Below are 56,701 nucleotides of genomic sequence, written 5' to 3'. Positions count from 1 at the left end.
GATTTGATTGCGCGGGCGTCGTCTAGACTCCACACCGCACCGTCTTCGTGGAAGAGGCCGTTGAGGACGCCGTTTCGTCGCATGTACAGCGAAAATGCGGGCTTGAGCATGAGCGACCAGAAGAAGTTCCCGATGCCGGACGTTCGGATGGTGGGGGCGAGCGAGGAGTAGTCGGGGACGGCCGCGTTGCCGTCGACATCGGCGAAAAATGACTTTCCGGGCCGAATCCGCTGCCACTCCGAGAGCCACACCGGTTTTCCGAGTTTTTCTTGGAGGTTGTTCGCCTGCCGGAGAACGCGGTTGTAGAGCGCCGGACTACGCGCGAAGTTGTAGTGGAACTGGAGGATGTCCATGCCCCAGTCGAGATACTGGGCGTTGTTCGCCAGGCTGGTGGAACCGACGGAGAGGGGGATTTCACCGCGATAGTGCGTCATCGTGTTCACTATTTGCTTGAAAAATCGGATGTCCTTGTGGTTCCATCCCGGCTCGTTTGTCAACTCGATGGCGAGGAGACGCTCGTCGTTCCGGTACTCCCGCATGACCGAGATGATGAAGTCGCGCGGTTTGTCCCACATGGATTTGGTTCCCATCGTACGGGTGGACGGGGAGAACGATTGGACGGCCGTTTTCACGTCGTCGTGGACGAGGTTTTCGAAGGTGGGTTCGAGTCCAACGCTGTCGAACAGGCCGAGGAGGACGCGCATGTCGTATTTGTCGGCGGTGTCCAACAGGTGTTCGAGCGATTCCATGTGGTCTTCGGGTTCGACGAGCCAGTATTCGTAGCTCAGCCACGTTCGAATGGCGTTCAGGTTGAGGCTCGCCGCGTAGCTGAAGTCGCGTTCGATGATGTCCGGGTCGTACTCGTTCCACATCTGATAGCGGTTAAATGCGCGGGCGGGGAGGTAAATCGCGCCGCGGACGTCCACGGGGGCGTCGGTTTCCGGAGGGAGATTCAGCTCCCGCTGCCGCTCGGTTTGTGCGTTGTGCCCGACTTTTCGGACGCTACCGGCACCCGCAACGCTGGAGAAGCCGATACTTGCACCGATACCGGAGAGGAACTGACGGCGACCAACTCGTCTGCTCATACCGTCCATCTGATTTCGAGAGATAACAATCTATTCCCTGACGATGGCGCGCGAAAAATATTGATACATCGAAAATGTTACCGTTTAGGTGAGGTTTTCGGTGCTAACCGCTATCTTAGTCCCACTCCATCTTCCCGTCGTTTCTGTCTGTTTCGATAGCATCCGGGTCGCGTTTTGCCGCTGAGCCGTGTCCGCCGCCGCCCGGTGTCAGCACGGTGACCGTCGTCCCGTCCGTCACGTCGCGGGTCGTCTTCGCCGGAACGCTCTCGCCGTCGATTTCGTTCTCTCCACGCAGACCGTCCGCGCCGCCAGCGATTCCGCGAGGCGCGACTCGCCGTCGTTCGGTGAGGAGCGAGACGGTTGCGTCGGTTTCGACGGTGACGGAGCGAACGATGCCGAGGCCGCCACGGAACCGTCCGCGCCCGCCGCTGTTCTCGCGGAGGGCGTACTCCTCGACGAACAGCGGGTATTCGGCTTCGAGCGATTCGACCGGCGTGTTTAGCGTGTTCGTCATTCCGACCTGCACGCCGTCCATCCCGTCTTTCGTCGGGCGGCCGCCGAACCCGCCCGCGATGGTTTCGTAGTAGGTGAAGCCGTCGTCGCCGCCGTCACGGCTTCCGATGGTGAGGTTGTTCATGGTCCCCTGTCCGCCCGCTGGCACGCGGTTCGGGACCGCGTGGGCCAGCGCGGCGAACACGACGTCCGTGACTCGTTGACTGGTTTCGACGTTGCCGCCCACGACCGCCGCGGGCGGGCGCGGATTCAGGAGGGACCCGTCGGGAACCGAGACGGAAATCGGGTCGTAACAGCCGCCGTTCGGCGGTATCTCGGGGTCGGTCACGCACCGAATCACGAAGTAGACGGCGCTCTTTGCGACCGCGAGCGGCGCGTTGACGTTCCCCGCCACCTGCGGTGCGGTTCCCGCGAAATCCACCGAAATCCCCTCGTCGCGTATCGTCACGGCGACCTCGATGGGAATATCCTCGTCCGTCACGCCGTCCCCCTCCAGCACGTCGCGGGCGCTGTAGGTTCCGTTCGGCAATTCGGAAAGTTCGGCGAGCAGTCGGTCGCGCGAGTACGAAATCACCGCGTCGAAGGCCGCGACGACGCGGTTTCGTCCGTGTTCGCTCACGAGGTCCCGGAGTCGGTCCTCCGCCCGGTCGTTCGCCGCGATTTGTGCGCGGATGTCCGCCCGGCGCTCGCCGGGATTCCTGACGTTGGCGAGGAGGAGGCTCATCACGTCCTCGTTCACCTCGCCGCCGTTCACGAGACGGACCGGCGGCAGTCGAATTCCCTCCTGATAGATTTCGCGCGCCCCGGCGGGCATGCTTCCGGGCGTCATCCCGCCCACGTCGGCGTGGTGCGCGCGGGAGACGGCGTAGCCGAGGACCTCCCCGTCGACCGTGACCGGCGACACCATGGTCACGTCCGGCAGGTGCGTCCCGCCTTCGAAGGGGTCGTTCAGGACGAACACGTCGCCGGGTTCCGGGTCGTAGTCGAGCACGGTAGTCACGGCCTCCGGCATCGCGCCGAGGTGGACCGGGATGTGTTCTGCCTGCGCGACGAGGCGGCCCTCGGCGTCGAAGAGCGCAGTCGAGCAGTCGCGTCGCTCCTTGATGTTCGGAGAGTACGACGAGGTGATGAGCACTTGGCCCATCTCCTCCGCGACGCCTTCGAACTGGTTGCGCATGATTTCGAGCGTTACCGCGTCGATGTCCGTGTCCGAGTTCGAATCCTCGTGGCTCATTGTCCGTCCCTCCCGAGGACCAGCGTTCCGTCCGTGTTTACCGTCCCGCTCCACCCCGGCGGAACGACCACCGTGCTCTCGTTCTGTTCGAGGATGCACGGTCCGCTGACGGAATCCGACTCGCCGAGGCCGGTCCGGTCGAAGACGGGTGTCTCGTGGAATCCGTCGTCGAAGAACGCCTCGCGGCGTCCCTTCTTGGTCTCACCCTCCGTCCGATACGTGACCGACGGCGACTCGCGGCCGACGACCGCCGTCGCTCTGAGATTCACGAGTTCGATTGGGTCGTCCATGACGTACCCGTAGGCGTTTTCGTGCGCGTTCCGGAACCGCTCGGCGACGGTCTCGGCGTCGAACGCCTCGTCCACCGGAACCGTGAGTTCGAAGCTCTGTCCCACGAACCGCAGGTCAGCGGCCCGCCGAACGTCCGCCGCGTCCGCGTCCGCCACGTCCGACAGCACGCCGTCCGTGAGGTCGTCGTAGGCCGATTTCACGTCGTCGAGCGACGCGTCAGCGAGCGGGCTCCTGAGGGTCCGAACCGAATCGTGTTTCTCGTCGGCGGCGAGCAGGCCGTAGGCGGACAGCACGCCGCAGGCGTGCGGAACCACGAGCGTGTCCATGTCGAGGCTCTCGGCCACCGCGGCGGCGTGCATCGGTCCCGCCCCGCCGAAGGCGACGAGTCCGAACCCGCGCGGGTCGTGTCCTCGTTCGACCGTGACGGCGCGTATCGCCCGCGCCATGTTCGCGTTTGCAACTCGGAAGACGCCCCGAGCGGCCGCGAGGGCGTCGTCTAAACCGGCCTCGTCTGCCAATCTGGAGAGGGCGTCGTGAGCCGCTTCCACGTCGAGTTCGAGTTCGCCGCCGAGCGCCGAACTCCCGCCGATGTAGCCGAGGACGACGTTCGCGTCCGTCACCGTCGGTTTCGTCCCGCCGCGTCCGTAGCAGGCCGGACCGGGGTTCGCACCGGCCGAGCGCGGCCCGACGCGGAGGGCGTTTCCGGCGTCCACCCACGCGATGGAGCCGCCGCCCGCGCCGACGGTGTTCACGTCCACCATCGGCGTCTTGATGGGTCGGCCGTTGATTTCGGCGTCCGTCGTCCGTTCGACCTCGCCGTCCCGGACGAGGCTCACGTCGCTCGACGTGCCGCCCATGTCGAAGGTGACGAGGCCGTCAACGTCGCCCCCTCCCGCGGTTTCGGCCGCCCCGACGACGCCCGCCGCCGGGCCGGACATCGTGGTCGTGACCGCGTGCTCGCGGACCGTCTTCGCCGACGCGATGCCGCCGTTGGCCTGCATGATTCGCGGTTCGGGGACGCCGCGTTCTCCGGCGCGCTCCTCCAAGCGGCCGATGTAGGCGTCGATGGCGGGCGTCACGTAGGCATCGACGACCGTCGTGGAGGTGCGCTCGTACTCGCGGAACTCCGCGAGTACCTCGTGGGAAACCGATACCGGTATGTCCAGTTCCTCGCGCAGGACGTCGGCGACTCGCCGCTCGTTTTCGGGATGTTGGTAGGCGTGGAGCAGACTGACCGCGACGCTTTCGGCATCGCAGTCGCGGATTCGTTCGGCCACCTCCCGCACCTCGTCCTCGTCGGGTTCGGTCAGAACGCCGTCCACCGTCGTCCGCTCCGCGACTTCGAACCGTCTTCGTCGCGGGACGAGCGGCGCGGGTTTGTCCACGGTCACGTCGTAGAGGTCGGGACGGGCCTGCCGCCCGATTTCGAGCACGTCGCGGAAGCCCTGCGTCGTCACGAGCGCCGTCTTCGCGCCGTCCTCTTCGAGGAGGGCGTTCACGGAGACGGTCATCGCGTGGGTGAACGCGTCCACGTCCGTCGGGTCGATGTCCGCCTCCGCGCAGGCTTTCTCGATACCCTGCACGACGCCGACGCTCTGGTCGTCCGTGCTGGGGACCTTCGCCGTCACGAGTTCGTCGTCCGGCAGGAGGAGAACGACGTCCGTGAACGTGCCGCCGACGTCCACGCCGACGCGCGTCGTCCCTGCCATTCAGAACACCCCCAGATTTTGTCCGACGGTGTAGAGCGCGCGGACGCCGAGCCAGACGACGATGAGGGTGACGCCGATTCCGAGAACGTTCTGCGTCGTGTCGTTGACGTGCTCCCCGAGGATGTTCCTGTCGTTCATGATGTAGATGAGGAAGAGGGCGACGATAGGCAACAGGATTCCGTTTGCCACCTGCGCGAAGACGATGGCCTGCACCGGTTGGTAGCCCGACGCGGAGAACACCACGCCGATGAAGAGGATGCTTCCCCACACCGCGCGGAATCCCGGGGATTTGAGGTCCGTATCCCAGCCGAGCGCTCCCGCCGTGGCGTACGCTCCCGCGAGCGGCGCGGTGGTCGCGCTGGTGAACCCGGCCGCGAAGAGGCCGATGCTGAACAACACCGTCGCGTAGGGTCCGGCGAGCGGTTCTATCTGGTCGGCCATCCGACTCACGTTGTCGATTTCCGTTCCGACGGGGAACGCCGCCGCCGCGGTGACGAGAATGGAGATGGTGATGAGGCCGCCGATGACGATGGAGAAAATCGTGTCGGCGCGGGACTCCGGCAACTCGTCCGGTCCCGCCCATCGCTCCTGGACGCTTCCGGCGTGCAGGAACAGGTTGTACCCGACGACGGTCGTTCCGATGAGTCCCGTGATGAGGAACGTCGAACCTTCGGGGACGCTCGGGACGAATCCCATCGCGAGCGCGCCGAGGTCGGGACCGATGACGATGGCGTCGATGAGGAACGATATCGCCATGATGCCGACGAGCGCGACGAGGGCTTTCTCGATGAGTTTGTACCGACCCGTCCAGAGGAGCGCGGCCGCACAGAGGCCCATGACCGGCCCCCAGATGTGTGCGCTGATGCCGGTGATGCCTTCCAACCCGGCGGCCCCGCCGAGGATGTTTCCCGTCTCGTAGGCGGCCGTCCCGATGCCGATGGCGCTCACCACGAGCGCGATGCTGACAACCGACAGCGCCCGACTGTCGAACTGTTCCCGCAGCGCTTCGCCGAGTCCGTGACGGGAGACGACGCCGAGGCGTGCGCTCATCTCCTGCAGGACGATGGTTGCGACTATCGAGAAGACGATGGTCCAGACGAGCGCGTAGCCGAACTCCGCGCCCGTCACGCTGGCGGTCGTGACCGTTCCCGGACCGATGAACGCCGCCGCGACCATCGCGCCGGGACCGATGGATCGTAGTCGTTCTATAATTTTCATGGCTGTTGTCGTGCTATGGTGTCTCAACCCACAGATGGGGCTTAAAACCCGGCTAAGAACGGTGTGCATCGAGGTCTCACGACGTATGAAAACGTATGAACGAGTAGGACCGATTCATCCCTCGGAGCGAACTTCGGTCATGAGCACTTTCGAGACGCCTTCCTCCAGTTCGAGTTCGAACGACAGTTTGGCGGCGCTCCGCTCGACGAACCGCGTCATGAACCACTTGACCGATTCGGTTGGAAACACGACGTGATACGTATCGCCGTGCGTTTCGCGGACCGTCAGAAAGCCGCAGAACGAGAGCCAGTCGAGCAGTTCGCCGAGCGTTTCGAACCGATGCTCGTACTCGCGGGCGTGGTATCTCGACACTTGGTCGGCCAGTTCGAGGAAGTCCGGGTCGGGCGTGCCGGTTTCGTCTTCGACGTAATCGAGGAAGCAGTGGAGAAAATCCACGTCGAGCAGGACGTGTTCCCCGCTCGAAAGCATCTGGTGGTACGCTTCGAGGTTCGGCCCCGCTTCCGCCGTCGCGGCGTCGTAGTTCGCGGCGTAGAAGACGAGCGCCTCCCTGACGAGTTCGCTCTGGGGCTTTTCGGCCTGTCCCACGAGCTCGTCCAAGGCGACTTGCGCCTCGTCGTCGAGCGACACCGTTATCCGGTTCGTCATGACGGGTCCTACTGAACGAGCACATTTATGGCTTTGTTCGACCCGTCTCGGCTCTTCCCGGCCACCGTTCTTCGAATATTTGGAAAATTTTTCCGCGACCGATTCCTGTCGGTCACCATCTTTATTCTGGATACCGATGTAATCCGTTCGGGGTTTCCATCAATGAGCACTGTCGATGCCACCGAGCGGGAACAGCTAACGAACACGATTCAGGACACGTGGCGACTTCTCATGGGCGTCGGCGTCGTGCTGACGCTCGTCGGCCTGCTGGCCATCGTGACGCCGTTTTTCACCGGTATCACGCTGTCCTTCCTGTTCGGCGTGTATCTCATCGTCGGCGCGGTCGCCCACCTCGTCCACGCGTTTTCGGGTCGGGGGTGGACGGGGTTCGTCTTCCAGTTGATTCTGGCGATTATCTTCGCGGCTGGGGGGCTCGCGTTCCTCTTCAACCCGCTCGTGGGGTTGACCGCGTTGACGATTCTGCTCATCGCGTTCTTCCTCGTCGAGGGGTTCATCGAACTGGCGATGGGGTTCCGTCTCCGTCCCGAACGCGGCTGGTTGTGGGTCGCCGTCAGCGGCGTCGCGTCGGTGCTGGTCGCCGTCCTCGTCTGGCTTTCGTTCCCGAGTTCCGCGGCGTGGGCGGTCGGACTCCTGTTCGGCATCGGCCTGTTCACGAGCGGCCTTTCGATGATAGCGACGGCCATGGGCGGGCGAGCGGCGGTGAAGGAGGCGACCACGACGTCTGGGACCGAAACCGGCGGCTAGCGGCTCAGCTCGGGATGTTCTCGGCCATGAATTCGCGGTCCTCCTGTTCGATGCCGAGCACGTAGAGCGCGCCGCCGAAGACCGCGAGTCCGACGAGTCCGCCGACGCCACCCTGCACGAGCGCGACGATTGTGGGCGACCCGATTCCCGTCACGTAGCCGGTGAGGACGGATTTCGTGCCGAGCATCGCAACCGCCGTCATCGCCCCCGCGAGGAGGGGTTTGACGTACTTTCGGGAGTAGGGAAACAGGCCGACGGTGTACCACACCTCGACGACGCGAAGGACGTTGATGGCGACGATGACCGTCGCGGTGGCGAGCGCGGCCCCGATGAGGCCGTACTCCCGGATGAACAGGTAGTTGAGGACGACGTTGCAGATGCCGAGTAGCCACTGGTTTGCGACGGTCAGGTAGTGGTGGTCGGTCATCATCAGCACGTACCCGGAGGGACCGACGCTCGCGTTGGCGAGTTGCGCCACGACGAACAGCAACAGGACGCCCACTCCCTGCTGGGCGAACGAATCGCTGAACACGACCAGCAACTCGCGGGCGTAGATGGCCGCCCCGATGGCCGGGAACAGCCCCAGCGTGAACGTCCACCGGGTCACGCGGCGGAACAGCGCCTCCAAATCGTCCATCTTATCGTCGTTGTATAGCCGGGACGCGATGGACGGGAACAACTGGTTGAACCCGCTCAGCGGCAGGAGGAGGATGCCACCGAGCACCGTGGCGATTTTGTAAATCCCGACGGCGTCCTTCGTGGTGATATAGGCGCTCGCCAGAAATCCCACCATCAGCAGGTCCACCTTGTTCGCGAGGACCTGTCCGGCGTGATTGAGTGTCAGTGGGAGCGAGAAGTCGTAGAACTCGACGAGTTCTGAACGCGACGCACCACGGAACGTCGGCGCGATGTCCGCCCGCGTCATCACCAACCACACGGCGAGACAGAAGGTGATGCACATGGCGACCACCGTCGCGGCGACCGTTCCGATCAGCGCGGCACCGAGGAGAAGCGCGATGCCGACGGAGACGACGCGGACGAACGGAATCAGGACGTTCCGAATGGCGACCTGATATTCGGGGATTTCGAGGCTCTTGAACACGCTTTCGAAACAACTCATCAGCGTGTTGAGCGGGAGCAAGAACGCGAACAGGCGAACGACGTCCGTGAAGTACGGACGATACGCCGGTTCCACGTATCCGGTCAGCCACGGGGCGAGGAGGTAGATGAGTATCCCGATGGCGACCCCCGCGACCAGCGACGTGAGATAGGATAACCCCAGCATGCGCTGGCGTTTCTCTGGGTCGTCCTCGTACATCGGGACGAACTTCATGATCGCCTGATTCGTCCCGAGGTTGGTGAACACCTGCGCGAAGGTCAGGATGACCAACCCGAGCGTGTAGGCACCGAACAGCACACCACCGAGTCCACGGACGAGGACCCAGTTCAGCAGGAAGCGGAGAGCGTTGTCGAGCCCTTTCCCCGCCATGAAGAAGGAGGCACCGCGGGAGACCGATTTGAGCGACGAGTCGGAGGATTGCTCTGCCATTCTGGTAGGGTATTGATATGCGACTCGCTCCGATTATCTCTTCCGCTTTCGTTGGTGTCCGCGCCGTTACGTGTCCGAAACGGTACCAATACCGGGGTCTTGCCCCCGGCGAACAACTCCGTCTCGTCCGTCCGCCAAACAAGTTGATGCTCCTCACCGACTTACCCTCGAATGGGGTGGGAACGAATGTCACACATCGAGGAACGCCGCGTCGGGGAGTCGCTCGCGTCCGAGGAGCACCGTCGTGCTCGTGTCGACCATCACGGCCACGAAACCATGTTCAGGCGCCGATTTTGGGTCTGTCTCGCTCTGTCGGTGCCGGTCCTCTACTTCAGTCCGTTCGTTCAGGAGTCGCTCGGCTACGCCGCGATTCGGTTTCCCGGCAGCGAGTTGGTAACGCCGGTGCTTGCCGTCGTCGTCTTCGCGTACGGCGGGCTTCCGTTCCTCTCCATGGCGCGGGTGGAGTTCGCAAACCGCGACCCTGCGATGATGATGCTCATCTCGCTCGCCATCACGGTCGCGTTCGTCTACAGCATCGCGGCGTTTCTGTTCCTCCCGGGGGCGACCGGTTTTTTCTGGGAACTCGTGACGCTCATCGACGTCATGTTGCTCGGCCACTGGTTGGAGATGCGGAGCGTCCGGCGGGCGTCCGGCGCGCTCGACGAACTGGCGCGACTGCTGCCTGACACGGCCGAGCGCATCGCCGATGACGGTTCGACCGAGGAGGTTCCCGTCGCCGAACTCCGTGGCGGCGACCGGGTGCTCGTTCGGCCGGGCGCGAGCATCCCCGCGGACGGGGTGGTCGAACGCGGCGACTCGTCGGCCGACGAGTCGATGATCACCGGCGAGTCGCGCCCGGTGGAAAAGCGTCCCGGCGAGGAGGTCATCGCCGGAACCGTCAACAGCGGTGACGGAAGCCTCCGCGTCCGGGTAAACGCGACCGGCGAGGAGACGGCCCTCGCGGGCATCGTGCGACTCGTCGAGGACGCACAGGAGAGCAAATCTCGGACGCAACTGCTGGCCGACCGTGCGGCGGGGTGGCTCTTCTACGTCGCGCTCGCCGTCGCCGCCGTCACCGCGGTCGCGTGGGTTCTCGCCACCGGGTTCGGCCTCGATGTGGTCGAACGGGTCGTCACGGTGCTGGTCATCGCCTGCCCGCACGCCCTCGGGTTGGCGGTTCCGCTCGTCGTCGCCATCAACACCTCGATGGCCGCGAATGACGGCGTGCTCGTCCGCGACCGCATCGCCATGGAGGACGCCAGAAACGTCGATACGGTCGTCTTCGACAAGACGGGCACGCTGACGGAGGGCGAACAGGGCGTCGTCGCCGTCGAAACCGTCGATGGGTGGACCGAGGACCGTGCGGCGGCGGTCGCGGCGGCCGTCGAAGCCGACTCCGAACACGTCATCGCGCAGGCGATTCGACGCCGTCCACCCGAGGGTGACGTTCCGGCCGCGAGCGACTTCGAGAACATCAAAGGCCGCGGCGTCCGCGCCACCGTCGAGGACCGCGAAACGATGGTCGGCGGGCCGAATCTCCTCTCGCTGCTCGACGTTCCCCGTCCCTCCGCGCTGGCGGACTTCGAGCGGACTGCCGGGGAGAAGGGCCACACCGTCGTCTACCTCGTTTCCGACGGGCGCGTCGTCGCCGCGTTCGCGCTGGCCGACGTGGTTCGGGACGACAGCAAACGCGCCGTCGATGCGCTCCACGGGATGGGAATCGAAGTCGCCATGCTGACCGGCGACAGCGAGGCCGTCGCTCGCGCCGTTTCCGAGGAACTCGGCATCGACACCTACTTCGCCGAGGTGCTCCCCGACGAGAAGGACGAGCGGATAACCGAACTCCGAAACGAGGGCAAGCGCGTGGCGATGGTCGGTGACGGCGTGAACGACGCCCCAGCGCTGACGCGCGCCGACGTCGGCATCGCCATCGGGAGCGGCACCGACGTTGCCATCGAATCGGCCGATATCGTCCTCGTGGAGAACGACCCGCTCGACGTGGTGAAACTCGTCCGGCTCAGCCGCGCGAGCTACCGGAAGATGCAGGAAAACCTCGTGTGGGCGACGGGCTACAACGTCTTCGCGCTTCCGCTCGCGGCGGGCGTTCTCGCCCCGTTCGGAATCCTCCTCTCGCCCGCCATCGGTGCCGTGTTCATGTCCGCCAGCACGGTCATCGTCGCCGTCAACGCCCAGCGGTTGCGAAGGGCCGATTTGACGGTCTGACGGGGTTCGACTCGCCCGAGCACCCTATTGCCCGATTTGTCCGAGTCGCTTCGTCTCTACCCTTCACCATTTCGATTCGAAAAACCGGACAGATTGGTTGCCATCCGCTCGTTTAACCCGCCGCAGAACGATGGTCGAACAACCAGATGTCCTCTCGCTATCGCTCGCTGTCGCGGCAGTTCCGGGAGACGGTGCGCGGGCTTCGCGGCGACGGTCGCGGGTGGGTTCTCGTCGCCGTCGCCATCGGCTGGGCGTTCACGCTCGGAATGCGGTTCATCATTCCGACGTTGTTGCCCCAAATCGAATCGACGTTTCACATCTCCGACGCGCTCGCCGGACTCGCCATCACGACCCTCTGGATAGGATACGCCCTGATGCAGTTCCCCGCCGGGGTGTTGGTCAACCGACTCGGCGAGCGGACGCTGTTGACCGCGAGCCTCTGCCTGTCGGGTGTGAGCATGCTCGTCCTCGGCGTCGCGCCGATATTCGGCGTCTTCTTCGTCGGTAGCGCCGCCTACGGCCTCGGTTCCGGGCTGTACGGCCCGAGTCGGGGGACCGTCCTCTCGCGCACGTTCACGCGGAACGCCGGTGCCGCCTTCGGCGTCACGCTGGCCATCGGCAGCCTCGGCTCCGCGTTCCTCCCGAACGTCGCGGCGACGGTCGTCGCCGCCGTCGGCTGGCGGGCCATCCTCGCCGGGTTGGCCGTCCCGTTCTTCGTCATGGCGGCGTTGGCGTGGCGGGTCGTTCCCGAACGCCCGTCCGAGCGCTCCGACGCCGACGCGTCGAGCGCCGACGGGGATGCGAACGCGGACGCTGATGCCGTTTCCGACGGCGGCGAATCCGCGACGTTGCCGGATTTCCGCGAACTCCTCGGGACGCTCTCGGACCGGTCCATCCTGCTGGCGACCCTTTCGGTCGCCATCCTGCTGTTCGTCTATCAGGGAATCACGGCCTTCCTCCCGTCGTATCTCCAGACCAAGGGTCTCAGTCAGGGGACGGCCGCGCTGCTGTTCGGGTTCATGTTCGTCACGGGTGCCGCCTCCCAAATCGTCGCGGGCAGCGCCGCCGACCGACTGGGAATCAAACCCGTCCTCCTCGTCGTCACCGCCATCGGCGTCGTCGCGCCCATCGCGCTCACGCTCGTCTCGGGGACCTTCGCGCTCGTCGTCGTCGTCGGCATCCTCGGCACGCGAATGGCCGTCAACGCCGTCACGAACGCCTACATCGTCGGCGCGCTCCCAGACCACATCGAAGGCTCCGCGTGGGGGTTCATCCGAACCGGCTTCTTCCTCGTCGGTTCGCTCGGCTCCACGTTCGTGGGTTTTTTCGCCGACGCGAACCGCTTCGACCTCGCTTTCGTCATCCTCGGCGCGCTGTCGGCGGTGGCGCTCGGTCTGTACGCGCTGCTGCCGAGCGAGTGATTACATCACACACCCGCGAAACCCTTTTCCCCGCAACTCTCGGAGGGGAAACCGGTATGAGTTCATCCACGACTACCGGTGGTCGATTTTGGCCGCCCACGGCATAGCTCGCTGATTCTCCCCCTTCGCTCCCGCAATCGTCCGTCCCTCGTCGGTCGCGCCGCCGCTCACTTCGAGGAGGTGGCCGATGACTGACATCGACCCGTGGGGCGACGTCGAGGTCGCCGACTACGCCGCGACGATGGCGCAGTTCGGCATCGAACCCATCGAATCGGTCGCGGACAGACTGCCGGACAACCGCCTCGTTCGCCGCGGTATCGTGTTCGGCCAGCGCGACCTCGAAACCGTCCTCGACGCCCGCGACAGGGGCGACCCGTTCGCGGTCATGACCGGTCTGATGCCCTCCGGGGTCTTCCACTTCGGCCACCTCGCGGTGCTCGAACAGGTGCGCATGTTTCAGGAGATGGGTGCCGAGGTCACCCTCTGTGCTGCGGACATCGAGGCCTACGCGACGCGGGACATCCCCATCGAAGACGCCCGCGAACTCGTCGTCGAGGAGTACCTGCTGAACTACGTCGCGCTGGGGCTCGACCTCGACGCGACCGACTTCTACTTCCAGTCGGAGGCGGGCAACGACCACCTCGTCCGGAGCAAACTGTTCTCGCGGTACGTCACGCAAAACGAGTTCGAGGCGACGTACGGCACCGCCGACCCCGGCAAACTCGCCTCGTCGCTGACCCAGTACGCCGACATCCTCCGGCCGCAAGCCCCCGAGAACGGCGGCCCGAAACCGACCGTCGTGCCGGTCGGCATCGACCAAGACCCGCACGTTCGGCTGACGCGGGACGTCGCGAGTCGCTACCGCGAGACCGCGTACCTAAAACCGGCCAGCACGTACCATCGGTTCATGCGCGGATTGCAGGGCGGGAAGATGAGTTCGTCGGACCCGAGGAGCCACATCGCGCTCACGGACGGGGTTTCCGAGGCGAAACGAAAAATCGACGCGGCAAAGACCGGCGGCCGGGCCAGCGTCGCGGAACACCGCGAAAAGGGCGGCGTCGTCGAGGAGGACATGGTGTTCGAACTCCTCGCCTTCCATCTCGTCCGGGACGACGACGAACTCGAACGCATCCGCCGGGAGTACGAGTCTGGTGCGATGCTCTCGGGTGAATTGAAACAGATTGCGAAGGATCGCCTCGAAACGTTCCTGCGCGAACACCACGAGAAACGCGAGGCGGCGCGGCCGGAAGTCGAACAGTATCTCGCGGAACGCGAGTCCGCGAACGCCGGGTTCGAGGTGGGGACCTGATGCGAATCCGGCGACTGCGGGGGACCGAACTTGTCCAGTTCGTAGACGACCTGTGGCTCCCGTTCGCCCGCGAGATGGCGGCGATGGACGATTTCGACACGCTCGCGGACAGCGGCGTCAGGGTGAACGTCCTTTCGTACGTGAAAGACCGGTTTTCGGACGCGGACATCGCCACCTTCGTCGCCGAGGACGACGGGTTGGTCGGCTACGTCTCCGTCGAAAAGCGCGCCTCGCCGCCGGTGTTCGCCCGCGGTCCGCGGGGCTACATCGACGGCCTGTTCGTCCGCCGCGGTCGTCGTCGGGAGGGTATCGCGAGCGCCCTGCTCGAGCGCGCCGAGGCGTGGGCGCGGCGATTGGGGTGCGAGTTCGTCTCGCTCGACGTGCACGCCGACAACCACGTCGCCCAGTCGCTCTACCGCCGCGACGACTACGTGACGAAACGCCACCGAATGACGAAACGGTTGTAATCCCGCTCGAAACCGTCCGTTTCTCGGCTTTCGTTCGAAACCGGATTCCGTCTCCGACCGTGGCGTACGCTTATTGTGCTCGCCGCCGTCGCCATACTCTGGAAACGGGGAATCACGATGGGTGTTGCATCAGTAACTCCGCAACTCGAAAAACCCGAGCGCCGGAGACTCGTCTGGTTGCACGGCGTTCTCGTTCTCCTCGGCGTGTGGATCGCCGTCTCGCCGCTCACGTTTGGATCGGAGTTTCGCGTCCCGGACCACGCGTTGCTGGGAATCGCTATCGTCCTGTTTGCGGGATTGTACGTCGTCGGACTGTTGCGAAACCGGGCGCTCTCGTTCGTCAGCGAGTGGATGATCGCCCTGTTGGGGCTCGTCGTCCTCGGTATCTCGCTCGTCTCCACCCTCGTCTCGGACGCCGTTCTCTGGAGCGACGGCATCGCCGGTGCCCTCGTCACGCTCATCGCGGCGTACGTTATTTACACGCTTTATCGAACGCGACGACGGGAGGCAGCGGATGAGTAGCGTTACCTCCCCCGACGAATCGTGACGGAACGACTGGGCTTCACGGAAACGGTCTCGTTCGCCCTCGGGGGAATCATCGGCGGCGGAATTTTCGCCGTACTGGGCGTCGTGGCGCAGGTTGCGGGGCCGACCGCGTGGATCGCCTACCTCGTCGCCGGTATCGTCGTCATGGCGACCGGCTACTCGTAGGTCAAACTCAACGAACTGGCTTCGGCGACCGAAGCGTCCGGCGGTGCGGTCGCCTTCATCGAGGCCTTCCTTCACCGGCCGACGCTGGCCGGAATGGTCGGATGGACGCTGCTGGTCGGCTACATCGGTACGATGGCGATGTACGCCTACGCGTTTAAGAAAACTTATGCCACTCGTCCCACGTTTTCTGTCAGATGCTCTCCAGACGTGACGTGCTCGCCGCCGTCGGCACCGGTTCGGTCGGTCTCCTCGCCGGGTGTACCGGCGACGATTCGATTCGCGGCGACTGGCCCCGCGCTGGCTACGACGTGCGAAACAGCGGCGACGCCCCGCGGCATCGCGGGCCGAAGTCGAACCCCGTGGTGAAGTGGTCGGCCCGCATTCCCGAGACCTACAACGTCTCCTCGCCAGTCCTCGCGGACGATTCGGTGTACGTCGGGTACGGAAACGACGAGCATTCGGACGGTCCCACGAACGTCGGTATCCGCGTCCTCGATATCGATACCGGAGAGAGGAAAGACGATTTCACGGTCGCAACCGGGAGGGGAACGCTCGATACGGTCAACGATGTGTACCGCGATTCCGTCGTTCACGCGAACGGAAACCTCTATCTCCAGTGTTTCGACGGCCTCCACAGTCTGACCACCGATGGGGAGGAGCGCTGGCACGTTCCCATGCACGGCGGACCCACCAACGGCGGTTTGCGGTCGGCCCATCCGGTCGTTACCGATGGATTCGTCTACGCGCCGACGGCGAGCGTCACGGCCGATTCCGACGGCCCGAAGGCGACGGAGGCGCTGTACGCCATCGACGACCCGTCCGGGCAGGTCGTCTGGAAACACGTTCCGCAAACCGACGGACGGGGGTGGACCTTCCCGCCAGCGTACGCGGGGGGCGTCGTCTACCTCGCCGCACTGGAGTACGGCGTCGTCGCGCTGAACGGAAAGTCGGGACACGTACTGTGGAAAAAAGAGCTAGCGGCGTACGGCCCGCCCGTGTTCGCCGACGGCCGCGTCTACGTTTCGGCGGAATCTGACGACGGCGAGGAGGCGTTCGTCGTCGCGCTGGACGCGGAGACGGGCGACGAGCAGTGGCGGGTTTCCGGCCGCGGAACGCGACTCGGCCGCCGACTGGGGGTTGCGGGCGGGAGAGTGTATTTCAGCGAAAACCTCCGGAACTTCGTCGCGTTGGACGCGACGACGGGCGATGAACTGTGGCGACACAACTACCCGTCGGGGGTCGAGCGCTCGACGCCTGCCATCACGGACGAGGCGATTTACGCGGGCGCCGTGACGAATCGGTCGAACGACGGAATCGCCGTTTTGGACCCGGAGAGCGGCGAGGAACTGGCGTTTGGCGGCATCGAAAGCGGGATGGGTCTCAAATCGTCTATCGCGCTCTCGGACGGCCTCGCGGTCGTCACCGCCAACTCCGACACCGTGTACGCGTTCGAATCGTGCGGGTTCTCGCTCGCCGGTCACTGTCTGGATTGACCACGTATTTTCCGCGGGGCTGAAATTTATGCTCCCGCGGCACCCTCCCACACGCATGTACCTCGCCGACCAGACGTGGCCCGAACTCGGGGATTACGTGGCCGAAGAGTCCGTCGCCGTCGTTCCGCTCGGTTCGACCGAACAGCACGGCCCGCACCTGCCGCTCGCGACCGACCACCTCATCGCGGAGGCGCTGGCCCGCGAGGCGGCGGACCGCGCGGGCTACCTCTGCACGCCGACAATCAACGTCGGCGTCAGCACGCACCACATGCAGTTTCACGGAACGATGTCGGTTGACCCGCCGCAGTTCCGCGATTACGTCGAGAGCTTCTCGCGTAACCTCACCTACCACGGCATCGACCGCATCGTCTACGTCAACGCCCACGGCGGCAACATGCAACACCTCCGCGAAGTCGGCCGCCGCTTGCGCGAGGACGAGGCGGCCTTCGCCGTCGAGTGGATGTGGGACGAGTCGATTCCCGAACTCGTGAGCGACATCTTCGAACACAACGGCCCGCACGGCGGCCCGAAGGAGACGGCGATGATCATGCACATCGCGCCGGAACTCGTGCGCGAGGACAAACTGGAAGCGGCCCGCGACGGAGGCGTGGTGAACCTCTTGGACGGAAACCCCACGATTCACGGCGCGCGGAACTACTACGACGCCATCGACAACAGCGAAAACGGCGTCTTCGGCGACCAGACCGACGCGACGCCCGAAAAGGGCGAAGAAATCTTCGAGGCGGCGACGGAGCAGTTGGTTCAACTGCTCGATTGGCTCGACGACGCGCGGTTCTCAGACCTGATGGCGAAACCGCACGTGGACCCGCAACCCGGCAGTCGGCGGTAGTCGATAGTTGACTACAGTCGCTGACGAACTCCGTTCAGTATTTTTCGATGGCAAATAGTAGAACCCAGTATCAATTAGTAGATAATAGTATATCTCAGTAACCAACGTTCAGTCACGAAGCCCCGCGCACTGTGTGCTCGCTCGCGGCGACCATCTATGACACATGTTATCAATTTGCACTAACCTTTTTATTCCGAGCGAATGCAGTGTAGAACACGACATGGAGACCCTTTTCCTCTTCTGAGTCGGCGCTCGGTTCCCGAGGTCCCGACGGACCTCCGTGAGCGCGGCTTCCGTCGAGTTTCGAGTTCGCGTGTCGCTCGAACGGCGCTCGGACTCGTGAGCGGTCGGTATCGCCACCCAACCTGTAGCAGCCATCCCACGACATGACAGATAATTCAACACCACCAGCACTCGTCGCCAAACGCGCCGACAGCGCGCCGGTCGAAACCGACGAAATCACCGCCCTCGTCTCCGCGGCGGGGTACGAGGTCGTCGGCGAAGTGACACAAACCCGCGCGGAAGACCCCGGAACGTATCTCGGTGCCGGGAAAGTCGAGGAACTCACGGACGACGCGGCCGACACCGGCGCTCGCCTCGTCGTCGTCGACGACGAACTCACGCCCGGACAGACGAAGCAACTCCGGGACGCCCTTCCCGACGAAACCCGACTCTACGACCGATACCGCCTCATCCTCGAAATCTTCGGCGAGCAGGCGAGCACCAAACCGGCGCAGTTGCAGGTCGAACTCGCGCGCCTGAAGTACGAACTCCCGCGTATCGAGGCCGAGTCCGACCCGCAACGCATGAACGTCATGCTGGAGACGGGAACGCGCGTCCACGACGCCGAAAAACGCATTCGGGAACTCGAACGGAAACTCGACGAACTGCCGAGTCCGGCGGAACGGTTCCGCGAGCGGCGTCGGGAGCAGGGTTTCGACCTCGTGACCATCGCGGGGTACACGAACGCCGGGAAATCGACCCTCCTGCACCGACTCGCGGACGAACTCGACCTGTCGAGTGCCGAGCCGGACCACTCGGATACAAACGCGACGGCGGCGATAGAGGACCGCCTCTTCAAGACGCTCGAAACCACGACGCGTCGGACGACAATCGACGGCCGACCGGTCCTCGTGACCGATACGGTCGGCTTCGTGCAGGAACTCCCACACTGGCTCGTGAAATCGTTCAGCGACACCCTCTCCGAGGCGGCGGCCGCCGATGTCGTCGTCCTCGTCGCGGACGGGAGCGACCCCCTTTCGGACCTTCGGTCGAAACTCCGCGTCTCGCTCGACGTCCTTTCGTCCCAAGGCGTCGAACCCGAATCCGTCATCGTGGCGCTCAACAAAATCGACCTGCTCGACGAGGACGAGCGAGAAGAGCGCCTCGAAGCTGTCTCGGAGTTGGCTCCCATGCCGATTCCCATCAGCGTCACGAACGACACGAACGTGGACCAACTGACCGACGTGGTGTACGAACGCCTTCCGACCGCCACGGCGGACCTGACGATGCCGAACTGTTCCGACGCGATGTCCGTCGTGTCGTGGCTCCACGACCGCGTGACGGTCGAGCGCGTCGATTACGCGGACGGAACCGTCTCCGCGACGATACGCGGCCGTCCGTCGGTCGTCGAACGAGCGAAAGCGAAGGCGAACGAGGTTTCGGCGACCGACACGTAGGAACACGCCGAATCCGAACCCCTCGCGTTTCAGCGCCGATAGCTCACCGCGATACCCTCGCCGAGCGGGACGACGGAGGTTTCGAAATCCGGGTCGTCGCGCACCGCCAGCAGGTACTCCGCGATGCCGCGGGTTTCGGCGTCCATCTCGGGGTCTTCGCCCTCCATGGCGGCGAGAATCGCGTCGAAGTCCTGTATCCCGCTAACCATCGCGTTGTCGGCGATGACGACGCCGCCGGGTGCGACTTTCTCCCGAATCGCGTCCCACGCTTCCGGGTAGCCGTCCTTGTTGTGGTCGATGAGCACCACGTCGAAGGGACCGTCGTGACGCTCGACGATTTCGTTCGCGTCGCCGTTCTCGAAGACGGCGCGGTCCGCGAACCCGCCCCGTTCGAGGTAGTCGCGCGCCTCGCGGAGTTCGTCGTCGTCGAACTCCGTGAGGACGATTTCGCCGTCCTCGGGCAGCGCCTCGGCGAACCAGTAGGCGGAGTAGCCGAACCCGGACCCGAACTCGAAGATTCGCTCCGCGTCCACGGCGTACGCGAGCACCCGCAGGAACTGCCCCACGTCGCGCCCGACGGTCGGGAAGTCCTCGCCGCGCTCTTCCATCTCCTGTAGCGTTTCGTCGGGGTCGGCGATTGCGGCACGAAGGAAGCGCTTCGTCTCGTCCGGCAGTATCTCCGTCATGCCCCCAGATACGCCCGGCGGGAAGATAGTTCTCATGGGCACGGACGACGAGTCAAACCGTCGTCCGCCGCCCATCACTCGTCGCTGTCGTCCGTCGGCTATCGCCAATCGTCCGACACCCGTCACTCCAACGGCCCGTTCTCGACCCGTGCGCCGTCACCAACCGCACACGGGAAGATGTCGGGTTCGATGCCGGTCTCCGCGGCGTACGCCGCTCGAACCGTCTCCGCGAACGATTCGACCGAATCCGACCGGACGAGGCTCACGACACAACCGCCGAATCCGGCCCCGGTCATGCGCGACCCGAGTTCGGCATCGACCGACTCGGCGGTTTCGACCACGAAATCCAGCTCCTCGCAGCTGACTTCGTACGAATCGCGGAGGCTTCGGTGGGACTCGCCCATCAACGCCCCGACGCGCTCCATGTCGCCGGTTTCGAGGGCGTTCGCGGCCGTCTTCACTCGTTCGTTCTCGCGGACGACGTGTTCACAGCGGTCTCGCACCGTCCCCGGAAGCGTTTCCGCTCGCTCCTCGAACTCGGCCACGGACACGTCCCGGAGCGCGTTCACGTCGTGCGACAGCGACTCGGCGAGCAGTTCGACGCCCTCCCGACACTGCGCGACTCGCTCGTTGTACGCCGAATCGACCAACTCGTGTTCGACGTTCGTGTTCGTCACGACGACCCGAACGTCCCCGTCGAGAGGGTACCGTTCGTACTCACGCGTCCGGCAGTCGAGAAACAGCGCCCGGTCCGATTCCCCGAGCGCGACCACGAACTGGTCCATGATGCCGCACTCGACGCCGACGAACTCTCGTTCGACCCGCCAACAGCGGTCCGCGAGTTCCGTCCGGTCGTGACCGAGAGTCCACGTTTCGTTCAGCGCGGTCGCGGCCGCCAGTTCGAGCGACGCCGACGAGGACAGCCCGCCGCCCATCGGTACGTTACCCCGTACCGCGAGGTCGAGGCCGGAAACGGGGGACGGCGCTTCGTCGGCCAGCGAGCGAGCGACCCCTTCGACGTAGCCGACCCACGACGATTCCTCGGTCGCGGGCGCGTCGAGCGAGAACGTCCGCGCCTCGCCGACGTTCGTCGAAAACACCCGGACGGTGCGGTCGGTGCGGGGTCTCGCGGCGACCGCGGTCCGGCGGTCGATGGCGACGGGGAGGACGAAGCCGTCGTTGTAATCCGTGTGTCCGCCGATGAGGTTGACCCGGCCGGGGGCCGACGCCACCGTCACGTCCGCCCCGTCGCCGCCGAACCGCTCGGTCACGACCTCGGCGAGGTCGGCCGGTTCGCTATTTCTCATCCGTCACCGACCTCCGGCCGGAGGGATACCGGTCGTTTCCGACTGCATCGTTCATGCCCGCCCGTTCGGTGGCGACCGTGATAAGCGCCGAGACTCGCCGACGAAGTGGTCAGTAGTCGAACCGCTCCGTCGGCGGACGTTCGGTCGGTGGGCGGTCCTCCGGCGGCCGGTCGGTGGAATCGGGGTTCGACCCCCGGAGGTCGACGAAGAATTCGACGGTCGCCGCCGTCAGCGCGAGCGCGACGGGTGCCGAGAGAACCGCGCCGAGGACGACCCCGACGACTCCGAGATTGATGAACAGCGTTCCGACCAGCGACGCCACGAACACGAAGACGAGGTAGCCGACGCCGAACGAACCGTAGGTCGTGTCCGCGTCCGAACCGCCGACGGCGAGGTCGTTGCTCCGCCGGAGCGCCTCCCCCAGCGAGCAGTCGTCCACGACGACGAGGAACGGCGTGCCGTAGAACAGGTAGCTGAGTATCAACATCACGGGAAGCGCGACGAAGAGCAGCGGCGCGAACGCCACTCCCACGCCGAACGCCACCAGCAGGACGGCCCACACGAGGAGCGTGTAGCCGAGCAGGGGGACGAAGTACTCCTTCGCGTTCCGGGCGAAGTCGTAGCGTCCGGTTTCGATGGCGTCGCGGACGCTCCCCAGATAGCCCGCCGCGAGGACGCTCTCGACGACGATGGTGACCGGCGCGAAGTACATCGTCGGCGAGACGTGGACGCCGACCCCCTGATTCGGGAGGCTCACGAACGTCCAGAACGTCGGAATCGCCGTCGGAAAGCGAAACGTCGCCCCCAAGTGATAGCCGGTGAAACTCGTCGCTCTTCGGATGTTATCGAGGTGGAGAAACGTCGCAAATAGCGGGACGAGCGCCAGCGGTAACAGCGTTCCGAGGCGATCGAATCCGTCCGACAGGTAGTCGCCGAAACTCACGCGTGACCACCGCCGGTACGACCGAGACGTTCGTTCCGCGTTGGAGGGCGCATACGTAATCGGCGTTCGCGTCGAAGATAAATATTCGCCATCCGCCACGTTCGTTCCTGACGTACCCGAGCCTCGTTCTCCGGCGGTGAACCGGCCACCCCTCTATCGTCCATTCGGCCTCCTTCAGCCGTCCATCTCCGAAACGAAGTGAGAGACGGTCGGCGGTCCCTCGCCGACATGGAAAGACGCCGCTCGTTCCTGTATCTCCCGGTCCGCCACCGATACGCGCTCGTGTTCGCGGAGATGAGCCATCCACGTGCCGGTGAGGTAGACCTCGACGTATCGGTCCGGCGTCGTCGTGTCGCGGAACACGCCCCAGTAACGCGCGCCGTTTCGTCGTCGGACCGTCTCCAACTCCCGCATGGCGTCGAAGAACGCCGTCGTCGTCGTCGGGTCGATTCGGTACTCGACGCTGACGAGTACCGGTCCCGATTCGGGGTTCGGGTCGAACGCTGTTTCCGGGTCGGGCCAGTGGGCGGACGGGCGCAAATCGAGGTCGTCTGTGACAGGGAACCGCCAGCGAATCGCACCCACGAGTCCGACGAACAACCCCGCACCCGCCGCGACGAGCGTTTCTGGTGTGCCGAGATAGTCGGCCACCGCGCCCCACGCCAACCCGCCGATTGCCATTCCGCCGAGGAAGAAGAGCATGTACACGGAGAGTGTCCGGGCGCGAACCCATTCCGGCGAGAGCGTCTGTACCGCCGTGTTCAGGCTCGACAGAACGGAAATCCACGCGATTCCACCCACGGCGACGGCGACGAGAGCGACGGCGACGACGTGGACGGTTCCGAGCACCACCAGCACGGCGGCGAACAGCGCGGACGCGCCGAGAACGACCTGGTTCGTGGTGTACCGCTGCCGCGCCCGTTCGAGAACGGTGATTCCCCCTGCCGACCCGAGGCCGGTCACTCCGAGTACGAGGCCGTATCCGCTCGCACCGAGGCCGAGTTGATTGCGGACGAGGAGGGGCAACAGCGCCCAAATCGCGCTGGCGAAGAAGATGAACGTCAGCGTCCGCGCCAGCACGGACCTGAGACCGCGGTCGTTGCGGACGAACCGAACGCCGCGACGTATCGACTCCGAAACCCGCTCGGGCGGCAGTTCGGAGGGTGACGGCTCACGACGCCACCGATACACGACGACGAGCACGGCGAGGAACGAGAGCGCGTTGAGCAGGAATACCGTGGCCGCTCCGGTCGCTGCGAGGATGAGGCCGCCGACCGCTGGCCCGACCGCCCTGGCGATGTTGAAGCCGACGGCACCGAGCGAAATCGCGGCCGGGAGTTCGTCCCGCGACACCAACTCGGGTTGAATCGCCTGCCACGTCGGGTTCATGAACGCCGTCCCAAACCCGAGCGAGAACGTGAGGAGCAACAGTATCCACGGCGTCGTTTGTCCAGTCGCGGTCAGCACGCCGAGGAGTCCGGCGGTGACGAGCATCCATACCTGTATCGAAAGCAGGAGCCAGCGTCTGTCCACGATGTCGCCGATGGCACCCGCTGGAAGGGAGACGACAACGACGGGGAGTGTCGTCGCCGTCTGCACCAACGCGACGAACAGGGCCGAGGTGGTGAGCGAGGTCATAAGCCACGCCGCGCCGACGTTCTGCATCCACGTCCCGACGTTCGACACGAGCGCCGCCGTCCACATCGCTCGGAAGACTGGTTCCCGAAGCGGTTGCCAGACCGAGACGGAGTCGTCAGTCTCGGCCACGGAACGTCCCTCCTCGATTCGGTGCCCTCTTCGAATCCGAACTATCGTCGCTCATCGTCCCCCCGACCGCGAGTCCGTTTCGTTCCCGTTCCGGTCCTCGCTGTCGAAGCGTGAAGACGTTCGGAGCGGCTAAAGTTCTGTCCCGTCGAAACGGGCGTGGGGCCTACCGCCGACGCCCGCGTCTCCCTCTCGTCAGGACGACCAATGCGACGACGAGCAGTATCCACAGCGCGACCATCTTCACGCCCTCCCGTCCGGTTTCGGGCGGTTGCGTCGGCACGTCGGCTTCTTCGGTCGAGAGGAGTGCCATGCCACCGTGGAACGACGAGCGCGAGAATAAAACTGGTGGGCCCGCTCGTCCGTGCGGACTCGTTTCGCCACCAATCGTTATGACGAATCGTCACGTGTACGATGTATGGGTGGGAGCGAGGACGACCTGATAGAGACGTCGCTTGGGGAGGAGGACCTCTACGACGTGACGACGTGGGAAGAACGCACGCGAACCGACCGGGCTGCGGTGGTCATCTACCGCGGTCTCACGGACAACTGGCGGCGGGTGTTCGTCGCGCTCGCGGTGTTGCTGTTCGTCGCGCAACTCGCCGCGACTGGATTCATCCTCTTCTTGCAACCGGCGCTTGGCGTGTTGACGTTCCTGTCTGTGATTCCGGCGTTCGTGCTCGCCGCGCTCATCTGGTACGGCGACGACGTGCAGCGCGAACCCCTCGCGCCGCTGGCGGTGACGTTCCTTCTGGGCGTGCTGTTCGCCGGGTTCGCGGCGCTGCTCAACACGACCTTGCAACCCGTCTTCCAACTGATTCCGGTCGTCGGAACGGTCGCCTTCTTCTACGTCGTCGTCGGCCCGGTCGAGGAGACCTCGAAATGGCTCGCCTCTCGACTGTACGCGTATCGGACGCCGTACCTCGGTGCGGCCATCGACGGCGCGGTGTTCGGCGCGTTCGCCGGACTCGGCTTCGCCACCATCGAGAACTTCACGTACATCACGAACGCGCTGTTCACGGCGGGACGTCTCCCGATGTCGAGGCTCGCCAGCATCGCCGTCGGCACCGCCGCACAGCGGTCGTTCGTCGGACCGGGGCACGTCATCTACGCCTCGTTCGCGGGCTACTACCTCGGCTTGGCGAAGGGGAACCCCGAGAATCGCGGTCCCATCGTGGTGAAGGGCCTCCTCATCGCCGTGCTCATCCACGCGACCTACGACGCGCTGGTGACGTACCTGCCGCTCTCCGGGGTGGCGTTCATCGCCTTCGTCGTCGTGTACGACGGGTTCTTCCTCGCGCTGCTCTACCGGAAGATAGCGGCCTATCGGCACAAGTATCGGGAGGCGACGGAGCGCCCGGAGCGAACCCCGTCGTAATCGGTGAGTGACCGAATGGAATCGGACCCCACGCACGACGGTCGAAACGGACCCGTCGAAGCCGTCCTTCCCATCGCGGACTGGCTTCCCAGATACGACCGGTCGTGGCTCCCGGCCGACGTTCTCGCGGGCATCACCGTCGCCGCCGCGGTCCTGCCCGAGGGGATGGCCTACGCGTCGCTGGCCGGACTCCCGCCCGAAACCGGTCTGTACGCGGGATTACTCGCCCTCGTCGTCTACGTGTTCGTCGGCACCTCCCGGCAGGTCATCTACGGCCCCACCTCCGCGCTCGCCGTGCTGGTCGCGACGGGGGTCGGGTCCGTGGCCGTCGGCGGGTCGGCGATCGAGTACGCGACGCTCATCGGGGCGACGACGGTGCTCGTCGGAGTCATCTCGGTCATCGCGTGGCTGTTCCGGCTCGGATTCGTCGTGAACTTCATCTCCGAGTCCGTTCTGACCGGTTTTTCGGCGGGCGCGGCGCTGTACATCACCGCCACGCAACTCGACAAACTGGTCGGGATTTCGGGTGCCAGCGGCACCTTCTTCGAACGCGTCGGCTTCGTCGTGGCCCACCTCGGCGCGACCAATTTCCCGACGCTCGGTATCGGATTGGGTGCGCTCGTTCTGCTCGCCCTCGGCGAACGCTACGCGAAGCGCGTTCCGACCGCCCTCATCGTCGTGCTCCTCGCCACCGGACTGGTCGCCGTGACCGACCTCCAGCGGCGCGGGGTCACTGTCGTCGGGCGAATCCCGAGCGGACTGCCGCCGATTTCGCTGCCGACGCCGCCGACCGGCACGCTTCCGGACCTCGTTCCGGTCGCGTTGGCGCTCTTCTTGCTCTCCTACGTCGAGGGAATGGGTGCCGTCGAGACGTTCGCCCGGCGACACGACCAGCGGGTCGATGCCGACCAGGAACTGCTCGCCGACGGCCTCACGAACATCGCGGCGGGTATCGGTCACGGCTTCGTGGTCGGCGGCAGCATGTCCAGAAGCGCCCTCAACGACGAAATCGGGGGCGAGACGCAACTCGTGAGCGGCGTCTCCGCCGTCGTCCTCGCGCTCGTCCTCGTCTTTTTCACCGACCTGTTCACGACGCTCCCCGAAACGGTGTTGGCGGCGGTGGTCATCGTCGCCGTCGCGGGCCTCGTCGACGTGCCCGAACTCCGCCGCATCTACCGACTCGACACGCTGGAGTTCGTGACGGCGGCGTCCGCCTTTCTCGGCGTTCTCATCTTCGGGATGCTCGCGGGCGTGTTCATCGGCGTGTTCGTCTCGCTCCTCGTCGTCGTGGGACGTGCGACGTACCCCAACACGGCCACGTTAGGTCGGGTTCCGGGGTCCGACGAGTTCGGCGACCTGTCGCGCCACCCCGAAAACGAGCGCGTCCCCGGCGTACTCGTCTACCGCGTCGACGCCGAGCTGTTCTTCGCCAACGCGCCGACCATCCGCGCCGAGGTCATCGACGCCGTGAACGACCGCGAGACGCCCGTCTCCCTCGTCGTCTTCGACATGCGTTCCTCTCCGACCATCGACCTGACCGCCGCGGATATGCTCGCCTCGCTGGCCGAGGACCTCGACGAACGCGGCATCGACTTTCGACTGGCCGAGGCGGACGGCGCGGTCCGGGACGTTCTCACCGCCGCCGACGCGTCGGGACCGTTCGACGACATGCCCCTCAACGAACGCGTCGTGACCGTCATCGAGGAGTGGGAGCGGAATCGCTGACTTTCTCCCTCCGAAAAGTAGTGTCGAAATAACTATGTATAGTTGGTGGAACGAACGGGTATGAGCGGAACGACCGACATGCTCCTCTTCTCCATTTTGCTCGTGCTGTTTGCTATCTGGCTCACGCTTCCCACGGGTAACTCTCAGATATTCGCTCTCGGTGGCCTTCTCGTCGGTCTGTTCGCGGCGGGAGGCAGCCTTCTGCTTCCGATACTCTCCCCCGACGACGGGTCGGAATGACCCCTCAAATTATCACGCTACTTAACGTATCTCGTCCCAATCACGGGAAATGCTATGAAATTCGGACGCGACGACGGCCCGAGTAGAAACGAGCTCGGCTGGTGGCTGTTCGCGGCCGCTCTAATCCTCGTCCTCGTCACCTCGCTCGGCAGCTATCTGGGCTGGCTGGTGTTCGGCGTCTTCCTCTACTACGTCGCCCGTCCCATCGCCAGACGGCTGGTGGGCTTCGGGCTCCCGCCCGGCATCGCGGCGTCGGTCACGCTGGCGGTCATCGTCCTCCCGTTCATCGCGCTTCTGGGTACCGTCGCGGTCATCGCGTTCGGGCAACTCTCGACGGTTCGCGTCGCCGACGTCGAGCGCCTCGTTCGGGTGCTCTTCCCCGGATTCGATTTCCGAGCGATTCCGACGACGCCCGAGCGATTGTACGATTCGGTCACGAGGCTGCTTCGAAACCCCTCCATCCGCTCGTTCCTCTTCCAGTTTCGCGGCCTCATCGGGGCGTTCGCGACCCAATCGTACAACCTGTTTCTCACGCTCATCTTCGTCTTCTTCCTCGTCCGCGACGAGGGGAAAATCGCGGGCTGGTTCCGGCGGACCGTCGCGGACGAGGAAACGCGGACGGGCGAGTACCTCCACGCGGTGGACCGCGGGCTGAACTCCGTCTTCTTCGGCTACACGCTGACCATCTTCGTCATCATCGTCCTCTCCGCCGTCATCTACACCCTGTTGAACCTCGTCGCCCCGCCGGGCATGGCGATTCCACAGACGATGCTCGTGGCAATCGCAACGGGACTCGCCACCATCGTCCCGCTCGTCGGTCGGTCCATCGTCTACTTCGTGGTGGTGTTCTACCTCGCCATCGTCGCGCTTCGGACCGACCCCGTTTTGCTGTGGTTTCCGGTCCTGTTCCTCGCCATCATGGAGATAGCGTTCGATAACGCCGTCCGAACCTACATTCGTCCGATTCTCTCCGGTCGGCTGTTTCCCACCGGCCTCATCATGTTCGCCTACCTGCTCGGTCCGCCGGTGTTCGGCTGGTACGGCATCTTCCTCGGCCCGTTCATCATGGTCATCACGGTGCAGTTCCTCTGGGTCGTGTTTCCGGGCCTGCTCGGTCGGAACCCGGTCGAAACCGACGACGCCCCCCACGACGACCGCTCCGACGACGACCGTTCCGACGCCGACCCGACTCCGACCGACGACCGCTCGGAATGACGGTCGGAAGGGGGAATCCGCATCGGATGGCGACGAGACGTCTACTCGCCCAGTTCGTTCTCCCCGACGACGAGCGCGTTTGAGAGCAGGTTCGCGTACGCGCGCCGGAGCCGTTCGGACAGCGCTTGGTGCGAGATGCCGAGGTCCGCGGCCAGTTCCGTCCCCGAGATGTCGCGCGGGATGTCGTAATAACCCCGCTGCAACGCCGTGATGAGCGTCTCGTACTGCTCCTCGGTGAGTCCGTACTTCCCTCGCATGGGCGATTGGTCGAGTTGGTATATCTGTTCTATCGTGAGCGGAATGCCGTGCTCCTCGCAGTATTCGTACGTCGCCCCGAGCGCGTCGCGGGAGGGGAACAGGATCCGGAGTTGCCACTCGTCGTCCGTTCCCGTCGCGTCGATGATCGTTCCGCTTTCGTCCACGAGAACGTGGATGACGAACTGGGTCTTCCCTATCCACGTCATGCGGAACAGCCACTCGTCGTCCAAATCGACGAGCAGTTCGACGTCCTCCGTGGTCGGGTCGTCTTCGAGCGCGGCTTGGAGGGCGTCGAACTGGCCCGGGTCGGCCGTCGCCCAGATGTACGGCATCACCCGCTCCGATTCGGGCGCGACGACGCGCTCGACTTCGAAGGAAACTCCCGGGACCCTTTCGAGCGTCGCCTCCAGTGCGAACTCCGAAGCGGGCACCCGCACGACGGCGATAGTACTCATGGGGTGAGGCTAGGGGCTTCCAATGGATTACTCTGCTGGCGGCCTATGCAAGCAGTTCCATTGCTTGCGTATGCGGCCGGTACGCTCTTTATCTCCCGCTCTCGTGTGCTGAACGATGGATTCCACGGACGATCTGTCGGTCGTAGGGAAGCTCCGCGAGACGACGCTCACTGGCGTCACCGTCGTCGTTCCCCTCCTCATCACGTTGTACGTCGTCGTCGTCTTGCTCAAATTTGTCAGAAATATGCTGCTGCCGCTCCTCTCGTTCGTTCCGGTCGATTCGGTGCTCGTCCTCGGCGGCATCGCTACCGGGGTCGTTTTCCTGCTGGTTCTGCTGGTCGGGTTCGTCGCCCACTCCCCGTTCGGCGAGCGCGCCATCGACAACTTCGATTACGCCATCAGCCAGATTCCCGGGTTCGGAACCATCTATCGGAGCTTCCGTCGGATGGGCGACGCGATGATAGAGAGCGACGAGGACCACTTCCGCGACGTGAAGCTGCTCGAATTCCCGACCGACGACACCTACACGTTCGCGTTCGTGACGGCGGAGACGCCCGAGGAGGTCACGAACGCGGTCGGCGAGACGGACATGACGACCGTCTTCCTCCCGATGGCCCCGAACCCGGTCATGGGCGGTTTCGTGGTCAACGTTCCGTCGGACGACCTCGTGGACATCGACGTTCCGCTCGAAGTGGCGTTCCGCGCCATCGTCACCAGCGGCGTCGGTCTCGACGAGATGGACTCCGACACCGGCGGTCTCAGCGAGGACCAACTCCGAAGGCTGACCGGTCAAGACGTGCTTCGATATCAGAACTGAGTCGCTCTCCCGCGCCAATCCTTTCTGTCCCGTCCCCGATTCCTGCCCGGTTTCGGTCCTCGTCCCCGATTCCTGCCCCGTTTCCGTCCCGATTCGCCCCACTCAGTGCGCCAGCGACGCGAGTCCTCCGGCGAGCGCCCGCGTCGCCGTTGCACAGTCCTCCCACGCCGTCCACTCGCCGGGATTGTGCGAGATTCCGTCGCGGGACGGCGCGAACAGCATCGCAGCGTCGGTCATCCCCGCGACGTACATCGTGTCGTGGGCCGCGCCCGAGTGCAGGTCGAGCGTCTCGATACTCGCGTTTTCGCCCGCCTCGGCTACCGCTCGCCGACACCGCTCGCTCATCTCGGTCGGCTGGAGGTTGAACCCGCGCGAAAGGATCGTCTCGACGCCTCGTTCGGCTTCGAGCCGCGACAGCGACTCCTCCGCCCGCGAGACGAGTTCGTTCATCGCGTCGTAGCTCACGTCGCGGATATCGACGCTCATTTCGACCGTGCCGGGGACGACGTTCGTCGCGTTCGGCCGCGCGTCGAGTTTGCCGACGGTGCCGACCGTCGTCTCGCCGATTTCGGTGGCTCCCCGCTCCACGTCCCGAACGAACTCGCTCGCCGCGGCCAGCGCGTCGGTCCGCTCGTCCATCGGCGTGGCTCCCGCGTGGTTCGCTTGGCCGCGAACCGTCACGTCGCAGTGCGTGATTCCCGTGATCGTCGTGACGAGGCCGACCGGAACGTCGGCCCGTTCGAGGCGTCTGCTCTGTTCGACGTGCAGTTCCAGCCACGAATCCCACTCGCTCGCGTCGAGTCGTCCCTCGCCTCGGAATCCCATGGATTCGAGCGCGTCCGCCAAGGTCGTTCGGCCGTCCGTCAGCGCGAGCGCGTCCGCCACCGACCGCTCCCCGACCGCGACGGAGGACCCGAGCAGGCCGCTTGCGAACCGCTGGCCCTCCTCCTCGGTGAACGAGACGACTTCGACCGGTCGGGTCGGCTCGATTCCGGCGTCCTGCATCGCGCGAACCGCTTCCAGCGCGGAGTAGACGCCGAGCGGGCCGTCGAAGATGCCGCCCTCCGGGACCGAATCGAGGTGGCTCCCGGCGGCGACCGCGGCCGCGTCGGGGTCGGCGCTCTCGGGGGTCCACCGTCCCGCGATGTTGCCGACCGCATCCACGCGAACGTCCAATCCGGCGTCTTCCAGTCGCTCCACGAAGTACTCGCGTGCCCGTCTGTTCGCTTCCGTCCCCGTGAGGACGGTTCGACCGTGCTCTTCGTCTTCCAGCGCGCCGAACTCACCGGTCGTCTCGATATCGGTCCGCAATCGCTCCCCGTCTATCTCCATGGGTTCGCTGTCGGCGACGGGAGGGAAGAAGGTGGGGGTGGTCGGTACGGCCTGCCGCAATCCCCGAATCTACGCGCGCTATTCTATGACGCGTCCGCCATCCGCCGTGTGAAATCCCAACTGTGCAGGCGGTCCGGTTCGATTCGGATGGTCACCTCCGTCCGGTCGTCGGACAACAGTCGCCGGGCGAGTCGGGAGTCGGTCCCGCCGAGATACCGACGCAGCAACTCCCGGAGCAGGTTCTTTTCGGGGTCCGGTTCCACGCTCGCGGTGCCGTTGCCGCGCACCCCGCTGTACGGCGGGTCGTTCGTCGATATTTCGAACGCGACGGTCGAGTCGGTTCGGAGCAGGCCGACGATATCGGCGCTCGCGCCGGTGGCACAGCACAGGGTGTCGTCCTCGAAGACGTACCACAGCGACACCATCCAGAGGCGTCCCGATGGCGTGTTGCAGGCGAGTCGAAGCGGAACGGCAGTCCGGTCGAAGAACGCGACGATTTCGTCCTTCGACCAGACGCCGGAGAGTTCTGTCATGGAAAACACACCGAGGAGATAGTCGTCCCCGATGACCGAATACGCTCTGTCCGCTTTCGCCTCGGCCGTCCGGTTGTTCCGGCTGTCCGCTTTTGCCCCGGTTGACCCCGTTCCGAATCGGGACCCGTGAGTGTAACCCCGGACCGGCGTTATTTTTCCGTTCCCCGCCGTTCGTGGTATGGAGTAGGGTTTAGACTGTCGGGATGCTAACGCTTCCTATGGCAGCAAGCCACTCGGCGACGGGTTCCGACGAGGGGGCGAGAGACGCGGTGACACTGACCGACGTTCGCAAAACGTACTTCCTCGGCGAGCCGGTTCACGCGCTCGACGGGGTGAACCTGTCGATTCCACGGGGGTCGTACACGGCGGTGATGGGTCCGAGTGGGTCGGGAAAGAGCACCCTGCTCAACCTCATCGGCTGTCTCGACACGCCGACCGAGGGGACGATTCACATCAACGGCCGTGACGTCACCGACCTGTCCAATACGGAGCGAACGACCGTTCGCGGACAGGAGATCGGCTTCGTCTTCCAGACCTTCAACCTGATGCCGCGCCTGACCGCCCGCGAGAACGTCGCGCTCCCGCTCGTCTTTCAGGGGATTTCGCGTGCCGACCGACGGGAGCGCGCCGACGATCTCCTCTATCGCGTCGGCCTCCGCGGTCGGGAGGAACACCGACCGAACGAACTCTCGGGCGGGCAACGCCAGCGCGTGGCCATCGCCCGCGCGCTGGCGAACGATCCCGCCATCATCCTCGCCGACGAACCGACCGGAAATCTCGACAGCGAGACGGGGAACCAGATAATGGCATTGTTCGAGGAACTCAACGACGAGGGGAACACCGTGCTGATGGTGACCCACGAGCGCCACATCGCGGAACACGCTGAACGCGTCGTTCACATCCTCGACGGGACCGTCGAGCGCGTCGAGAAAATCGACTCACAGCGTCGGGTCGAAGGGCGGCGATAGCGGGGAAGGCCGTGGAGTTCAGCGAAACGCTTCGGATGAGTCTCAGGGCGATTCGGAGCCACCGCGTTCGTTCCTCGCTGTCGACGGTCGGCGTCGTCATCGGCGTCGCCGCCGTCATCACGCTCGTGACCCTCGGCACCAGCCTCCGCGTCGATATCCTCCGGGAGTTCACCGGCGGCCACGCGCCGAACATGTACGTCTGGGCCGGTCCGCCCGGCGGCCAACCCGGGTTCGGCGCGCAACCGGTGTTCACCGCACACGACATCGCCCGACTCCGCGGTATCGACGGCGTGGCGACCGTCGTCCCGCGCGGCGTGCTCCCCGTCATCGCACTCACTCACGGCGGGCAGACGGTGAGCCAGAACGGCATCGTCGCCACCACGCCCGACCAGTTTCGAACCCGGACGTTCGCCCGCGGCGAGTCGTTCGAGCAGGGAAAACGCGAAGTCGTCCTGAACCCGGCGGCGGCCCGCCTGTTCGACGACCGACTCTCGGTCGGCGACCGCATCGGTATTCGAACGGCGGACGGAGGCACCGAGACCGCACGCGTCGCCGGAGTCCTCAAGCGGTCGAGCGGAAACGGCCAGTTCGAGAGCGGCGGGTCGCTCCCGCAGGTGTACGTCCCGACGGACCCGTTCTACGGTTCGACAGTCGAGAGTCCGACGCAAGGGACCACCCAGCGCGTCTATCCGCTGGTCACGGTCGTTGCAGAAAACCACGGGACGATTCCGGAGAGCAAGCGGGCGGTGAAAGCCTACCTCCGTTCGAACTCCGACGCCGCACGACTCACGCCCGACGAGTACGCCATCCGGGTGCGAACCGACCGCGACCTCGTGAATCGCGTGAAGGACGTGCTCACGACGCTGACGACGTTCATCACGAGCATCGCGGTCATCTCGCTCGTCGTCGCGGCCATCGGCATCGCCAACATCATGCTGGTGAGCGTGACCGAACGGACCCGCGAAATCGGCATCATGAAAGCCGTCGGCGCGCAGAACCGCGACGTGCTTCAGGTGTTTTTGATGCAGGCGGTCCTGCTCGGCGTCATCGGGTCCGTCTTCGGCGTCGTGCTCGGTGCCCTCGGCGGATACGCCGCCACCCAGTACGTCGGGCTTCCGCTCGTCTTCGCGTACGAGGTGGTCCCCGTCGCCATCGGCGTCGGCCTCCTCGTCGGCGTGGTGACGGGTCTCTACCCGGCGTGGAACGCGGCGCGGGTGGACCCCATCGACGCGCTTCGTTACGAGTGAATTCCGAACGCGTACGGGTAACCGCCGCCGGAAACGTGGAAATGGTTCCCGTAGTACGTCCCCGTCAGTTCCGACACGACGCTTCGGTTCCGAATCTCGTCATCCGTTCGTCGGCGTCCGAGCACCATTCTCACGACGGAGATGCTTCTACCGAAAATTTTCGCGATGAAGACTCGCGGGGACGCCCCCCGCGAGGTGACCTCATCAAAACCCATTCGTATTTACGGTGACGACGTATGAAAACCTTCCGCCGTAATCATCATCGATGATTAAAAACCGATGGGGATTAAGTAGCCGCGGTGATCTTCGATAAATGAGGTCACTCGATGACCTCATCAAAACCCAACGACGACAAAGACGGCCGAAGGCGACGACTCGAACTGGTTGATTTGGTCACCCAAATCATCTGGCGCGTCGTGAAAATAATCACGGCGTTGGCCGTTGCGCTTCGGGCGCTCGGGCACTAAGCCCACACCTACCCATTTGTTTGGGTTCGTCAGTTGGGACCTCCGGTCAGTCGACCGGTTTCCACCATGACGAACGATACAGACTCTCCTCGGGACTTCCGCGACTCGCTCGAACAGAACCACGAGTGCTTGCTCGTTCTCGGTGTCGTTCTCACGCTCGTCATCAAACCGCGTCTCGAAGGGCGACCCGAGACGCTGGTGACGATTCTGGCTCTGCTATCCCTCGTTGCGGGTGCGGTTGGTGCCGCCGTGGGTCTTCCTCGCCTACTCGACCGATTCGAGACGTACTGAACGGAAACGACTGTTCAACTCACACCGTCCGTCTTTCGTCCGGGCTATTCTCTGATTTTCAGGACGCACAAAGACGATATTCCTCCTTACCCATCTTCCTCCATGCACATCGCGTTCGTCGCGTACGACGGCATGACCGCACTGGACTTCGTTGGCGTCTACGACCCGCTCACTCGACTCGATACGATGGGATTTCGCGACGTGTCGTGGGACGTCTGTGCTCGAACGGAGCGCGTGACCGCGAACGCGGGCCTCGAAATCGTTCCCGACGTGGTGGACGAACCCCTCGCTGGCTACGATATGCTGGTCGTTCCCGGCGGATTCGTCGCCCGCGAGTTGGCCGAGGACGACGCGTTCGTCTCGTGGCTCTCCACCGCGGATTCCGAACTGGTCGTATCGGTCTGCACCGGGTCGCTGTTGCTCGGGGCGGCGGGGTTCCTCTCGGGAAAGCGCGCGACGACGCACCCCGACGCCTACGACCTGCTCGGGGTGTATTGTGATACCGTCGTCGAGGAGCGGGTCGTCCGAGATGGCGATGTCGTGACGGCGGGTGGAGTCACGTCGGGCATCGACCTCGGGTTAGAATTGGTCGAAGAGCTGACTGATTCGGGGACTCGGGAAACCATCGAGACACAGATGGACTACCCGTACGGACGATGAGCAAATTCGGTCGCTGACCCCCGGAAACGCTCGTTTTCCACCGATGCTTTCACAGCAGGGTTAAGTTCTCGACCGTCCCCATTCTGACTATGCGAGCCTACCGGGCCAAAGTCGTCGAACCGATTCACCTCCCCGACCGCGACGAGCGCGAAGCCAACATCGAAGAAGCCGGTTACAACGTCTTCAATCTCGACTCCGAGGACGTGTTCATCGACCTGCTGACCGACAGTGGGACGGGCACGATGAGTGACGAACAGTGGGCCGCGATGATGCGCGGCGACGAAGCCTACGCGGGCAGTGACAGTTTCAAACGTCTGCAGGAGAGCGTCGCCGACGTGATGGGCTTCGAGAACATCGTTCCCGCCCATCAGGGTCGGGGTGCGGAGAACGTCCTCTACGGCGTCCTCGTCTCCGAGGGCGACTACGTTCCGAACAACACCCACTTCGACACGACGCGGGCACACGTCGTCAACAACGGCGGGCAACCCGTCGATTGCCCCGTCGACGTCGCGCCGGACGACCCGTTCCAGGGCAACCTCGACCCCGAGAAGGTCCGCGAACTGGCGGACGAGGTTGGTGCCGAGAACATCCCCGCGCTCGTCGTCACCATCACGAACAACTCGATGGCGGGCCAACCCGTGAGCGTTCAGAACCTCCGCGACGCGCGCGAGGTGGCCGACGAAATCGACGCCACGTTCGTCATCGACGCCTGCCGATTCGCCGAGAACGCCTACTTCGTACAACAGCGCGAGGCGGAGTTCGAAGGGTCGAGCGTCGCCGCCATCGCCCGCGAGGAACTCTCCTACGCCGACGCCATCGTAATGAGCGGGAAGAAGGACGCGCTCTCCAACATCGGCGGCTTCGTCGGCGTGCGCGACGACGAACTGTTCGAACACGCCAAACAGCGTGGTATCCTCTACGAGGGCTTTTCGACCTACGGCGGCCTCTCCGGCCGCGACTTGGAGGCCATGGCGGTCGGCCTCCGCGAGGCGGTCACGCAACCCTACATCGAATCCCGCGTCGAACAGGTTTCGGAACTGGGCGACCTCCTCCTCGACGCCGACGTCCCGATTTACGCGCCGACCGGCGGCCACGCGGTGTACGTGAAGGCCGAGGAGTTCCTGCCGAACATCCCCCGCGAGCAGTTCCCGGGCCAAGTGCTGGTCGGCGAACTCTACCGCGAGGGCGGCGTCCGCGCCGTCGAACTCGGCGAGTTCGCGTTCCCCGGCGAGGACCGCCCGCAACTCGTTCGGCTCTGTCTGCCCCGCCGAACGTACTTCCGCGAGCATCTGGAGCACATCGCGGAAACCTTCGAGAAGGTCGGTGAACGCCGCGACGAACTGTCCGGCCTCGAAATCGTCTGGGAACCGCCGATGGAGGAACTTCGCCACTTCAGCGCGAAACTCGAACCCGTCGAGTAGCAGCGAGACGACGGTTTTTGCCGCTTCCGAACCTTTTGACCGTTTGTCGTGTCAACGAAACAGCTATCGAGAACTATTGAGTGCTATATGTCCCTCCGGGCTACGCTCTAGCAAGGTATTTTAGCTCCGTGGCGAACTCTCAACTAGCGAACCAGCAACCCCCTCGACAGAATGAGCACGAACGACACACCGATAACGGTCCTGTTCACCGTCGATTCGCTCCGAGCGGACGCACTGCCCGACGACGGCACGATTGCCGACCTCGCAACGCACGGAACGTCCTTCGAGAACGCCTTCGCGCACGGCAACTGGACGCCGTTTTCCTTCCCGTCGATTCTCGGTGGGGGACACGTCTTCATCGACTCGCGGGACATCGGTCTGCCAGACCGTCCGACGCTCGCCGAAACGCTCCGCGACGCCGGAATCACCACGGCGGGATTCAACGGCGCGAACGGATTCTTGACCCACCACTGGGGGTACGACCGCGGATTCGAGACGTTCGAGACGTTCACGTCGAGCACGAACGACGCGTTCTACAGCAAGTATCTCACCGCCCATCCGACCGTCCAAGCGTGGCTACAGGTCGCGGCGTCGCCGTTCCGTCGTCTCCTCGGCCGCGACGGCGGCGCGCGGAACGTCTCCCGAATGAAGGACGTGGAGGAACACGCCATCGACTTCATCGAGCGGGCGGAGCCACCCTTCTTCCTGTGGGTGCACTACATGGACGTTCACACGCCCTACGTCCCCGCGCCCAAGTTCGTCCGCGACGAGACGGGTGCCAACGTCGGGACGCTGAAGATGCTCAGGGCGCACGCCCAGGCGGGTCTCGGCAAGGAAGTCGGGAGCGACACGCTCGACAACCTCCGGTCGCTCTACCGCGCCGCGATTCGGCAGGTGGACGAGAGCGTCGGCCGCGTCATCTCCGCGCTGTCCGAGAAGGGATTCCGGGACGACGCCTGTCTCCTCTTCGCAGGCGACCACGGCGAGGAGTTCATGGAACACGGTCACCTTGCGCATTACCCGAAACTCTACGAGGAGTTAACGCACGTCCCATTCGTCGTCTCGCATCCCGACGGGGATGCGGAAACCGTCGAACGGGCCGTCGGCCTCGACGCGATACCGCCGACGATTTGTGACGCGATGGGCGTCGAACACGAGTTCGACGGCGAGAGCCTGCTCGACGGAACTCCCAACCAGTCGCCCGTCACGTCCGTCGCGGTGCGCGGGCCGAGCGTCACCTACCAACCGATTCCGCGCCGATTGGACGACGGGGAACTCCTCGTCAGCGCCAGAACGCGCGAGTGGTCGTACATCTATCACACCGAATCGGGAACGCGTGAACTGTACGACCGAACCGCCGACCCGGCGGAAACCGAAACTCTGCTGGACGGCGCTGACGACGACATCGACGTTCCCGATTACCTCCACGAAGCGGTGGAGAAGCGAATCGACGCGATGGCGTCCTCGGGCGTCGAAACCGACGAGAACGAGGGTGAAGCGCCGCCGTCCGCCGTCACGGACCGGTTGAAAGCGCTGGGCTATCAATAACTACTTTCGGCCCCCTCGAATACCGGCCGCCTCGGAATACCGTTTTAGGCGATGCCGTCGAACGGACGTGCGGGGGACAGACAGTGCAATCCATTTCGAGTGACGAACGTACGTATTCGAACGGGGGCGGAAACTGATGGCGCAGGTGCTCGTGCTCTACGGTTCGACCGAGGGGCAGGCCGCGACGGTGGCCGAACGGGTCGCCCAGGTGCTCGAAACGGCGGGCCACGACCCGGCCGTCGTCCACATCAGACATCGACCGGAAGCGTTCGACCTGATGGACTACGACGCCGTTGTCGTCGGCGCGTCGGTACACATGGGTAAACACCAGAAGTACGTGACGAGGTACGTCAAAAAACACGCCGACGAGTTGAATCGGCTTCCGTCCGCGTTCTTCTCGGTGAGCCTCTCCGCCGCCGAGGGGTCCGAGGAGGGGTGGGAGCAGGCCCGCGAGTACGTTGCCGAATTCCTCGCCGAAACCGGGTGGAACCCGGACGAGACGGCCGTCGTCCCCGGCGCGCTCAAATACAGCCAGTACGGGACGCTCAAGCGGTTCGTGATGAAACAGATAGCAAAGCGGACCAGCGGTGATGCGGACACTTCTCGGGATTACGAGTACACCGACTGGAACGAAGTCGAGGGGTTCACGGCCGACTTTGCCGGGTCGCTGGAGTGAGTCACTCCGCGGAGTGGGAGCGAGTTACTCTTCGCCGAGCGATTCCAACACTCGGTCGAAGCGCGCTTGCACCTCGTCCGCGATGTCGTCCATCTCGGCGTTATCCACGACCGAGAGCATCGCCTCGGGGTCCACCATGCTGACGACGACGCCCTCGTCGGTTTCGTAGACGGCGACGTTGCAGGGGAGCAGGACGCCGAGGTCCTCCTCCGCGTCGAGTCCCTGCTTTGCGAGCGGCGGGTTGCAGGCCCCGAGAATCCGGTAGTTCGGGTAGTCCTCGATGTCGAGCTTTTTGGCGAACGCCTCGCTCACGTCGATGTCGGAGAGGACGCCGAATCCTTCGTCGCCGAGCGCCTCGGTCGTTCGCTCCACGACCGCATCGAATTCGCCTTCCACGTGCCGTTTGTCGTAGTAGGTCATCGGCCGACGGTTCGCCGCGAAGGATGTTAATGGTTGAGGTTTCGGCCAGTCTGTATTGTGGCTGGCAAACAATACAAGTGCCTACGGCACCTACCTACTGGTACGACCGTCATCGCCGAAGTACCGCGACGCGATTCGGCGGTGTCCGTCGAGCGGTGTTCGAACCATGACCGACCGAACGACGCCTGAACGCACGATGCCCGAACGGGACGATTCCGCCGAGGCGTGCGACGTGGACGACGGGCCGAGCTGTCGCACCTCCCCGGTCGAGGAGTACGTCTGGCTCGTGAAACGGGTCGGACGAAAGATTCGGGACGTGGTTGCGTCCGCGTCCCGAACGGACGACTGAGCCGACGGACACGGAACGGCTGATTTTTGCACCGTCATACGCTACGGGCAACGGAATCGGGAATCCACAGGTTTATCACGACTCTCTTTCATAGTATTGTGTATGTCGAGCAATACAGACATCAGCCCGACGGAAGTAGCCGCGCGGTTGCGGGACGGTGATGAAGACCTCTACGTCCTCGACGTTCGAAACGAGGACGAGTACGAGGAGTGGAACATCGACGGAAGCCACAACGTTCCCGTTTACGACCAGCTGTCCGGCGGCAACACCCTCGGACTCGAACATTCGCTCGACGACGTTCCGGAGGACGCCGAAGTCGCCACCGTCTGCGTGGCTGGCGTCGTCTCCCAGCGGGCCGCACAGGTGCTTCGCAACAACGGCTACGACGCGAAGTCGATGCGAGGCGGCATGCGCGGCTGGGCGATGGTGTATCAGGCCTACGACGTTCCGGACGTCGATGGCGTCACGCAAATCGTCCGACCCGGAACAGGCTGTCTCTCCTACGTCGTCCAGGACGGGGACGAGGCGCTCGTCGTCGACCCCGGTCAGCACATCCAAGTGTACCAAAACCTCGCCGAATCGCGCGACCTCGAAATCGTCGCCGTCGCCGACACGCACGCCCACGCGGACCACATCAGCGGCGGCCGCGACCTCGCGGCCGCGGAGGACGTTCCGTACTACCTCCACGAGAAGGACGCCCGCGAACTCGACCGCTACACCGCCGTCGAGGACGGCGACGAAATCGCCGTCGGGGAACGCGACGTGGACGTGTTGTTCACGCCGGGTCACACCCGCGGTAGCATCTCCTTCCGCGTCGGCGACGCCGCCCTGACCGGCGACACGCTGTTCGTTCGAAGCGTCGGCCGACCGGACCTCGAAGGCGGCAGCGACGTCGCCCGCGAGGGCGCGACGCTCCTGTTCGACAGTTTGGACCGTCTCGCCGACCTTCCCGACGGGACGGTCGCCCTCCCCGGTCACTTCAGCGACGAGGAGATGCGCCCGCTCGCCGCGACCATCGGCGAACTCGAAGCGAACAACGGTCTCTTCGGCGTGGACACGAAGTCCGTGTTCGTGGACACCATCCTCGAAGACCTCCCCGACACGCCCGCGAACTACAACCGTATCAAGCGCGTGAACACGGGCAAGGAACAGGCCACCGCGGAAGCCGAGACGCTCGAACTCGGCCCCAACAACTGCGCATCGAACTGAACACCACACCCCACTCACGATGAGCCACGTTCAAGGCATTCGACGAAACTGGCAGCAGTTCGCGCTCCAACTGTTCGTCGTCTTCGCCGTCGGTCTCACCATCGGCTCCGAACGAACCGTCGTACCGGTCCTCGGCCGCGACGTGCTCGGCGTCGAGTCCATCCTCGTCATCGGGTCGTTCGTCGTCAGCTTCGGCGTCGTCAAGGCGCTGTTGAACCTCTACGGCGGGAAGTGGGCCGAGGAGTTCGGTCGGCGGCGCGTGCTCATCGTCGGCTGGCTGGTCGCGCTGCCGATTCCGTTCGTCCTCATCTACGCGCCGAACTGGTGGTGGATTACCGGCGCGAACGTGCTTCTCGGCGTGAACCAAGGGCTCGCCTGGAGCATGAGCGTCAACGCGAAGATCGACCTCGCCGGGAGCGACGCCCGCGGCCTCGCCGTCGGCCTCGACGAAGCGTTCGGGTACGGCGGCGTCGCGGTCGGGTCGTGGGTGACCGGCGTCATCGCCGCCCAGTACGGGCTTCGGCCGGAGCCGTTTTACGTCCTGCTCGGCGTCGTCGTTCTCGCCACGCTCGTCTCCCTGTTCTTCGTCGAGGAGACGCTTCCGTACGCGCAGACGGAGGCGAACGGGAAGGACGACGAGGAGTTGTCCTTTTCGGAAGTCGTCAAGCGGGCGACCTACGGCGACCGGACGCTGTTCGCGGCGGCACAGGCGGGGCACGTGGAGAAGTTCGTGGACGTGCTCGTCTGGATAGCGTTCCCCCTCTATCTGAGCAAGTCCGGACTGTCCGTCTCCCAAATTGGCCTCGTCGTCGGCGTCTACGGCGGCGTCTGGGGCGTCCTGCAACTCGGAACCGGCCGTCTCGCGGACGAAATCGGCCGCCGCCCGCCGGTCATCGCGGGCATGTTCGTCGCCGGTCTGGGGGTGCTGGCGACCGTCCTCGTCTCCGGGTTCTCGGCGTGGCTCGTCACGGCGGCCGTGACGGGGCTCGGTATGGCGCTGTTGTACCCGAACCTCATCACCGTCGTCGGGGACGCGGCCCACCCCTCGTGGCGGGCAACCGGACTCGGCGTGTATCGGATGTGGCGTGACGCCGGATACGCGGTCGGCGCGGTCGTCGTCGGTCTGCTTGCCGACGTCGCTACCATCGAAGCCGCGTTCTACGCGACAGCGGGTGTGATGGTCGCGTCGGGCGTCGTCGTTCTCACGATGATGCGGGAAACGCACCCGACGCTGGGCGAGTACGACCGCCCGAACGCCGCCGAACGGAATTCGGTTTCGGAGGACTGAACGCCCCCATCGGAGGACCGAACGCCTCCAAATCGAACGAAAACGGAAGTCGAAATCAGTCGGCGTGTGCGGCCGCTCCCTCTTCCTGTTCACCGCTCGATTCGAAGTAGGTCACGTACACCTGCGCGAGGAAGACGACGGTGAATATCACGTCGAGCACCGTCGTGTAGGTGTGCGGGACCGACCCCCCCGTCGCGTTGTGCTTCGGAATCAGTCCCCCCGCGAGCCACGCGTAGTGGGTGACGATACCGGCGAACGTCGCCACGCCGAAGATGGAGACGAACAGCACCGCCGCCAACCGCTTGCCGTAGTATTTCCGGTACATGTCCACGATGTGGGGGACGATGAGGTCGGCGTAGATGAACGACATGACGCCTCCGAACGGGATGCCCGCATTCCACAGCACGAGCGCGAAGGGAACGTTCGCCACCGAGCAGACGAAGGTGATGACGCCGACCATCACGCCGATGGCTGCCCCGAGGACGACCCACGCGACGGTTCCCTCCGGGGCCAGCGTGAACAGTTGCGCCCACCACGACCGCGGGACGAAGGCGGCCAACAGCGACGCGACGATGAACCCGACGATGAGGTCGTCCCACAGCATCTCCCATTCGCCGATGGCGTTGCGGAAGGCGTTTTTCCACCCGGACACGGTGAGGAGCTTGTCCTTCCACGTCGCGTCCTCCCGTTGATTGACGAACGTCTCCTTGCAGGACTGTGAGCAGAAGTATTCCGTTCCTCCATCCGTTTCGACGCTGAGCGTGTCGTCGTCGTTCGGGTCCACTTCCATGCCGCACACCGGGTCGCGGACGGTGCCGCTCTCCTCGTCGCCCGACCGAACGTGGTCGCGGGCGGCCTCGAACCACGAGTCCGGAACGACGTACTTCGTGATGGCCGCGAGCACCAGAATCATCAGGATTCCTCCGAAGACGTCTGCGGCGACGAACTGCCACCCCAGCAGAATCCACATCACGAGGCCGATTTCGATGACGAGGTTCGTGCTGGCGAACTGGAACCCGGCGAAGGAGGCTTCTGGCGATGCCCCCTTCTTGAACAGCGATTTCGTGGTCGCCACGGCCCCGAACGAGCAACTGGACGAGAGGAACCCGAAGAAACTCCCGATGCCGATCTCTCGTAGTCCGCGACCGCCGAGCAGGTTCGTCATCCGCTCTTCGCTCACGAACGCTTGTACCGCCCCCGAAATCGTGAACCCGAGGACCAGCGCCCACCACGTCTTCCACGTCATTTCGCCGAAGAACGTGGCCGCGTCGGTCAGACTCCCTACGATGTTCATATCCGCTAGTACGGTTGCGAGCTTTTCTACGGTTGCGGCTAATAGCGCAAATCCACGCGCGTCCGGCGCGAATTCACGGATTCCGCGATTCAGCGCCAGAGACATCGAATTCTGCGGGGTTGCTCACCATTCGAATCCCATTTCGATTACTCAGGGGCGGTAATGGCCTTATCTTCCGAAACTCCTCCACTGATGAACCAAAATATCTGAGCACACGCCACGAGACTACCTCGGGATATTACCCCGTGTGCTACTGGCGGATCTCCGCGCTCGTGTCCGCCATCAACCACTGGGCGTCCGCGTCGTCGGGGTTTCGAATCTCGACCCATCCGTTGTCACAGAACAGCATTTCGTACTCCGAATCTGACGGCGTGTCCGCCTCCGATGGCGTGTTCGCTTCCGACGACAGCTCTTCGTCTTCGGCCGCCATTTCAGATACCTCCACGGACCGCGTGTCGGTCGAACTGGACGTCGCTTGGCCGGACGGAATCGTGAACTCGAACCATGGGTTTCCTCGACTCGTTAGGCGACCGTTTCTCACTTTGTTATGCGGCGCGAACCCCGTGATAAAGGGTGCCTACCGCCGAGAAGGGTGTGGTTTCCGTCCTCCGATTCGTCAGTCGTTCCCGGCGACGATGTTCGCCACGCGGGTTCTGTCGAACAGCCGTTCGTCCTCCGGAATCTCGGGGTAGGGACTGCCATCGGTGTACTCCGGCCACTCGCCGAACTGCTCGGGATACAGCTGTTTCGCGGTCATCTCCAGCTGAAACAGGTTCATTATCGGTCCTTGAACCGGGTTTCCGGACGGGTACACGGCGTCGTTTGCCACGGCGGTCAGCTTGTTTCCGACGGGGTGGTCCGCGATCGTCTCGCTGATTTGCGCGACGTCGTAGTACGAGGCGACGCCGAACTTGTGGAGGATGACGTCGGGATCGACTTTCAGCATCGTCTCGTAGTCGTACGTCGTCTGATACGTCACGTCGCCCTCGGCGAACGCGTCGGTCGCCCCGAGCGGTCGAACGTGGGCGTTGGCGAATCCCTCCGTGTTTATCTTCGAGGGGTAGAACGTCCCCTGCATGAAGATGACCGACGCGACGGTCGGTCGCTCGTTCTCCGGCGGGAGGTTCGACCGGATGCGTCCGAGGAGGTCGTCGTGCACCGACGCGAGCGCCTCGTATCGTTCCTGCTCCCGGAACACTTTGGCGACCTTCTCCGCGATTTCCCAGAGCGTGTAGTACTCGTAGCTGTCCCGGTACGGTTTCGGCGGTTGGCTGTGCTGACGGCTGTACGTGTTACCGAACCACGGGGCGACCGTGCCGCCGATTTCGTCGATGTCGGATTTCGACCAGCCGTCGAACGACAGCACGAGCGCGGGGTCGACCATGTGGAGGTCGGAATCCAACTCGTAGAACAGTTCCTTGTCGATGTTCACGCCGCCGGAACCGGTGTTGAGTTGGGTCAGACCCTCCCGGTCGAACGAAACGCCGTCCAGTCGTTCATAGTACGCGTCCAGCGTGTTACCGCCCGCTTCCGAGTCGAATCCCAGCGAGTTCACCGCGTCGCCGTGTCCGTAGGCGACCGCCATGTCGGCGTACAGCAGGCTGTACACCATCACGTCCGTCGGGACGCTATCGAATTCGACGGTTCCCATCGGCGACATCGTGACCGAGTACGGCCCGGAATCCTCTCCGCCCGATTCGGTCGCCGTCGAGTCCGAGGACGTCGCTTCGGCGTCCGTGTTCGTCGGGGTTTCCTCGCCGCCCGATTCCGAATCGCTCGTACATCCGGCCAGCAGGCCGCCGCCGACCACCGCGCCGCCGTATTTGAGGTACGTTCTTCGTGTCGGTGCCGTTCGGTTCGTGCGTTCGTTCGTCATATTCAGAACTCTCCTTTGACGATGTTTGCGACGCGCTCGCGGTCGAACAGTTCGTCGTCACCCGTTACCTCGCCGAACGTGTCGGGATACAGCTGTTTGGCCGCGCGCTCGGTCAAAAAGAGGTTGTGAATCGGTCCCTGATAGAGGTAGCCGCCGCGGTAGACGCGCCCGTTTTTCACGGCGGTCAGCTTGCTGGCGACGGGGTGGCCGCGCATGAATTCGAGCACGGTGTTCCGGAATTCGGTCGCGGACTGGCGCTCGTGTGCGCGAAGCAGTATCACGTCGGGGTCGATTTCGAGCATCGTCTCGTAGTCGATTCGCCCGCGGTCGGTGGTGCTGATGCCGTCGATGCCGCTGCTCGCCAGCGCGTCGCTGACGCCGAGGTCGCGCCACTGCTTCTTGCTGGTTCCCTTGTCGTTGAGCCGATACGGCGAGAACTTCACCGGCTCGTTGCTCCCCTCGTACACGAGCAACACGTTCGGGCGCTCGTCGGCCGGTGGGAGCTTGGTCTGGATTTTTGCGATGAACTCGTCGTGCAGTTCTTTGAACGCCTCGTATCGCTCCCGCTCCCGAAAGAGTTCCGCTATCTTTTCGAACGCCTCGTAGAGCGTGTAGTATCGGTAGTCGTGCCACTCGTCCTCGCGGCGGAATATCAGGTTCCCCACGAACGGGCCGACGTTCGACGTGATCTCCTCGACGTCCTTCTCGCTCCAGTCGAACCAGTTAACGAGCATCTGGGGGTCCATGACGTGCACGTCGTTGTCGAGTTCGTAGAACAGCTCTTTTCCCATCCCCGCCTTGCCTATATCGTTGTTTTCGAGCTTCGTTCGGTCCACGCTCACTCCGGGCAACTCGTCGTAGAACTCCGTGTAGTAGCGGTCCGCGCCGCCGATTCCCGTCATTCCGTCGGCTTTGCCGAGCGCGACGCCCATGTCGGCGTAGCCGCCGCCGTACGCGACCCACCGGCCGGGAACGGATTCGAACGCGACGCTTCCGGTCGGTGCCATCGTGACCGAATAGGAGTCGCCCTCGGCGTTCGTGGTCCCATCGGACGAACTCGTCGTGTCCGTCGTTGTCGTCGATGTCGTTTTCGATTCCGAATCTCCGGCACATCCGGCGAGCAGGCTTCCGCCGAGTATCGCGCCGCCGTACTTAACGTAGTCCCGCCGTGTTCGTCCCGAGTCTGTCGTACATTCTTTCGACATGTGTTTTAGGCTCGCCTAAACTTATAAAACGCTTTCGAATTTTTAGGTCTGCCTAATTCATGCCGTATTTAATACGGCGACCCGCAACGCGGACACATCGGCGGCCCGACGTCCGGAAGCGAATGCCCGCAACTCGGGCACACGCCGGTCCCGTCCTCGGCCGTTATCTCCTCGACGGCCTCGTCCGTCGTCGCACGGAGTCCGGCGAGCGTTCCTTCTCCGTCGTCGTCCCCCGATTCCCGGTCGCCCTCGTCGATTGCGTCGAGCGCGAACCGCGCCCTGTCGCGGACGAACGACGATTCGTCCTCGCGGCTCTCACGGAGCCGCTCCATCGCTTCCGGGGGCACAGAATCATCCCCATCGACGCGGCCGAGGAGACCGACGGCCTCGGCCGCCCGTCCCCGAACGTGGTGGTTTTCGTCGTCCAACCGCGCCGCGAGCGCGTCGGCCTCCGCTCCGAGCGCCGCCGGTGACACGCACCCGACGGCAGCGAGCGCCGTACAGAGATAGTAGCGGACGAGTTCGTCCCCGTCGTCGAGATGCTCAGCGAGGTTCGATACACGGTGGTCGAGGCGGTCCGGGTCGCCCAGCGCGATGTCGCCCAGCGCTTTCGCCAACTTCTCTTTCACCTCCGGTTCGTCGAACGACAGTCCGATCTGTAACTCCGCGACGACTTCCGGCGACGCGACCGCATCCGGGTGGTCGAGAGCGACGTTCCCCAGCGCCTCGGCCGCCCGAGCGCGAACGAAGTAGAACTCGTCTTCGTCCGCGAGGCGGTCGGTCAGAATGGGGAGGACCGGGACCACGGCGTCGGGGTCGCGTTCGGCGACGGCGACGAACAGTTTCGCCGTCGTCAATCGAATCGAGCGCTCTCCGTCGGTCACAAACGGCGACAGGGCCGGAAGCAGCGGTCCCACGACTCCCGGCGTCTCCGATTCGACGCGCCGAAGAACGTCGAGGGCGGCTTTGCGCTCCTCAGTCGGTGCCGTTTCGAACCGCTCCAGACACGCGATAGCGCCGTCGTGTTCCCCCGAATCGAGCAGTTCGGCGAGTCGCTCGACGGAAGGTCGGTGAGATGACTCGTCCATCGTTCGTTGCCGTGGACGTCTCGCGGCGACACCAAAAACACGTGGTACGGTGAACCGACGCGCGAAACCGGTTATTCCAACATCGCCACGCTCCGTTCGACCGCCTCCCGATTCCCGATGAGCGTCACTAAATCCCCCTCTTGGACGACGACGTTCGGATTCGGAACGATAAATTCGCCGTCCCGTCGGACGAGCGCGATGACGGCATCGTCCCGCAGTTCGATGTCCTGTACCTGCTGTCCGGTGGCTGACTTCGATTCGACCACCACCTCGGCGATGTCGTTCTCGTCGCCGACCCCGGTGAGCCAGTCGTAGAAGTTCGGCCGGAGTATCAGGTCGTCCATCATGTCCACGGTCGCCGTCACCGGCGTCACCGGTTGCACGCCGAGGTCCGAGAACGCGTCCGCGTTTTCGGGTTTGTTCACCTGCGCGATGAGCCGCTGGATTCCGAATGTCGTCCGCGCCGTCTGGCAGGCGAGGATGTTCTGGTCGTCGTCGCTCGTTGCCGCGACGACCATCTTCGCGCGCTCCGCGCCCGCTTCTTCGAGCACGGCGGCGTTCGTCCCGTTGCCGGGAACGACGGAGTAGCCCGCCGCTCGTAATTCGGTGACGGTCGCGTCGTCGCGTTCGACGATGATGGGATTTTCGCCGCGCTCTTCGAGCCTGTCGGCCAGCAGCCGTCCGGTTCGACTGCCGCCGATAATGAGTACGGTCATGGGTATGATGTCGAGTGCTTTGGCCGCCAGCGGCGCGCCGCCCGCCTCCACGACGGCGGTCACGAGGATGACGAGGAAGACGACGTGGACGACGCTCGTCGCGTTCGGAACTCCCGCGTTCGCCAGTTGGAGGGAAAACAGCGTCGCCGTGGAGGCGGGGATGATACCGCGCGGACCGACGGCGGCGACGAACAGCCGTTCGTTTCGCGTGAACTGCGTGTCCGTCGTCGAGATGAGGACCGAAAGCGGGCGAACGACGAGCATCGTCAGGACGACGATGGCGAGGCCGCCCGTTCCGAGCGTCAGGAGGTGGTCCAATTCCAACAGCGAGGCGAGGATGATGTACACCACGCTCAACACTATCGACGTGATGTCGCCGCTGAACCCCGCGATTTCCTCGTCGTAGGGGATGTCCACGCTTCCCAGAATGAGTCCCGCGACGGCCACCGTCACGATTCCCGCCTCGTCGACGAAGGCGTCCGCGATGGCGAACGAAATCAGCGCCGTGCCGATGACCGTGATGCGCGAATCCTGTGGTGACTGGCTCAAGTACCGGAGCACGTAAGCCGCCACCAGCGCCGTCACGATGCCGATGAGGACGCCGGTTCCGATTCTCGCTACGAAGACGAGGACGACATCCAGTCCGACGCGTCCCTTGACCGGGTCGGGGTCGATGTCCAGCACCGCGACGCTGAAGATGACCGCCCCCAGCACGGAGGCGGTGACGTCGTTGACGACGCCCTCGGTCTCCAAGAGCGTCCGTACGCCCTCACGAACCTCTATCTGGTCAAGTACCGGCGTGATGACCGTCGGCCCGGTCGCCACGAGCAGCGCCGAGATGAGAAACGAGAGGTTCCAATCGAGGGACAGAAAGACGTGAATCAGTCCGCCGAGGGCGAAGAACGTCAGCCCCGCTCCGACCGTCACGAGTCGAAGCGTCGATTTCGGCGTCTCGCGTATATCCGACGCACCCAGCGTAAAGGCTCCCTCGAAGATGATGATGGCGACCGCCAGCGAGACGAGGGCCGAAAGCGAGTCGTCGAACAGTTGCGGGTCGACGAGGCCGACGCCCTCCGGACCGAACAGTATGCCGAAGCCCAGCAGGAACACCACGTTCGGAATCCCGTACCTGTCGGCGAGAAGTTTCGACACGGCTCCGAGCGCGATTATCGACGCCGACACGAGCAGGAGGTTCGAGGACATTGGTCGAAGTTTAGCCGGTTCGACGGCGGAGTCGAACCGCGGCTACTCGCGTCATGTGAACGTCATGTATCACGATAGTTCTTGCTCCGACGCGCACTCGGTCACGATTTCGGACGGTGATTTCGGTGCGTACCATACTTCTATCGCTCGAATTATCGAAAACTATGTTCCTCCGATCGATACTGAGGGTCTTCAAAATCGGGATACGGGCGGACGGGATGGTCGGTTCGAGATGTCGTTCATCCTCTATTTTTTACGGTAACGCACTCCACGTCAGTGTATGCGATACCTCACGGTTCTTATCGAACCGGATGGTGGCGGTGCCTTCCATCCACTCGGCGCTCAGCTGACGAATGAGCCGTCTATCGAGCGGCGGGCCATCCATCGCGTCGAGCTTCTCTCTGACGATACCGTACTGTTATTTGCCGAGGCGAGCGGCAATCAGGACCGCTATGAGCAAATAATGGAGAGCTCGCCTCACGTTATCGATTTCCTCGTGTCCGGGGATGACCGTTGGATGGCCGTCAGTCAATTCGAGCCGACGGAACGGATTCGCCGGTCGCTGGAACTCCAACGAGAATCACAGTTGGTAATCGAGACGCCGATTCACTTCACTTCCGACGGGTCGCTCGAGGTGACGTGCTTAGGGACCGACGAGACGTTTGCAACGTTGTTCGAAGACGCTGACGAGGGTGCGTCCATTGCGCTCGAAATTCTCGAGATGGGGGAGTACGACCCCGACGAATCATCGTTCAGCAGGCTGTTCACGGCTCGGCAAGAGGAAGTGCTGGAGGCGGCAGTCGAGTTAGGATATTACAGCGTCCCTCGCCAAGCGACGCTCGAGGAAGTTGCCGCAGTCGTCGGCATCGCTCCTCCGACGGTGAGCGAGCACCTTCGAAAAGTCGAAGAACGCGTGTTCAACGAAATCGTTCGCTGATGTTGCTACTCGACGGGATTCGGGTCGAACTGTCGGTTTAAAAATACCCCTACGACTGCGGCAGTAGCGATATCCAGTTACGTCGTTTGTTTTCACTCACTCGATTCGACGTTCCATGTACGCGTCACGAATGCTGAATCCGGTTGAACTTCCGAGCCAATACCGATGACAGACGCAAAACCACACCCGACCACTGATGCATCGCTACTCGATGATGACCGTGTTGAATCCGACTATCGCACCGTCAATGGCGTCCGATTACACGTCGTGACCGCGGGCGACCCTGACGCTCCGCTGGTCGTCTTACTGCACGGCCATCCCGACTTCTGGTACGGCTGGCGCGACCAAATCATTCCACTCGTCGAGACCGGCTTCCGTGTGGTCGTCCCGGACCAGCGGGGCTGCAATCTGAGCGACGCTCCCGACGGAATCGATGCCTATCGGCAATCGGAACTGTCCGCCGACGTATGCGAATTGATTCACAGCGAGGGCCGAGAATCGGCCCACGTAGTCGGGCACGACTTCGGCGGGTTCGTCGCCTGGAACGTCGCACTCCGTGAGCCGTCCATCGTCGACCATCTTGGAATCTTCAACGTCCCACATCCAACGGTGTATCGAACCGTCTTACGTTCTAGCCCCCAACAGATAGTCCGAAGCTGGTACGTGTGGTTCTATCAGGTACCGACGCTCCCCGAGTGGCTGTTGAGTCGGAACGATATGGACAATATGGTCGATTCTCTCGAGATAACCTCTAATCCCGGAACGTTCGACGAGGAAACCATCGACCGCTACCGGGCGGCCTGGCGGCACACCGGCGTCGGTCCGCGGGTGAACTGGTATCGCGGGTTCCGCCGTTCGGAACGCCCGCCACGCGACACCGTTACCCAGCCGACGCTGATTTGTTGGGGGGAGGACGACATCGCACTCCTCCCCTCGATGGCCGAACAGAGCGCCGACTACTGCGAAAACGGTCGGCTACGGATGTTCCCGGACACGTCACATTGGGTCCATCACGAACGCGAAGAAGTGACTGAAGCGCTGCTCCGTCACCTCTCGTAAACGACACACCGAATCGTCGCATTCTCGAACAACGGACCTCGAACGGGCGACGTTCCGGGTCGGCTTCGTGGCGGGTGCCGACCGTGGCGTCGTCCTCGACACCCGTTTGAAACGGAACTGATACACCGACGCCGGAGGAAAGAACCGGCTACGAAGGCCCCCGAGCCGAATTCTTTTGCCACCCCCGCGCACAGACTGGGGTATGTCGGATGCTCGCTATCCACTCACGCGCTATCTCGGTATCGATTCGGCCGGGTCGCCGACGATGACCATCGACGGGTCGCTCGTCTTCCTCGCCGATACGACGGGAACGCCGCAGGTCTGGTCGCTCGACGAACCGGGGGCGTTCCCGTCCCGCCTGACCGCTCACGACGAACGGGTGTCGTTCGTTTCGGCGTCGCCGACCCGTTCGGAAGTCGTCTTCGGCATGGACACGGGAAGCGACGAACACGACCAACTGTACCGCTACGACCTCGACAGCGGGACGGAGACGGCGCTGACCGCGACCCCCGAGGCCATCCACCTGTGGGGTACGTGGAGTCCCGACGGCGACCGAATCGCCTTCACCGCGAACCGCCGCGAAGGATCGACGTTCGACGTGTACGTGCAGGGGAGGGACGACGCCGAGGCGACGCTCGTCCACGAAGGGCCAGGCGGTTTCCTGAGCGTCGAAGCGTGGGGCGAACCGGGTATCGTCTGCTCGAAAGCCAACGCCAGTTTCGACCAGAACCTGTTCCTGCTCGACCCCGAGTCGGGCGACTATCGGAAACTCACCGACGACACCGATGCCCGGTATCACGACGTGACGTTCGGTCCCGACGACGACCTCTACTGCGTGACGAACCACGGCGCGGACACCGCGTACGTTGCCCGTCTCGACCTCGATGACGGCGCGCCGACGGTCGTCGAGGAGGCCGGGGACTGGAACGTCTCCCACCTCTCGCTTCACGGCGGAACGGGCCGGGTGGTGTGGGTGCGAAACGTCGACGGCTACTCCGAGGTTCACGTCGGACGACTCACGGCAGGGGACGACATCGAACCCCTTTCGACGCCCGACCTCCCCGATGGCGTCGTCTTCGCCGCGGGGTTCGGTCCCGACGGCGACTGTGCCATCTCGATGAGTCGGAGCGACGACCCGAAGAACGTCTTCGTCCTTGACCCGGACACCGGGAGCGCCGAGCGATGGACGAACTTCGGCACGCTCGGTATCCCCCGCAAGACGTTCCTCGACCCCGAAATCGTGCGGTACGAATCGTTCGACGGGCGGAAAATCCCGGCGTACTGGACGCTTCCGCCGAACGCCGAACCGGGCGAAACCCCCGTCATCGTGGACATCCACGGCGGGCCGGAACACCAGCGTCAGCCGTGGTTCTACCCGACGAAACAGTATTTCCTCCAACGGGGATACGCCGTTCTCGAACCCAACGTTCGCGGCTCGTCGGGCTACGGTACGGCGTACACGCATCTGGACGACACGGACAAGCGAATGGATTCGGTCGCGGACATCGAGGCGGCGGTCGGATGGCTCCACGAACGGGACGCAGTGGACGCCGACCGAATCGTTGCCTACGGGCGCTCCTACGGCGGTTTCATGGTCCTTGCGGCCATCACGGAGTATCCCGACCTGTGGGCGGCCGCCGTGGATTTCGTCGGCATCGCCGACTTCGAGACGTTCCTCGAAAACACGGGCGAGTGGCGGCGGAGTCACCGCGAGCAGGAGTACGGGTCGCTCGAAAACCGCGACCTGCTTCGGAGCATCAGTCCGATTCACGAGGCGGAGCGAATCTCCTGCCCGCTGTTCATCCAACACGGCGCGAACGACCCGCGCGTCCCGGTCGGCGAAGCGAAGCAGATAGCCGAGAGAGTCCGCGAGCGCGGCGTCCCCGTCGAAACCTGCATCTTCGAGGACGAGGGCCATCACACCACGTCGCGCGAGAACCTCATCGATGAGTTCGAGCGTATCGCCGCCTTCCTCGACGAACACGTGTAGGACGCTCGTCGCCGTGAATCGCGCGAGTAGGCGGTGCCTACCGAGTACAATCGCTCCCATCGACGAAAATACAGGATCCGATTCGCTTCAACCACCGTTCGCCCTCGTTTCTTTTTCGACCACCGGAATTCGTTTTTCACTCGTCGGTCGAACACGCCGCCGTCGTGCCTTTCTTGCCACGTCGAACGAGACAGAATATCTACACAATAGTCAGTACCCCTCGCGTCGAACCCCGATGCGGAGTGGATTGGGGTGGGACATATCAGTACGACAGTGACTGTCGCGTATCTTCGAGAGGTAAACGAATGACGGCGTTGTGGAACGAGCGGTCCCGTGCGGTGTTCGTCGCCGCCGGGTTGGGGTTCGGCGGGTACGCCTTTGCGGTCGTGGTGGTGCTCTTCACGGCGCTCGTGCTTTCGGTCGGCGGAATCAACCTCCTCTCCCGTCCGACCCTGTTGGTCGCCGTTTCGATAGTGATGGGTCAAGGCGTCTCCTTCGGCCTGTTCGCGCTGGCGTACCTCCGCTACACTGGACGCGGCCGTTCGTACGTCGGGGTTCGCTTCCCGACGCTTTCGGACCTCGGGTGGACCGTCGGCGGGTTCGTCGTCTTCTACGGCGGTCTCATCGTCGTGTCGCTCGTGCTCACGACGTTCGGGATACAGTCGGCGCAAAACGAACTCGCCAGCATCGGCGAGCAGGACCCGCGGGTGTTTCTCCTGTTGATTCCGCTCTCGTTCCTGCTCATCGGTCCCGGCGAGGAACTGCTGTATCGCGGCGTCGTGCAGGAACGACTCCGCGAATCGTTCGGGCGCTGGCCCGCCATCGCGTTGGCGAGCCTCATCTTCGCGTTCGTCCACTTCTTCTCGCTCCAGGGGGCGGGGAAAATCGTCTACCTCGCCATCCTGTTCGTCCTTTCGCCCGTCCTCGGGGCGGCTTACGAGTACACCGGCAACCTCGTTGTCTCGGCGCTAATTCACGGCGCGTTCAACGCGCTCCAGTTCGCGCTGGCGTACCTGATGGTGACGGGGCAGTTGCCGTCGTAAGTCGTTACTCCTGTCCTTGCCAGCGAACGATGAGGAACTCGGTGTAGCCGCCGTACGCGATTTCGAGCGACCCGATCCACCAGTTCCACCGCTCGGGAAGCGACATGTCGTCCGGCGCGTCGTCCAAGTGGCCGACGATGGCCCCCGCGGTGAGGTCCATCCCCGAGTGCTTTCGGTACCGCCCGGAGTCGGATAGGTCCCGGGCTTCCCGAACGACGACTCTCCGCGCACCCTCGGGTGCGTCGAACCGTTCGCGCAATCGTCGGTCGAGTTCGGTCGGGTTCATTTTAATAGCGCCCTCCGCGTTTTTCCACCCATGCCGACAGTCTTCGCGGTGGACGAATACGAAGCACAGGAGTACGACGCGGTGCTCGTCCAAGAGAACGCAGTCGTCTGTCTTAACGCTGACCCGGGACTCGTCCGCGTCATCCCCTTCCAGAAGGTGAACCACGTCGATGCCGACCCCGAGTTGCACCTCTCCAGTTCCGAAGTTCCGGAATCGTTCTTCGGCGGCGCGGAGTACGCGTTCGTGGACGTATCGAAGTTCGACCGAATCGAGCGCCATCTGGAGGATATCGAGAGAGAGCAGTACTGACCGGTTACAGTTTTGTCCATCTCGTATCGGTGTTGCCCATCGGCAAGTGCCAGCGCTGTTCTGCGACCAACGGGTCGCGCCGCCGGAGTTCGATCCGCGCGTCGAACAGCGGCGACAACCGGGCGACCTCGCGCGAGTCGTCCGGGACGGGGAGATGGACGTGTCCGATACCCTTGACGCCGCGGATGAGCGCCATCACCGTGCGGAGAAATCGCGTCACTGCGGCGCGGTCGTTCGTTTCGAGCAGTCGTTCCAGCGAATCGATGCTGACCCGGAGTTCGGCGGGCGAAAGCCCCGACGCGCTGTGGTCGAAATGGCCGACCGCTCGAAGGAGTTCCGCGCGGATGTATTCGAGTTCGGTTCGGTCCTCGTCACGTTCGGCCGAGGCGTCCGTCCCGACGTCGGTCGGGGTGATGACGCGGACGTTGGGGTCCTCTCGTTTCACCCCCGGCGGGAGTCCGTCGTCGATGTCGCCGGTCGTCGTCCGGGTCGCAACGAGGACGTGTTTCCGGTCGCAACACGGGTCGCCCGAAAGCCGACGTATCGCCTGTAGCGTGACGCTCCGCGCCACCGCACCGGTTATCAGCAGGACACAGCCCTGCTGTTTCAGTTCCCGCAACGTGGCCCCGAAATCGCGTTTCCCATCGTCCCGGTATTGGTTCCGCACGAATGATATTCTTCGCTGACCGTTCATACTTCGTGACTATAATACTTGTTGTTTATATTTTATTTTTGTCAGTATTGTGTCGATGAATCTTTCCAGTTCACGTCGGGGACGTATCGTTTCCATCGTCGTGGCGACTTTCACTTTCGTCCGCGCCTTCTTCGACCGTTTCCGGTTCCGGTTTCGCGTCCGTTTCGTCCGGCGTCTCCGTCGTCGGTTCCGTCCCGTCCTCCGCCGGTTCGCTTGTCACCCTTTCGTCCGTCTCTTGCGTCGAGTCCTCGCTTCCCGTCGCGTCCCCTGTCGCGTCTTTCGTCGCCTCGGTTTCGCCCGCTTCGCCGCCCGTCGCGCTCGTCACTTCTCTCGCCTGTATCGGGTTCCCCTGCATCAGGTCGGGGAGGACGACGCGGTTGAACTGGACGAGTAGCACGAGCAACAGCGGCCCGAGAAAGAGTCCGTACCATCCGAACAGGAGGGGACCGAAGATGTACGCGAACAGCATCAGCCCGACGTGCAGTTCGCGTCCCGTGATGTACGGGCGGATGATGACCTCGGCCACGAGGTCGATGACGACGACGAACAGCGCGACGAACGCCACGGGAAACCAGAGGGTCCGCGGCCCGATGTCGAACGACCGAACGACGAGGTACGCCG

57 protein-coding genes (2 of these 57 running past the window's edge) are annotated in these 56,701 nt (G+C 64.1%); 31 read left to right on the top strand and 26 right to left on the bottom strand.

Going from position 1 to position 56,701, the window contains the following annotated elements; translation table 11 throughout:
- From OPC11_RS21015 to OPC11_RS20995, 5 genes are all read right to left on the bottom strand, one after another.
- Positions 1–1,085: the 5' portion of a glycoside hydrolase gene (locus OPC11_RS21015; protein WP_232423885.1), read on the bottom strand. It extends 112 nt beyond the left edge of the window; the window shows 1,085 of its 1,197 coding nt (coding positions 1–1,085); its start codon is at positions 1,083–1,085; the stop codon falls past the left edge of the window.
- Between the two features lie 115 nt (positions 1,086–1,200).
- Positions 1,201–2,832: a hydantoinase B/oxoprolinase family protein gene (locus OPC11_RS21010; RefSeq protein ID WP_264783276.1), complete on the bottom strand. Its 1,632-nt coding sequence runs from the start codon at positions 2,830–2,832 to the stop codon at positions 1,201–1,203.
- Positions 2,829–4,832 (bottom strand): hydantoinase/oxoprolinase family protein, encoded by a 2,004-nt coding sequence (locus tag OPC11_RS21005; RefSeq protein ID WP_264783275.1) that lies wholly within the window; start codon positions 4,830–4,832, stop codon positions 2,829–2,831. The genes OPC11_RS21010 and OPC11_RS21005 overlap by 4 nt, the downstream gene beginning before the upstream one ends.
- Positions 4,833–6,050: an Nramp family divalent metal transporter gene (locus OPC11_RS21000; protein WP_264783274.1), complete on the bottom strand. Its 1,218-nt coding sequence runs from the start codon at positions 6,048–6,050 to the stop codon at positions 4,833–4,835. It lies immediately after the preceding gene.
- Between the two features lie 114 nt (positions 6,051–6,164).
- Positions 6,165–6,716: a ribbon-helix-helix protein, CopG family gene (locus tag OPC11_RS20995; protein ID WP_007980512.1), complete on the bottom strand. Its 552-nt coding sequence runs from the start codon at positions 6,714–6,716 to the stop codon at positions 6,165–6,167.
- A 162-nt stretch (positions 6,717–6,878) separates the two neighbouring features.
- Between OPC11_RS20995 and OPC11_RS20990 the strand changes: the two genes are divergently transcribed.
- Complete coding sequence (locus OPC11_RS20990; protein WP_007980514.1) at positions 6,879–7,481, top strand: DUF308 domain-containing protein; 603 nt, start codon at positions 6,879–6,881, stop codon at positions 7,479–7,481.
- Between the two features lie 4 nt (positions 7,482–7,485).
- Here the strand turns inward: OPC11_RS20990 and OPC11_RS20985 are convergent, their stop codons facing one another.
- Entirely contained in the window at positions 7,486–9,030 is a 1,545-nt protein-coding gene (locus tag OPC11_RS20985) for a flippase (protein WP_264783272.1), read from the bottom strand.
- A gap of 186 nt (positions 9,031–9,216) precedes the next feature.
- On the opposite strand from OPC11_RS20985, the gene OPC11_RS20980 reads away from it, so the two are divergent.
- On the top strand, positions 9,217–11,253 hold the full coding sequence (locus OPC11_RS20980; protein WP_264783271.1) for a heavy metal translocating P-type ATPase: 2,037 nt from the start codon (positions 9,217–9,219) through the stop codon (positions 11,251–11,253).
- Positions 11,254–11,399: 146 nt separating this feature from the next.
- Positions 11,400–12,674, top strand: coding sequence for an MFS transporter (locus OPC11_RS20975; RefSeq protein ID WP_007980520.1), 1,275 nt, complete (start codon positions 11,400–11,402; stop codon positions 12,672–12,674).
- A 72-nt stretch (positions 12,675–12,746) separates the two neighbouring features.
- Here OPC11_RS20975 and OPC11_RS20970 read toward each other — a convergent pair whose 3' ends face one another.
- On the bottom strand, positions 12,747–12,872 hold the full coding sequence (locus tag OPC11_RS20970) for a hypothetical protein (protein ID WP_018129081.1): 126 nt from the start codon (positions 12,870–12,872) through the stop codon (positions 12,747–12,749).
- Between OPC11_RS20970 and trpS the strand changes: the two genes are divergently transcribed.
- The 7 genes from trpS (at position 12,862) to hflX (ending at position 19,183) form a co-directional block, all read left to right on the top strand.
- Complete coding sequence (gene trpS, locus OPC11_RS20965) at positions 12,862–13,983, top strand: tryptophan--tRNA ligase (protein ID WP_264783270.1); 1,122 nt, start codon at positions 12,862–12,864, stop codon at positions 13,981–13,983. The genes OPC11_RS20970 and trpS overlap by 11 nt on opposite strands.
- Positions 13,983–14,450, top strand: coding sequence for a GNAT family N-acetyltransferase (locus OPC11_RS20960; RefSeq protein WP_264783269.1), 468 nt, complete (start codon positions 13,983–13,985; stop codon positions 14,448–14,450). The genes trpS and OPC11_RS20960 overlap by 1 nt, the downstream gene beginning before the upstream one ends.
- 117 nt (positions 14,451–14,567) lie before the next feature.
- Positions 14,568–14,972 carry a hypothetical protein gene (locus tag OPC11_RS20955; RefSeq protein ID WP_232423884.1) on the top strand — a complete coding sequence of 135 codons (405 nt, stop codon included), beginning with the start codon at positions 14,568–14,570 and terminating at the stop codon, positions 14,970–14,972.
- Between the two features lie 21 nt (positions 14,973–14,993).
- Positions 14,994–15,161: a hypothetical protein gene (locus OPC11_RS20950; protein WP_264783268.1), complete on the top strand. Its 168-nt coding sequence runs from the start codon at positions 14,994–14,996 to the stop codon at positions 15,159–15,161.
- A gap of 194 nt (positions 15,162–15,355) precedes the next feature.
- Positions 15,356–16,654 carry a PQQ-binding-like beta-propeller repeat protein gene (locus OPC11_RS20945; RefSeq protein ID WP_264783267.1) on the top strand — a complete coding sequence of 433 codons (1,299 nt, stop codon included), beginning with the start codon at positions 15,356–15,358 and terminating at the stop codon, positions 16,652–16,654.
- Positions 16,655–16,709: 55 nt separating this feature from the next.
- The gene (locus tag OPC11_RS20940) at positions 16,710–17,504 is read left to right on the top strand and encodes a creatininase family protein (protein WP_007980531.1); all 795 of its coding nucleotides are present in this window, start codon (positions 16,710–16,712) and stop codon (positions 17,502–17,504) included.
- Positions 17,505–17,890: 386 nt separating this feature from the next.
- Complete coding sequence (gene hflX / locus OPC11_RS20935; RefSeq protein WP_264783266.1) at positions 17,891–19,183, top strand: GTPase HflX; 1,293 nt, start codon at positions 17,891–17,893, stop codon at positions 19,181–19,183.
- Positions 19,184–19,212: 29 nt separating this feature from the next.
- Here hflX and OPC11_RS20930 read toward each other — a convergent pair whose 3' ends face one another.
- The 5 genes from OPC11_RS20930 to OPC11_RS20910 all read right to left on the bottom strand — a co-directional run bounded on the left by OPC11_RS20930 (position 19,213) and on the right by OPC11_RS20910 (position 24,196).
- Positions 19,213–19,869, bottom strand: a complete 657-nt coding sequence (locus OPC11_RS20930) for an O-methyltransferase (protein ID WP_007980535.1) — start codon at positions 19,867–19,869, stop codon at positions 19,213–19,215.
- Between the two features lie 122 nt (positions 19,870–19,991).
- On the bottom strand, positions 19,992–21,176 hold the full coding sequence (locus OPC11_RS20925; protein ID WP_264783265.1) for a galactokinase: 1,185 nt from the start codon (positions 21,174–21,176) through the stop codon (positions 19,992–19,994).
- Between the two features lie 109 nt (positions 21,177–21,285).
- Entirely contained in the window at positions 21,286–22,119 is an 834-nt protein-coding gene (locus OPC11_RS20920) for a hypothetical protein (RefSeq protein WP_264783264.1), read from the bottom strand.
- A gap of 174 nt (positions 22,120–22,293) precedes the next feature.
- On the bottom strand, positions 22,294–23,886 hold the full coding sequence (locus tag OPC11_RS20915) for an MFS transporter (protein ID WP_264783263.1): 1,593 nt from the start codon (positions 23,884–23,886) through the stop codon (positions 22,294–22,296).
- A 163-nt stretch (positions 23,887–24,049) separates the two neighbouring features.
- Positions 24,050–24,196, bottom strand: a complete 147-nt coding sequence (locus OPC11_RS20910; protein WP_007980544.1) for a hypothetical protein — start codon at positions 24,194–24,196, stop codon at positions 24,050–24,052.
- A 105-nt stretch (positions 24,197–24,301) separates the two neighbouring features.
- Between OPC11_RS20910 and OPC11_RS20905 the strand changes: the two genes are divergently transcribed.
- From OPC11_RS20905 to OPC11_RS20890, 4 genes are read left to right on the top strand one after another with little or no spacing between them, the layout of a single operon-like run.
- Positions 24,302–25,261 (top strand): PrsW family intramembrane metalloprotease, encoded by a 960-nt coding sequence (locus OPC11_RS20905; RefSeq protein ID WP_264783262.1) that lies wholly within the window; start codon positions 24,302–24,304, stop codon positions 25,259–25,261.
- A 3-nt stretch (positions 25,262–25,264) separates the two neighbouring features.
- A complete protein-coding gene (locus tag OPC11_RS20900) occupies positions 25,265–26,986 on the top strand; it encodes a SulP family inorganic anion transporter (RefSeq protein ID WP_264783261.1) in 1,722 nt (573 codons plus the stop codon).
- Positions 26,987–27,046: 60 nt separating this feature from the next.
- Positions 27,047–27,226: a hypothetical protein gene (locus OPC11_RS20895; protein WP_264783260.1), complete on the top strand. Its 180-nt coding sequence runs from the start codon at positions 27,047–27,049 to the stop codon at positions 27,224–27,226.
- Positions 27,227–27,280: 54 nt separating this feature from the next.
- Positions 27,281–28,441 (top strand): AI-2E family transporter, encoded by a 1,161-nt coding sequence (locus OPC11_RS20890; protein WP_264783259.1) that lies wholly within the window; start codon positions 27,281–27,283, stop codon positions 28,439–28,441.
- Positions 28,442–28,482: 41 nt separating this feature from the next.
- On the opposite strand, the gene OPC11_RS20885 is transcribed toward OPC11_RS20890, so the two are convergent.
- Positions 28,483–29,154 (bottom strand): helix-turn-helix domain-containing protein, encoded by a 672-nt coding sequence (locus OPC11_RS20885; protein ID WP_264783258.1) that lies wholly within the window; start codon positions 29,152–29,154, stop codon positions 28,483–28,485.
- Positions 29,155–29,269: 115 nt separating this feature from the next.
- Between OPC11_RS20885 and OPC11_RS20880 the strand changes: the two genes are divergently transcribed.
- Complete coding sequence (locus OPC11_RS20880; RefSeq protein ID WP_264783257.1) at positions 29,270–29,971, top strand: DUF502 domain-containing protein; 702 nt, start codon at positions 29,270–29,272, stop codon at positions 29,969–29,971.
- Between the two features lie 102 nt (positions 29,972–30,073).
- On the opposite strand, the gene OPC11_RS20875 is transcribed toward OPC11_RS20880, so the two are convergent.
- Together OPC11_RS20875 and OPC11_RS20870 are read right to left on the bottom strand one after the other, a co-directional pair.
- A complete protein-coding gene (locus tag OPC11_RS20875; RefSeq protein ID WP_264783256.1) occupies positions 30,074–31,303 on the bottom strand; it encodes a Zn-dependent hydrolase in 1,230 nt (409 codons plus the stop codon).
- An 83-nt stretch (positions 31,304–31,386) separates the two neighbouring features.
- Positions 31,387–31,836, bottom strand: coding sequence for a pyridoxamine 5'-phosphate oxidase family protein (locus OPC11_RS20870; RefSeq protein WP_264783255.1), 450 nt, complete (start codon positions 31,834–31,836; stop codon positions 31,387–31,389).
- Positions 31,837–32,054: 218 nt separating this feature from the next.
- Between OPC11_RS20870 and OPC11_RS20865 the strand changes: the two genes are divergently transcribed.
- Positions 32,055–32,804, top strand: coding sequence for an ABC transporter ATP-binding protein (locus tag OPC11_RS20865; RefSeq protein WP_264783254.1), 750 nt, complete (start codon positions 32,055–32,057; stop codon positions 32,802–32,804).
- Between the two features lie 11 nt (positions 32,805–32,815).
- A complete protein-coding gene (locus tag OPC11_RS20860) occupies positions 32,816–34,051 on the top strand; it encodes an ABC transporter permease (RefSeq protein WP_007980558.1) in 1,236 nt (411 codons plus the stop codon).
- On the opposite strand, the gene OPC11_RS20855 is transcribed toward OPC11_RS20860, so the two are convergent.
- On the bottom strand, positions 34,042–34,179 hold the full coding sequence (locus OPC11_RS20855; RefSeq protein ID WP_264783253.1) for a hypothetical protein: 138 nt from the start codon (positions 34,177–34,179) through the stop codon (positions 34,042–34,044). The two genes, OPC11_RS20860 and OPC11_RS20855, sit on opposite strands and share 10 nt — an antisense overlap.
- A gap of 198 nt (positions 34,180–34,377) precedes the next feature.
- On the opposite strand from OPC11_RS20855, the gene OPC11_RS20850 reads away from it, so the two are divergent.
- The 6 genes from OPC11_RS20850 to hemG all read left to right on the top strand — a co-directional run bounded on the left by OPC11_RS20850 (position 34,378) and on the right by hemG (position 39,114).
- Positions 34,378–34,518: a hypothetical protein gene (locus tag OPC11_RS20850; RefSeq protein ID WP_007980560.1), complete on the top strand. Its 141-nt coding sequence runs from the start codon at positions 34,378–34,380 to the stop codon at positions 34,516–34,518.
- Positions 34,519–34,584: 66 nt separating this feature from the next.
- Positions 34,585–34,809 (top strand): hypothetical protein, encoded by a 225-nt coding sequence (locus OPC11_RS20845; protein WP_007980562.1) that lies wholly within the window; start codon positions 34,585–34,587, stop codon positions 34,807–34,809.
- 102 nt (positions 34,810–34,911) lie between these two features.
- Positions 34,912–35,469: a DJ-1/PfpI family protein gene (locus OPC11_RS20840; RefSeq protein ID WP_007980565.1), complete on the top strand. Its 558-nt coding sequence runs from the start codon at positions 34,912–34,914 to the stop codon at positions 35,467–35,469.
- 89 nt (positions 35,470–35,558) lie between these two features.
- Positions 35,559–36,890: a tryptophanase gene (locus OPC11_RS20835; RefSeq protein WP_264783252.1), complete on the top strand. Its 1,332-nt coding sequence runs from the start codon at positions 35,559–35,561 to the stop codon at positions 36,888–36,890.
- Between the two features lie 171 nt (positions 36,891–37,061).
- The gene (locus OPC11_RS20830) at positions 37,062–38,438 is read left to right on the top strand and encodes a sulfatase-like hydrolase/transferase (protein WP_264783251.1); all 1,377 of its coding nucleotides are present in this window, start codon (positions 37,062–37,064) and stop codon (positions 38,436–38,438) included.
- 136 nt (positions 38,439–38,574) lie between these two features.
- Positions 38,575–39,114: a menaquinone-dependent protoporphyrinogen IX dehydrogenase gene (gene hemG / locus OPC11_RS20825; RefSeq protein ID WP_264783250.1), complete on the top strand. Its 540-nt coding sequence runs from the start codon at positions 38,575–38,577 to the stop codon at positions 39,112–39,114.
- A gap of 24 nt (positions 39,115–39,138) precedes the next feature.
- On the opposite strand, the gene OPC11_RS20820 is transcribed toward hemG, so the two are convergent.
- The gene (locus tag OPC11_RS20820) at positions 39,139–39,534 is read right to left on the bottom strand and encodes a DUF302 domain-containing protein (protein WP_069451779.1); all 396 of its coding nucleotides are present in this window, start codon (positions 39,532–39,534) and stop codon (positions 39,139–39,141) included.
- A 166-nt stretch (positions 39,535–39,700) separates the two neighbouring features.
- Between OPC11_RS20820 and OPC11_RS20815 the strand changes: the two genes are divergently transcribed.
- The 3 genes from OPC11_RS20815 (at position 39,701) to OPC11_RS20805 (ending at position 42,380) form a co-directional block, all read left to right on the top strand.
- Entirely contained in the window at positions 39,701–39,883 is a 183-nt protein-coding gene (locus tag OPC11_RS20815; RefSeq protein ID WP_264783249.1) for a hypothetical protein, read from the top strand.
- Positions 39,884–39,985: 102 nt separating this feature from the next.
- A complete protein-coding gene (locus OPC11_RS20810) occupies positions 39,986–41,092 on the top strand; it encodes an MBL fold metallo-hydrolase (protein ID WP_264783248.1) in 1,107 nt (368 codons plus the stop codon).
- A gap of 19 nt (positions 41,093–41,111) precedes the next feature.
- Positions 41,112–42,380 (top strand): MFS transporter, encoded by a 1,269-nt coding sequence (locus OPC11_RS20805; protein WP_264783247.1) that lies wholly within the window; start codon positions 41,112–41,114, stop codon positions 42,378–42,380.
- A gap of 55 nt (positions 42,381–42,435) precedes the next feature.
- On the opposite strand, the gene OPC11_RS20800 is transcribed toward OPC11_RS20805, so the two are convergent.
- The 6 genes from OPC11_RS20800 to OPC11_RS20775 form a co-directional block, all read right to left on the bottom strand.
- Positions 42,436–43,674: a permease gene (locus OPC11_RS20800; RefSeq protein WP_007980578.1), complete on the bottom strand. Its 1,239-nt coding sequence runs from the start codon at positions 43,672–43,674 to the stop codon at positions 42,436–42,438.
- A 250-nt stretch (positions 43,675–43,924) separates the two neighbouring features.
- Positions 43,925–44,104 carry a hypothetical protein gene (locus OPC11_RS20795; protein ID WP_007980579.1) on the bottom strand — a complete coding sequence of 60 codons (180 nt, stop codon included), beginning with the start codon at positions 44,102–44,104 and terminating at the stop codon, positions 43,925–43,927.
- 186 nt (positions 44,105–44,290) lie between these two features.
- Complete coding sequence (locus OPC11_RS20790; protein ID WP_264783246.1) at positions 44,291–45,550, bottom strand: ABC transporter substrate-binding protein; 1,260 nt, start codon at positions 45,548–45,550, stop codon at positions 44,291–44,293.
- Positions 45,551–45,552: 2 nt separating this feature from the next.
- The gene (locus OPC11_RS20785) at positions 45,553–46,755 is read right to left on the bottom strand and encodes an ABC transporter substrate-binding protein (RefSeq protein WP_264783245.1); all 1,203 of its coding nucleotides are present in this window, start codon (positions 46,753–46,755) and stop codon (positions 45,553–45,555) included.
- Between the two features lie 68 nt (positions 46,756–46,823).
- Entirely contained in the window at positions 46,824–47,843 is a 1,020-nt protein-coding gene (locus OPC11_RS20780) for a HEAT repeat domain-containing protein (protein ID WP_264783244.1), read from the bottom strand.
- 71 nt (positions 47,844–47,914) lie between these two features.
- Positions 47,915–49,762, bottom strand: a complete 1,848-nt coding sequence (locus OPC11_RS20775; protein ID WP_264783243.1) for a cation:proton antiporter — start codon at positions 49,760–49,762, stop codon at positions 47,915–47,917.
- A gap of 280 nt (positions 49,763–50,042) precedes the next feature.
- Here OPC11_RS20775 and OPC11_RS20770 point away from each other — a divergent pair, with 280 nt between their 5' ends.
- The 4 genes from OPC11_RS20770 (at position 50,043) to OPC11_RS20755 (ending at position 54,791) form a co-directional block, all read left to right on the top strand.
- Complete coding sequence (locus tag OPC11_RS20770; protein WP_007980587.1) at positions 50,043–50,699, top strand: helix-turn-helix domain-containing protein; 657 nt, start codon at positions 50,043–50,045, stop codon at positions 50,697–50,699.
- Between the two features lie 165 nt (positions 50,700–50,864).
- A complete protein-coding gene (locus OPC11_RS20765) occupies positions 50,865–51,758 on the top strand; it encodes an alpha/beta hydrolase (RefSeq protein WP_264783242.1) in 894 nt (297 codons plus the stop codon).
- A 202-nt stretch (positions 51,759–51,960) separates the two neighbouring features.
- Entirely contained in the window at positions 51,961–53,748 is a 1,788-nt protein-coding gene (locus OPC11_RS20760; protein WP_264783241.1) for a S9 family peptidase, read from the top strand.
- A gap of 305 nt (positions 53,749–54,053) precedes the next feature.
- Entirely contained in the window at positions 54,054–54,791 is a 738-nt protein-coding gene (locus OPC11_RS20755) for a type II CAAX endopeptidase family protein (RefSeq protein WP_007980592.1), read from the top strand.
- Positions 54,792–54,795: 4 nt separating this feature from the next.
- On the opposite strand, the gene OPC11_RS20750 is transcribed toward OPC11_RS20755, so the two are convergent.
- On the bottom strand, positions 54,796–55,077 hold the full coding sequence (locus OPC11_RS20750) for a hypothetical protein (RefSeq protein ID WP_069452101.1): 282 nt from the start codon (positions 55,075–55,077) through the stop codon (positions 54,796–54,798).
- Positions 55,078–55,107: 30 nt separating this feature from the next.
- On the opposite strand from OPC11_RS20750, the gene OPC11_RS20745 reads away from it, so the two are divergent.
- Positions 55,108–55,386 (top strand): hypothetical protein, encoded by a 279-nt coding sequence (locus OPC11_RS20745; protein WP_069452100.1) that lies wholly within the window; start codon positions 55,108–55,110, stop codon positions 55,384–55,386.
- Positions 55,387–55,390: 4 nt separating this feature from the next.
- Here the strand turns inward: OPC11_RS20745 and OPC11_RS20740 are convergent, their stop codons facing one another.
- Together OPC11_RS20740 and OPC11_RS20735 are read right to left on the bottom strand one after the other, a co-directional pair.
- Positions 55,391–56,053: a hypothetical protein gene (locus OPC11_RS20740; protein WP_264783240.1), complete on the bottom strand. Its 663-nt coding sequence runs from the start codon at positions 56,051–56,053 to the stop codon at positions 55,391–55,393.
- A gap of 97 nt (positions 56,054–56,150) precedes the next feature.
- On the bottom strand, positions 56,151–56,701 hold the end of the coding sequence (locus OPC11_RS20735) for an AI-2E family transporter (RefSeq protein WP_264783239.1). 799 nt of this gene lie beyond the right edge of the window; 551 of the gene's 1,350 nt are visible here — the last part of the coding sequence; the start codon falls outside the window, past its right edge — the gene reads right to left on this strand; the stop codon is at positions 56,151–56,153.

The organism is Haladaptatus sp. T7 (assembly GCF_026008575.1).
Classification (GTDB): domain Archaea; phylum Halobacteriota; class Halobacteria; order Halobacteriales; family Haladaptataceae; genus Haladaptatus; species Haladaptatus paucihalophilus.
Note: the sequence above shows the minus strand (reverse complement) of the source record. Positions and strands in the feature narration are given on the sequence as shown.

Coding starts and splice junctions, on each gene's coding strand:
- OPC11_RS20805 (WP_264783247.1), top strand. CDS start 41,112: ATGAGCCACGTTCAAGGCATTCGACGAAACTGGCAGCAGTTCGCGCTC.
- OPC11_RS20960 (WP_264783269.1), top strand. CDS start 13,983: ATGCGAATCCGGCGACTGCGGGGGACCGAACTTGTCCAGTTCGTAGAC.
- hemG (WP_264783250.1), top strand. CDS start 38,575: ATGGCGCAGGTGCTCGTGCTCTACGGTTCGACCGAGGGGCAGGCCGCG.
- OPC11_RS21010 (WP_264783276.1), bottom strand. CDS start 2,832: ATGAGCCACGAGGATTCGAACTCGGACACGGACATCGACGCGGTAACG.
- OPC11_RS20810 (WP_264783248.1), top strand. CDS start 39,986: ATGTCGAGCAATACAGACATCAGCCCGACGGAAGTAGCCGCGCGGTTG.
- OPC11_RS20760 (WP_264783241.1), top strand. CDS start 51,961: ATGTCGGATGCTCGCTATCCACTCACGCGCTATCTCGGTATCGATTCG.
- OPC11_RS20905 (WP_264783262.1), top strand. CDS start 24,302: ATGGGTGGGAGCGAGGACGACCTGATAGAGACGTCGCTTGGGGAGGAG.
- OPC11_RS20850 (WP_007980560.1), top strand. CDS start 34,378: ATGACCTCATCAAAACCCAACGACGACAAAGACGGCCGAAGGCGACGA.
- OPC11_RS20745 (WP_069452100.1), top strand. CDS start 55,108: ATGCCGACAGTCTTCGCGGTGGACGAATACGAAGCACAGGAGTACGAC.
- OPC11_RS20880 (WP_264783257.1), top strand. CDS start 29,270: ATGGATTCCACGGACGATCTGTCGGTCGTAGGGAAGCTCCGCGAGACG.
- OPC11_RS20885 (WP_264783258.1), bottom strand. CDS start 29,154: ATGAGTACTATCGCCGTCGTGCGGGTGCCCGCTTCGGAGTTCGCACTG.
- OPC11_RS20870 (WP_264783255.1), bottom strand. CDS start 31,836: ATGACAGAACTCTCCGGCGTCTGGTCGAAGGACGAAATCGTCGCGTTC.
- OPC11_RS20945 (WP_264783267.1), top strand. CDS start 15,356: ATGCTCTCCAGACGTGACGTGCTCGCCGCCGTCGGCACCGGTTCGGTC.
- OPC11_RS20975 (WP_007980520.1), top strand. CDS start 11,400: ATGTCCTCTCGCTATCGCTCGCTGTCGCGGCAGTTCCGGGAGACGGTG.
- OPC11_RS21005 (WP_264783275.1), bottom strand. CDS start 4,832: ATGGCAGGGACGACGCGCGTCGGCGTGGACGTCGGCGGCACGTTCACG.
- OPC11_RS20875 (WP_264783256.1), bottom strand. CDS start 31,303: ATGGAGATAGACGGGGAGCGATTGCGGACCGATATCGAGACGACCGGT.
- OPC11_RS20815 (WP_264783249.1), top strand. CDS start 39,701: ATGACCGACCGAACGACGCCTGAACGCACGATGCCCGAACGGGACGAT.
- OPC11_RS20980 (WP_264783271.1), top strand. CDS start 9,217: ATGTCACACATCGAGGAACGCCGCGTCGGGGAGTCGCTCGCGTCCGAG.
- OPC11_RS20785 (WP_264783245.1), bottom strand. CDS start 46,755: ATGTCGAAAGAATGTACGACAGACTCGGGACGAACACGGCGGGACTAC.
- trpS (WP_264783270.1), top strand. CDS start 12,862: ATGACTGACATCGACCCGTGGGGCGACGTCGAGGTCGCCGACTACGCC.
- OPC11_RS20795 (WP_007980579.1), bottom strand. CDS start 44,104: ATGGCGGCCGAAGACGAAGAGCTGTCGTCGGAAGCGAACACGCCATCG.
- OPC11_RS20940 (WP_007980531.1), top strand. CDS start 16,710: ATGTACCTCGCCGACCAGACGTGGCCCGAACTCGGGGATTACGTGGCC.
- OPC11_RS20895 (WP_264783260.1), top strand. CDS start 27,047: ATGAGCGGAACGACCGACATGCTCCTCTTCTCCATTTTGCTCGTGCTG.
- OPC11_RS20930 (WP_007980535.1), bottom strand. CDS start 19,869: ATGACGGAGATACTGCCGGACGAGACGAAGCGCTTCCTTCGTGCCGCA.
- OPC11_RS20765 (WP_264783242.1), top strand. CDS start 50,865: ATGACAGACGCAAAACCACACCCGACCACTGATGCATCGCTACTCGAT.
- OPC11_RS20790 (WP_264783246.1), bottom strand. CDS start 45,550: ATGACGAACGAACGCACGAACCGAACGGCACCGACACGAAGAACGTAC.
- OPC11_RS20925 (WP_264783265.1), bottom strand. CDS start 21,176: ATGAGAAATAGCGAACCGGCCGACCTCGCCGAGGTCGTGACCGAGCGG.
- hflX (WP_264783266.1), top strand. CDS start 17,891: ATGACAGATAATTCAACACCACCAGCACTCGTCGCCAAACGCGCCGAC.
- OPC11_RS20910 (WP_007980544.1), bottom strand. CDS start 24,196: ATGGCACTCCTCTCGACCGAAGAAGCCGACGTGCCGACGCAACCGCCC.
- OPC11_RS20775 (WP_264783243.1), bottom strand. CDS start 49,762: ATGTCCTCGAACCTCCTGCTCGTGTCGGCGTCGATAATCGCGCTCGGA.
- OPC11_RS20830 (WP_264783251.1), top strand. CDS start 37,062: ATGAGCACGAACGACACACCGATAACGGTCCTGTTCACCGTCGATTCG.
- OPC11_RS21000 (WP_264783274.1), bottom strand. CDS start 6,050: ATGAAAATTATAGAACGACTACGATCCATCGGTCCCGGCGCGATGGTC.
- OPC11_RS20840 (WP_007980565.1), top strand. CDS start 34,912: ATGCACATCGCGTTCGTCGCGTACGACGGCATGACCGCACTGGACTTC.
- OPC11_RS20865 (WP_264783254.1), top strand. CDS start 32,055: ATGGCAGCAAGCCACTCGGCGACGGGTTCCGACGAGGGGGCGAGAGAC.
- OPC11_RS20890 (WP_264783259.1), top strand. CDS start 27,281: ATGAAATTCGGACGCGACGACGGCCCGAGTAGAAACGAGCTCGGCTGG.
- OPC11_RS20995 (WP_007980512.1), bottom strand. CDS start 6,716: ATGACGAACCGGATAACGGTGTCGCTCGACGACGAGGCGCAAGTCGCC.
- OPC11_RS20855 (WP_264783253.1), bottom strand. CDS start 34,179: ATGGTGCTCGGACGCCGACGAACGGATGACGAGATTCGGAACCGAAGC.
- OPC11_RS20780 (WP_264783244.1), bottom strand. CDS start 47,843: ATGGACGAGTCATCTCACCGACCTTCCGTCGAGCGACTCGCCGAACTG.
- OPC11_RS20970 (WP_018129081.1), bottom strand. CDS start 12,872: ATGTCAGTCATCGGCCACCTCCTCGAAGTGAGCGGCGGCGCGACCGAC.
- OPC11_RS20990 (WP_007980514.1), top strand. CDS start 6,879: ATGAGCACTGTCGATGCCACCGAGCGGGAACAGCTAACGAACACGATT.
- OPC11_RS20750 (WP_069452101.1), bottom strand. CDS start 55,077: ATGAACCCGACCGAACTCGACCGACGATTGCGCGAACGGTTCGACGCA.
- OPC11_RS20770 (WP_007980587.1), top strand. CDS start 50,043: ATGCGATACCTCACGGTTCTTATCGAACCGGATGGTGGCGGTGCCTTC.
- OPC11_RS20835 (WP_264783252.1), top strand. CDS start 35,559: ATGCGAGCCTACCGGGCCAAAGTCGTCGAACCGATTCACCTCCCCGAC.
- OPC11_RS20985 (WP_264783272.1), bottom strand. CDS start 9,030: ATGGCAGAGCAATCCTCCGACTCGTCGCTCAAATCGGTCTCCCGCGGT.
- OPC11_RS20800 (WP_007980578.1), bottom strand. CDS start 43,674: ATGAACATCGTAGGGAGTCTGACCGACGCGGCCACGTTCTTCGGCGAA.
- OPC11_RS20955 (WP_232423884.1), top strand. CDS start 14,568: ATGGGTGTTGCATCAGTAACTCCGCAACTCGAAAAACCCGAGCGCCGG.
- OPC11_RS20845 (WP_007980562.1), top strand. CDS start 34,585: ATGACGAACGATACAGACTCTCCTCGGGACTTCCGCGACTCGCTCGAA.
- OPC11_RS20820 (WP_069451779.1), bottom strand. CDS start 39,534: ATGACCTACTACGACAAACGGCACGTGGAAGGCGAATTCGATGCGGTC.
- OPC11_RS20755 (WP_007980592.1), top strand. CDS start 54,054: ATGACGGCGTTGTGGAACGAGCGGTCCCGTGCGGTGTTCGTCGCCGCC.